The sequence below is a fragment of the Afipia sp. MLSD5-FHT05B12 genome (assembly GCF_058793355.1).
This window is the reverse complement of the sequence record NZ_JBXAFS010000008.1, coordinates 1-57,671: the sequence shown is the minus strand read 5'-3', so window position 1 is coordinate 57,671 and position 57,671 is coordinate 1. Positions and strand designations below refer to the sequence as shown.

The window sequence follows — 57,671 nt, the reverse complement described above, 5'->3', positions numbered from 1 at the left end:
GAACGGCACGCTGAACTCGCCCCCGAGATAACCTTGCGAGTAAAGCAGCACCGCGATGATGCCCATGGTCTTCTGTGCATCGTTGCCGCCATGGCCGAGTGAGTACAGCGACGCCGATGCGAACTGCAAGATACGGAACGCGCGATCGACCGCGAATGGCGTCGAGCGTACCGAGGCCCACGAGACGATAGCGGTCAGCACCAGCGCCAGCAGAAAGCCGACCAGCGGTGACAGCACGATCGCGAGCAGCGTCTTCGACAGGCCGCTCCACACCGCGACGGAAATCCCCGCCTTGGCCATGCCGGCGCCGAGCAAGCCGCCGATCAGCGCGTGCGAACTGCTGGACGGCATGCCGAGGCCCCACGTCACCAGATTCCACACGATGGCGCCGATCAGCGCGGCGAAGATCACGTGAGCATCGATCGCCTCCGGATGGATGATGCCGGTGCCGATGGTCTGTGCGACGTGCAGGCCAAACACCGCGAACGCGATGAAATTGAAGAACGCCGCCCACGCCACCGCATAATGCGGCCGCAGCACGCGGGTCGAAACAATCGTGGCGATGGAATTGGCAGCATCGTGCAGGCCGTTGAGAAAATCGAACAGCAGCGCGACAGCGATCAATCCGACCAGGATGGGGAAAGCGAGCGAGGCATCCACGTGGGCGGTCCTGACCTTAGACTTGTTCGATCACGATGCTGTTGATCTCGTTCGCCACGTCGTCGAAGCGGTCGGCGACTTTCTCCAGATGCTTGTAGATTTCGGCGCCGACCACGAAGTCCATCGCGCTGCCGTCGCGGTGCTTGAGGAACAGCTCCTTGAGACCGATATCGTTCAGGTCATCGACGCGGCCTTCGAGCCGCGTGATCTCCTCAGTCAGGGCGGTCAGCGTGGTAACGTTCGCCCCCATCGCCTGCATCAGCGGCACGGCCTTCCCGACAAGATTCGCGCACTGCACGAGGATGGCGCCGATCTCGCGCATCGGCGGTTCGAAGACCCGTACCTCGAACAGCATCACCGCCTTGGCGGTCTGCTGCATCTGGTCGATGGCGTCGTCCATCGACGTAATGAGGTTCTTGATGTCACCGCGGTCGAACGGCGTGATGAAGGTCCGGCGGACAGCGGTCAGAACTTCCCGCGTGATCTGGTCGGCGTCGTTCTCGAACTGGTTGACACGCTGGCAGTAAACCGGGGTCTCCTCGCCGCCGCGCATCATCCCCTCGAGTGCCTCGGCGCCTTGCACGATGGCTTGGGAATGCCGGGCGAACAGGTCGAAAAACCGCTCCTCCCGGGGCAGCAACCTACGAAACCAGCCAAGCATTGATCTTTCTCCGGCACGACAGAACGCGTCACATATCTGTCATAAACCGTTTCGCAGACCAACAGGCACCTGCCCGGCGTCTAAACGCCGGTCATCCACTGATTTATCGAAGCAAAAAGCCCCGCGAAACCGGACGCTTAGAGCGACCGCTTGAAGAAATGGGCGATTTCGCCGACGACGCCGCGGCGGAAGGTCAGCACGCAGATCACGAAGATCGCGCCCTGAATCACCGTGACCCATTGCCCGAACCCGGCCAGATACTGCTGCATGGCGATGATGACGAAGGCGCCGACGACGGGCCCGAACACCGTACCGAGGCCGCCAACCAGCGTCATCAGCACGACTTCGCCGGACATGGTCCAATGCACGTCGGTCAGCGACGCGTTCTGCGCCACGAACACTTTCACCGCGCCGGCCAGGCCCGCCAGTGTTCCCGACAGGATGAACGCCAGCAGCTTGTACTGGTCGGTCTTGTAGCCGAGCGAAATCGCGCGCTGCTCGTTCTCGCGGATCGATTTGAGCACCTCGCCGAACGGCGAGTTGATGGCCCGGTAGATCAGCAGGAAGCCGAGCAGGAAGATCCCCAGCACCACGTAATAGAGCGTGGTCGGCTTCGACAGGTCGAACAGGCCGAACATCATACCCTGCGGAATGCCCTGGATGCCGTCTTCACCGTGAGTGAACGGCGTCTGCAGATAGATGAAGAACAGAAGCTGCGAAAGCGCCAGCGTGATCATCGCGAAGTAGATGCCCTGCCGGCGGATCGCGATCAGGCCCGTGATGACGCTGAGCGCGGCGGCGGCAACGACGCCGAGGATGATGCCGATTTCGGGCGGCACGCCCCACACCTTCAGCGCATGCGCGGTGACATACCCCGCTGTGCCAAGGAACATCGCGTGGCCGAACGACAGCAGGCCGCTATAACCGATCAGAAGATTGAAGGCGCAGGCGAACAGCGCGAAGCACAGCGCCTGCATCACGAAATACGGATAGAGCCCGGTCAGCGGCACGATAGCCAGCAAGATCGTCATGACGGCGAACGCGATCATTTCGTCGCTGGTGCGCCCCTTCACGGGAACGGCGTTGTCGGTGATTGTGGTCATACGAGTGTCCTGAATCCGAAGTTCGCCTCATTTTGCAGCGCATCCCCAAGCGAACTTCGGATTCGAAAGGACACTCGCAAAATATAAATTCTAGTGTGGCTTTGGTTCGCACGTCCGCAAATGAACGTGCAGAAACCTGGTTGCGGACGTGCGAACCGCCACACTAGTTCGCCCGCCCCGTCAATCCAGTCGGCTTTACGAGGAGCACCAGCACCATCAGCACGAAGACCACGGTGTTGGACGCCTCGGGATAGAAATACTTGGTCAGGCCTTCGATCACACCAAGCGCAAATCCGGTGATGATCGAGCCCATGATCGATCCCATGCCGCCGATCACCACGACGGCGAACACGACGATGATGAGATCCGCGCCCATCAGCGGCCGCACCTGGTTGATCGGCGCCGAGAGCACACCGGCGAGCGCGGCGAGACCGACGCCGAGGCCGTAGGTCAGCGTGATCATGCGCGGCACGTTGATGCCGAAAGCGCGCACCAGCGTCGGATTTTCGGTCGCGGCGCGCAGATAGGCGCCGAGCCGCGTGCGCTCGATCAGGTACCAGGTCGCGATACACACGATGAGCGAGAAGATGACGACCCAGCCGCGATAGATCGGCAGGTACATGAACCCGAGATTGACGCCGCCCTTCAGAATATCCGGAATGGCGTAAGGCAGTCCGGACGATCCGAAATAGTTCTGGAACACGCCCTGGATAATCAGCGCCACACCGAACGTCAGCAGCAGTCCGTACAGATGATCGAGGCCCGTCAGCCATTGCAGCATCGTGCGCTCGAGCACGATTCCGAACGCACCGACGATCAGCGGCGACAGGATCAGCGCCCACCAGTAGTTGATGCCGAAAAGGTTCAGCAGGAAATAAGCGACGAACGCACCCATCATGTAGAGCGCACCGTGCGCAAAATTGATGATGTTGAGCATCCCGAAAATAACAGCCAGCCCAAGACTAAGCAGCGCGTAAAACGAGCCGTTGATCAGTCCGACCAGAAGCTGGGCGTAGAGAGCTTGCATCGTATCGATTCTTTCGCGCGCAGTTGGAGGCGGTATTGAGAGAATGCCCGGCGGCGTGAAGCCGCCGGGCGATTGCTGTTACTTCTTCACCAGCGGGCAAACGCTTTCGGACAGCGGCCGGAAGGCCTGCTCGCCCGGCGTGGTGCCGACCAGCTTGTAGTAATCCCAAGGGCCCTTCGACTCCGACGGCTTCTTCACCTCGAAGAGATAGGCCGGATGGATCTTGCGGCCGTTCGGCTGGATCGAGCCCTTGCCGAACAGCGCGTCGTCGGTCGGCATTTCCTTCATCTTGGCGACGACCTTGGCGCCGTCATGCGGATTGCCGCCGAGAGCTTCCAGCGCCTTGAAGTAGTGGATGAGACCGGAATACACGCCCGCCTGTATCATGGTTGGCATCGCCTTGTTCTTCATGCGTTCAGAGAACCGCTTGGAGAAAGCGCGCGTGCCGTCATTCGTGTCCCAGTAGAACGTCTCGGTGAAGTTCAGCCCCTGCGCGACATTCAGGCCGAGCGAGTTGACGTCGGTGATGAACATCAGAAGACCGGCCAATCGCTGACCGCCCTTGACGATGCCGAACTCAGCGGCCTGCTTGATCGAGTTGGTGGTGTCGCCGCCCGCGTTGGCGAGACCGACGATCTTCGCCTTCGAGGCCTGCGCCTGAAGCAGGAACGAGGAGAAGTCCGACGAGTTCAGCGGATGCTTGACGCCGCCGAGAACCTTGCCGCCCGCCTTGGTCACGGCTGCGGTGGTGTCGCGTTCCAGCGCCGCACCGAATGCATAGTCCGCGGTGAGGAAGAACCAGCTGTCGCCACCGGCTTTCACCAGCGCGGTGCCCGTGCTGTTCGCCAGCATGTAGGTGTCGTAAACCCAATGCAGGACATTCGGCGAGCATTGCGCGTTGGTCAGGTCCGACGACGCCGCGCCGGTGTTGATCATGATGGCGTTCTTCTCGGTCACGACGTTCTTGACCGCGAGCGCCACGCCCGAGTTGAGCACGTCGACAAGCACGTCGACCTTCTCGACGTCGATCCATTGCCGGGCGGTCGTGGTGCCGACGTCCGGCTTGTTCTGGTGATCGGCAGCGATGACGTCGATCTTCCAGCCCTTTTTGGTGAGGCCGGAATCCTCGATGGCCATCTGCGCAGCGACCGTGGAGCCCGGCCCGCCCACGTCGGCGTAAAGCCCGGACATGTCGCTCAGGTTTCCGATCTTGATGACCTTGTCCTGTGCGAAAGCGCCTGTTCCCGCGCCGAACACCAGCGCGGTACCCAACATGAGTGCCGAAATCGTGTTTTTCATTATCTTTCCCTCCTGGATGCCGCTTGTTGGCGGCGTTGTCGTTACTCGTGGACTTCTGTTCTAAAAGTTGCCGTTACACGCCGAGATAGGTGTGGAGCTTCTCCATGTTGGCCTGGAGTTCGGAGTTTGCGAACGCGTCGATGATCTTGCCGTGCTCGACGACGTAGTAGCGGTCGGCGACCGTCGAGGCGAAGCGGAAGTTCTGCTCGACCAGAAGGATCGTGAAGCCTTCCGCCTTCAGCCGTTTGATCATGTGCCCGATCTGCTGGATGATGACCGGCGCGAGACCTTCGGTCGGCTCGTCCAGCATCAGGAACCGCGCGCCCGTGCGCAGGATGCGCGCGATCGCCAGCATCTGCTGCTCGCCGCCTGACAGTTTCGTGCCCTGGCTGCCGAGACGTTCCTTGAGATTGGGAAACAGCTCGAAAATCTGATCAAGCGTCATGCCGCCGTTACGGATGGTCGGCGGCAGCATCAGGTTTTCCTTGACGTCGAGGCTCGCGAAAATGCCGCGCTCCTCGGGACAGAACGCGACGCCGAGACGCGCGATCCTGTCAGACGGCAGGCGGATCGTCTCCTTGTTCTCGAACTCGATGGAACCCGTGCGCTTGCCGATGACGCCCATCACCGATTTCAGCGTCGTGGTCTTGCCCGCGCCGTTGCGGCCGAGCAGCGTCACCACCTCACCGGGGCGCACATCGAAGTTCATGCCGTGCAGGATGTGGGACTCACCGTACCACGCTTCGAGATTTTTGACGGTCAGCACCGGAGCGCCCGCATTACTCATGGCCGGCTCCCAGATAGGCTTCCTTGACCTGCGGATGCTTGGTGAGCGTGGCGTAGTCGCCTTCCGCAAGCACCTTGCCGCGCGTCAGCACGGTGATCGTATCGGACAGGTTGGCGACGACATTCAGATTATGTTCGACCATCAGGATCGTGTACTTCTGCGAAATGCGCTTGATCAGCGCGGCGACCTTGTCGATGTCCTCATGGCCCATACCGGCCATCGGCTCGTCGAGCAGCATCATTTCAGGATCGAGCGCCAGCGTGGTCGCGATTTCCAGCGCCCGCTTGCGGCCGTAGGGCATTTCCACCGCGGGCGTATTGGCGAATTCGCTCAGGCCAACATCGTCGAGCAGTTCCCGCGCACGGCCGTTGTACTGATCGAGTACTGACTTCGAGCGCCAGAAGTCGAACGACCAGCCGTGCTGGCGCTGCAAGGCGACCCGCACATTCTCCATGGCCGTAAGGTGCGGAAACACCGCCGAGATCTGGAAGGACCGGACAAGACCGAGGCGCGCCACGTCAGCCGGCGCCATCGCGGTGATGTCCTGCCCCTTGTAACGAATCTCGCCGCGCGTCGGCTTCAGGAACTTGGTCAGCAGATTGAAGCATGTCGTCTTCCCGGCCCCGTTCGGGCCGATCAGCGCATGAATACTGCCACGGCGAACCTTCAGATTGACATCGCTCACGGCCACAAAGCCCGCGAACTCCTTGGTCAAACCAGAGGTTTCAAGAATGAAGTCATCAGACAAGCAATTTCCCCCTGTCAGCCTTCACGCAGGTTCTCCCCACGTGTGACCGTTTTAGTTGCCGCGCTCCTCGGCCGTTTCGCCGCCCCCGCACCGCACTCGGTCGCGAATATGCAGCGAATTGTTAGCGATGCGCAAGCTGCAATGCTGCCCAGCGAATACTGCGTAATTTGCAAAAAGTATAGCGTCTACTGTTGCCTAGGGCATGAAGTTCAGCTTCCGGGTGCCTGGAAACGCATCGTTAAGCCTAATATTCGGCCAAGCCCCCTCTTCACCAAATATTTCGACCGCCGACCGATGATTGCTGGCAAGGACTTTCTCTAATTTCCATCGGGGACTTCGGCCATGGATTTCGAAAGCGCAAGTCCGGCTATCGTAAAGTCGATCAAGCAGCGCGAACTCCTGAATTTCTGGCTTCGGCTCTACGCCAGGCACGAACGCGTGCCGGCATTCGACGACTATCGCCCCGAACGCCTCGCCGACGAAAGCGAGGATCTGGTCTATATCGTCGTCGAAGGTTCCGCCGACACGCCCCGGTTTTTCATTGAAAGCGACGGCGACCGGATGACAATCGCATTCGGAGCCGCCGGCAAGGGCCGTGACCTCGAAGAGTACATGGGCCAGAAGCTCGCGCCGGTCGTGATGCCGATCTACCGCGAATGCATCCGGCGGCAACTTCCAATATTCACGATCTCGCAGATCAACGACCTTTACGGCCGCAAGGTCGATTACGAACGGTTGCTGATGCCTTTCTCGGATGGCGACGGCGTCAGCCGGATCATCGCATCGCTGAAAACGATATGCGACGATGGAGGCTTCGAGATCAGAAACCTGATGCGCGCAAATGACGTGCCGCCGAGCTACAAACTGCGCTCGGTGATCGACCGGGACCTGTTCCACAAGGTGCCGGGCCGGATCGCCCCCGGTGACACGATAGAATTCGTCTAGTGATCCGGTTCTGACATTCGTATCACATCGCAGCGTCGGCTGCGCGCTACCCGACCGCCGCCTCGTAGTTCTCCGGCTTGAAGCCGACCAGCAGCTTGCCACCGGCTTCCAGAACAGGACGCTTGATCATGGATGGCTGGGCCAGCATCAGCGCCATCGCCTTTTTCTCGGTCAGGTTGGCCTTGTCGGCGTCGGGAAGCTTGCGGAACGTGGTGCCGGCCCGGTTCAGCAGGATCTCCCAGCCGACGGCCTTGCTCCAGCGCACAAGCCGGTCCTTGTCGATGCCTGCCGTCTTGTAATCATGAAAGCTGTAATCGACGCCGTGCTTGTCCAGCCACGCGCGCGCCTTCTTCATCGTGTCGCAGTTCTTGATGCCGTAGATGGTGATGGGCAAATTCGATCCCTCGTATTTCTGAATCGGGATTAGCGCCACAGCGGCCAGCGCGCGAGATGAATGTGCTTTCCCTGGCCGACAAGACTGTGGACGAGAACGAAATCGGTGACAGTCCAGCCAAGTGATTCAATTGCATGTTCGTCGACAAGCCGCCTGTCGTAGAGCAACGTCATATGCGGTGTGAAATGCGGCGTCACCCACCGGCCCAGTCCAGCTCCTGTCATTGCCTCGCCAACGGCGCGATGAAGCATGGGCAGCGCGGCAATGTCCCTGCCCGTCCGCAGCACAAAAGGCCTCGTCTTTCTTTTGTTGGTGAAGCTCAAGGCGCGATCGAAACTGATCTCGAACGGCGGCAGCGAAACCGCTGGCGCAGCCGTGCAAATCGTCTCAACGAGGCTCTGAGGCAACCCGCTGTAAGCGCCAAGATAATGCAGCGTGACATGGAGCCTGCCCGGTGAAAGCGCCTCGCCCTTCAGCCCGTGGCAATAACGGAGCCGCTGAATCAGTTCGCCGATGCGGTCAGCCGTGGCCGCCGGTGGCACGAGGGCCAGGAACAGTCCGTTCGCAGGCTCAGATGGACGAGGCGGTTCAAACCCTTGAAAGACAAGCTGTTCGGGCATGATCTGAACCTCATTACGCAATAGAACAAACAAGGAACATTGATGTCTCCAGTTCCGAGATGCAAGCGGGGTTTTCCCGCTTGACGGCCGGGTCGCCAGATCATATTTAAGTAACTACTTAAATACAGGTTGAACCCATGCCGGCCGACGCTCTCGACATGACTTTCAAGGCTCTCGCCGATCCAACGCGGCGCGCGATCCTCGCCCGCCTCGCGCTTGGCGAGACCTCCGTGCAGGAACTGGCGAAGCCGTTCGACATGAGCCTCCCGGCGGTCTCCCAGCATCTGAAAGTTCTGGAGACCGCAGGCCTCGTCACACGCGGCCGCAAGGCCCAGTGGCGGCCCTGCCGCCTTGAGCCGAAGGCGCTGAAGGAAGCGACCGAGTGGCTCGATCAGTACCGGCGGTTCTGGGAGGAGAGCTTCGGCAAGCTCGATCTGTATTTGAAAGACATCCAGTCAAAGGAATCCGGCACATGACGACAACTCTCAAGGTCAAAGCGAGCGCGCCTGCGGACCAGCCCACCATCACCATGGAGCGCGAATTCGACGCTCCGCCGGACGTGCTGTTCCGCGCCTTCGCCGAGACCGAGGCCTTGAAAGCATGGTACGGCCCGTTCAAATCCGCCATCACGGTACACGCGATGGACTTTCGCGTCGGCGGCCTGTTTCGCTTCACCATGCATGGCCCGGACGGAACGGACTATCCGAACCGGATTGCTTACCGCGAGATCAAACCGGGAGAGCGCCTCGCCTATCGCCACGGCTCGGACATCGACAACGATCCGGACGCCTTTGAGGTCACAGTCTCATTCGAAGCCCTGGGCGCAAACCGCACACTTCTGACGATGCATTCGATCTTCCCCTCGATCGAAGCGCGAAATGCTGTCGCGAAATTCGGCGCTGTTGAGATCGGCATGCAAACGATCGAACAGCTGGCTGCATATGTGAAGGGATAACGAGCGCAAGGCAGCGCCGCCGGTGACGCGAAAGCATCGCCGGCGGCGTTGCACTGTTGAAATGCGAGACCGCCGATTGCCGAATCTGGCGTAGAGTAAGTCCATATCCGCTGGGGGAGCGAAGATGGAATTCACCGCGCTGTTTCTGGCCGCTGCGATCGTGATGTGCGTCGCGTGGCGCGGCTCGCGGACCTTCGCAATGTCCCTGTTCGCCGTGCTGCTGGCCGCCTGTGTCGCGACCTATCTCCACCACGCGACCGATACGCTGAAGCTGTCGTTCTGAGGCACATCGCATGACCAGGCAACGCGCGATCACCCTCAACGCACTCAGCCTCTACGGTGTCGCCGCAGTACTCGCCGCGGCGTTCGCGGCGCAGCTTATGCTGAACGAACTGCCCTGCCCGCTATGCCTGCTCCAGCGCATCATGTTCACGGCGCTGGCCGTCGGGCCGATGCTGAACATCCGCTTCGGACCGCGGCCAAGCCACTACGCATTGTCGCTGCTGGCGGCTCTCATCGGCGCGATGATCTCGACGCGTCAGGTTCTGCTGCACATCATGCCGGGCGACGCGGGTTATGGCTCGGCGCTGCTCGGCTATCACTATTACACGTGGGCGCTGCTGGGATTTATCGCGGCCATCGCGCTGATCGCGGTGGTCCTGCTGTTCGACAGGCAGTTCGAAAAACAGGACGCCGCGCCGTCCGCGGCAACCGCCTTCGCGCGCACGGCGATGTGGCTCGTCATCGGCCTGACCGCGCTGAATGTGATTTCGACGCTGCTGGAATGCGGCTTCGGTGCGTGCGCCGACAACCCGATTGTGTATGAACTGCTCAAGCGCTGACGCGGACTGCGGCCCGCGTCAGCATGAGTTGTTACTTCTCTACCTGAGACACGTCGCGAACCGCGCCGCGCGAGGCGTTGGTCGTCAGCGCCGCATAGGCGCGCAGCGCCGGCGACACCACGCGGTTGCGGTCGACCGGCTTCCAGGCGGTGTTGCCCTTGGCTTCCATTGCCGCGCTCCGCGCCGCGAGAACGGACTCGTCGAGTTCGACGCTGATGATGCGGTTGGGAATGTCGATCAGGATCGGATCGCCTGTCTCCACCAGTCCGATCAGTCCGCCCTCAGCGGCCTCCGGCGAGACGTGGCCGATGGAGAGGCCCGAGCTTCCGCCCGAGAACCGGCCGTCAGTCACCAGCGCGCAAACCTTGCCGAGCCCTTTCGACTTCAGATAGCTGGTCGGATACAGCATCTCCTGCATGCCGGGGCCGCCCTTCGGTCCTTCATAGCGCACCACGACGACCTCGCCCGGCTTCACCCTGTTGCCGAGGATGCCGGACACCGCGTCGTCCTGGCTTTCGAAGACATGCGCCGTGCCGCGGAACGTGAGGATCGATTCATCCACACCCGCGGTCTTCACGATGCAGCCTTCCGGCGCGATGTTACCGAACAGCACCGCAAGTCCGCCGTCCTTCGAGAACGGATGCTGCGCGGAGCGGATCACGCCCTTCTCACGATCGGTGTCGAGGTCGTCCCACCGCTCGGACTGGCTGAAAGCCACCTGCGTCGGCACACCGCCGGGCGCGGCGCGGAAAAAGTTGCGCACGGACTCGCTGTTGGTGCGTCCGATATCCCAGCGGTTGAGGGCATCGGCCATCGTCGGCGCATGCACGGTCGGCAAACTTGTATCGATCAAGTTGGCGCGTTCGAGTTCGCCGAGAATGGCCATCACGCCGCCGGCGCGGTGAACGTCTTCCATGTGAACGTCGCTCTTGGCCGGTGCGACCTTGCAAAGACACGGCACCCGGCGCGACAGCCGGTCGATATCGGCCATCGTGAAATCAATCTCGCCCTCCTGCGCCGCGGCCAGAAGATGCAGCACGGTGTTGGTCGATCCGCCCATGGCGATATCGAGGCTCATGGCATTCTCGAACGCCGCGAAGTTCGCGATATTGCGCGGCAGCGCGGTCGCATCGTCCTGCTCGTACCAGCGGCGCGCAAGATCGACGATCACATGTCCGGCTTCGCGGAACAGCCGTTCGCGATCCGCATGCGTCGCCAGCACCGAACCGTTGCCCGGCAGCGACAGGCCCAATGCTTCGGTCAGACAGTTCATCGAATTGGCCGTGAACATACCCGAGCAGGAGCCGCAGGTCGGACACGCCGAGCGCTCGACCGCCGCGACTTCCGTATCGGTGTAGCTGTCGTCGGCGGCGACGATCATCGCGTCGATCAGATCGACCGAGCGCTTCGCACCTTTCACCGCGACCTTGCCGGCTTCCATCGGCCCGCCCGAAACGAACACGGTCGGGATGTTCAGCCGCATCGCGGCCATCAGCATGCCGGGGGTGATCTTGTCGCAGTTGGAAATGCACACCAGCGCGTCGGCGCAATGCGCGTTGACCATGTACTCGACGGCGTCCGCGATCAGCTCGCGGCTCGGCAGCGAATAGAGCATGCCGCTGTGGCCCATCGCGATGCCGTCATCGACAGCGATGGTGTTGAACTCCTTGGCGACACCGCCCGCGGTCTCGATCTCACCGGCGACGAGTTGCCCGAGATCTTTCAGATGCACATGGCCAGGCACGAACTGGGTGAAGCTGTTGGCGATGGCGATGATCGGCTTGCCGAAATCCGCATCCTTCATGCCCGTCGCGCGCCAAAGGCCGCGTGCGCCGGCCATGTTGCGGCCGTGGGTGGACGTTCTGGAGCGGTATGCCGGCATGAGTGTTCCCTCTTTTATTGGAACGATTCCAATAAAGGGGTTATCCGGCGCTGTAAAATATATTATTCAGAGGTAACTAGGTCGCTTAAAGTATCAAATGGACATCCGCCAGCTCAGGCATTTCGCGGCCGTGGCCGACACCCTGCATTTCGGCCGCGCCGCCGAGCGCCTCGGCATGACCCAGCCGCCGCTCAGCCAGTCAATCATGACACTGGAGCGCGAACTCGGCACGACGCTGTTCGTGCGGACCAAACGCAGCGTGGCGCTGACGCCGTTCGGCGCACAATGGCTGACCCATGTGCGCACCGCGCTCGACAGCGTGAAGGCCCTGCCCGAGATTGCGCAACAACTACGCGACGGCACCGCCGGCCATCTCGCGCTCTCCTTTGTCAGCACCGCCGACTACAGCATCCTGCCGCTGCTGGTGCGCCGCTATGCTTCACTCTTTCCCAATGTCGAGATCTCGCTGACTGAGGCGACCAGCAATGTGCAGATCGCAAACCTGCTCGAGGGCCACGGTCACGTCGGCCTCGTGATCCCGCCGCCGAACGCAGCGCTGCCCAGACAGCTCTCTTATCTGCCGCTTGTCACCGAATTGCTGGTCGCGGCCGTGCCGGAAAGCTGGCTCGCCGACGGGACGCTGTCGTTGTCGGAAGGCCGCCTCGCGTCTAACTCCGTAGTCAGCGCACCGCTCATCATCTTTCCCCGGCAAAGCGCTCCCGCCTTCCATGATCTCGTGACCGGCTACTACACCGCTCTCGGCGGACAGGCGCGGATCGCGCAGGAAGCGATCCAGATGCAAACCATCATCAGTCTGGTCTCCGCCGGCATGGGCATCGCGCTCGTCCCCGCCTCGCTGCGCAATCTCGCGCGCACCGGCGTGCGCTATGTCGATCTGGCGGGTACCGCACCGATCCTGGAGACCGGCATCACATGGCGCACCGGAGACACCACGCCGACCATCGAGCGCTTCGTCAGCATCGCGCGGGAGATGGCGGGCGGCGGATAGTCAAATCGCCTGCGTCCCGCGATAGCGCGCGAATACGCGTTGTCCGTCAGCCGAGAACAGAACGACGTCATATGTATCGGGCGGACTTCCCTCGACTTCCATTCCCGGAGACCCAACCGGCATGCCGCCGACGGCCAGGCCTTTCGCTTGCGGCCGCTCGGCAAGCAGGCGCTTGACCGCATCGGCCGGCACATGCCCTTCGATCACGTAGCCGCCGATTTCAGCCGTATGACAGGAGGAGAGTTCCACCGGCACGCCGAGCTTCGTCTTGAGCGGCGCGAGATCGGCCGACTCGATTTCATCGATTGGAAAACCGGCAGCCTTCACATGCGCAATCCAGCCGCCGCAGCAACCACACGCCGGATCGCGGTTGACAGTCATTCTGGGAAGGGCCTCGGCTGCCTGTGCGTAACGCGGCAGCACCAGTGCCGCGGCCACCGGCAATGCTCCAGCCAGCACCGCGCGACGCGTCGAACTTGTCATCACATCCATCCTCGTTGCCGGGACTCTCGCCCCCGGCATCATTGTTGTTCAGTCGCCCGAAGACTATCCGGAACGATCGATGTCATCCAATCACGGATCGGTTAGGCGAGATGGAAGATTGTCTCCAGCTTTACCGACCGGAGATCAGCTTCAACCACGGCGTCAGATGGAAGGCGCTCATCAGTCCATACATAGCGGCCATGCCGCTGAACGGTGACGCACTATGTGCGCAAAGCATTGCCGGCGTATTTTCACCAGGAGCGCCCGTCACCAGCGCCATGATCGCAAAGGTCGGCGCAGCCGCGAGGGCCAGCCATTTGGCTGCGCCGAGGGTGGCTGCATTGAGCCACCCTTGAAGCGAGACGATCTCATGACCGCCTGAGCGAGTCCTGTCGGAGATCATGTGTGCATGCCGTCGCGTTTGCGGAACGCTTCCTCCCCGGCATCCGACACCGCGATCCACTTCGGGTCAGGCGCGGCGCCCGGAACGTAACTGTCGTTCCAGTTCCACCACTTGTACGGCCGCTCCTGCGGATAACCTTGCGGCGAGTCCTCCCACTCCTCCTGACGCCCGAGCGCGGTCATGTCGAGGTAGCTCCAGACGGTCCCCATCGCTTCGTCGCCACGGGTGTTGATGAGGTAGGTGCGAAAGATGCGCGCGCCGTCGCGGATGAAGGCGTTGTGGCCGTGCCACTGATCGACGCCGAAATCGGCATCGAAGCTGTCGGTGATAGTCACCCATGGGATGTGCTCCCAGCCCATCCGCGCCTTCAGGCGCGCGATGTCGGCCTGCGGCGCGCGTGAGGCATAAACAAGCGTCGTGTCGCGCGCATTCAGATGGGCGAGGTTACTCACCTGATCGGCCCCCAGCGAACAGCCGATGCAGGCATGGTCCGGCCAGCCGTGGACACCGGGCTCGAAGAAGGCGCGGTAGACGATCAGCTGATGGCGGCCCTCGAACAAATCGAGCAGGCTCACTTTGCCGTTCGGTCCGTCGAACGTGTATGTCTTCTCGACGGCCATCCACGGCATCCGCCGCCGCTCGGCGGCCAGCGCGTCACGGGCGCGCGTCTGCGCCTTCTCCTTGACGAGAAGCCGCTCGCGCGCAGCCTCCCATTCTTGCGGCGATACAATCGGCGGTGTGTTCATGGCGTGCTGTCCTTCTTTCCGGCCCTTGTCAGGTGATGGTATCGTGGTCATCGGAACCTCCGAATTTCTCGTATTTTCGGGCTGGAACGTAACGCCGTTCACTGCCGATCGTTCGTGTTCCGGGATAGAGTAAGGGCCGGACAGCGCATGGCGGGAGTGACAAGTTTGGCGGGATTCCGATGGACTCGCTGATCACGGCTGCGGCCCGCGCGCTGGCAACGGGTGATCCCCTCGGAGCACTGAACCGGGTTGCGCTGCGCAACGATCCGCCCGCCCTCGCGCTCCGGGGCATCGCGATGGCCCAGCTCGGCGATCTCGTCCGGGCGCGCACCCTTCTGCAAAAGGCGGCACGCGCCTTCGGTCCGAAAGAAGCTGTGGCCCGCGCAAGGTGCGTCGTCGCCGAAGCCGAGATCGCACTGGTCTCGCGGGATCTCGGCTGGCCGACGAAGCCGCTCGAAGCGGCGCGGGCAGCGCTTGAAAAGCACGGCGACTGGGTGAACGCGGCGCATGCGCGGCATCTCGAAGTCCGGCGTCTGCTCCTGATCGGACGCCTCGATGAAGCCGAACGCGCACTTATCGAACTCGACCCGACACCGCTCCCGCCTGCGTGGCGGGCCGCGCATGAACTGGTCGTGGCCGGCATCGCGATGCGGCGTCTCCGCACGAGGGACGCGCGCACCGCGCTCGATCGCGCTGAACGCGCGGCACGCGATGCTCGGATCCCGGCGCTTCTGGCGGAGATCGAAAACGCGTCGCGCGTTCTGAATACACCCGCGGCGCGCCTCATTGCGCGCGGCGAGGCCCGCCCTCTCCTGCTCGAAGAGGTCGAAGCGCTGCTGGCGTCAAAAGCGCTGGTCGTGGACGCCTGCCGTTATGCGGTGCGCAGCACGGACACAATCGTCTCGCTCGCAAGACGTCCGGTGTTGTTCACGCTGGCCCGCGCGCTCGCCGGAGCATGGCCGAAAGACGTGTCGCGAAGCGCGCTGCTCGCACGGGCATTCCGGGCGAAGCACGCCGATGACTCCCATCGCGCGCGGCTGCGCGTCGAGATCGGGCGGCTGCGCAAGGCGCTGCGGCCATTGGCCGACATCGCCGCGACCAGGGACGGGTTCGCGCTGGCTCCGCTTCGCGCGCGCGATGTCGTCGTGCTGGCAACGCCGGTCGAAGAGGAGCACGCATCGGTGCTTGCTTTCCTTGCCGACGGCGAGTCGTGGTCGAGTTCGGCGCTCGCGCTTGCGCTCGGTGCCAGCCAGCGCACCGTGCAGCGGGCGCTCGACGAGCTTGCCGACGCCGGCAAGGTTCAATCGGTCGGCCGCGCACGTGCCCGCCGCTGGATGACGCCGCCGGTGCCGGGATTCACGACGGCATTGTTACTCCCTGCTGCCCTGCCCGGCGATTAGGATCGGGCCATCGCATCAACAGAGGTTCATCATGAAACGAGCGGCAGCAGAAATCCTTCGCGAGTACGGTCCCTTCCCCGGCGCGGAAGACGTCCACGGAGTGACATTCGATGGCAGCAATGTCTGGTTCGCGTCCGGTGACAGGCTGAATGCTTTCGATCCGCGGAGTGGCAGGACCGTGCAGACCATCGATATCCCTGCCCATGCAGGAACGGCCTTCGATGGACGGCATCTGTTTCAGATCTTCGAGAGGAACATCCGGAAGATCGATCCAAAGTCCGGGCGCGTGCTTGCGACCATCCCCGCGCCCGGCGACGGCGGCGATTCAGGCATGGCCTGGGCCGAGGGCTCGCTCTGGGTCGGGCAGTACCGCGAGAAGAAGATCCATCAGATCGATCCCGAAACAGGAGCGATCATCCGCACCATTGAGTCGAACCGCTTTGTCACCGGCGTCACCTGGGTCGATGGCGAGCTGTGGCACGGAACCTGGGAAGGCGACGAGAGCGCGTTGCGGCGCATTGATCCGCAGACCGGAGACGTTCTTGAGGAACTCGCTATGCCGTCAGGATATGGCATTTCGGGACTCGAGTCCGATGGCGGCGATCGTTTCTTCTGCGGAGGTGGAAAGAGCGGAAAGCTGCGCGCGGTGAAAAGGCCGAAGCGGAGTTGATCGGCAACGGTGTCCGCCCCGCGTCTCAGCGATGATCCGGTGAGGACAGATCGTCAGCATCGGTCACCCCGCCGACACCACCTCCCATGTCGAAGTCGATCGCATTTCCGGACCCACTGACCGGCAAAAGACACCCGTCAGTGGAGAGCGGACTCGCGCTCCGTGACAACGCGACCTTCAGAATATGATAGCTCGCGGCAAGGAAGCCGGTGCTGGTTTATCAGAAGGCCCCGCAGGCGGCAGCGGCGCAATAGTCAGAGCCATCGGCGAACCTCGGCCTTGTAGCGGCGGTAGTCGTCGCCGAACTTCGCTTCGAGATAGCGCTCCTCGCGGGCGATCACCTGCGTCTGGATCGCGATCAGCACCAACGGGAGCAAGGCGAAGGCGATCGGCCCGTCGAGCCCGATCGCAAGGCCGGCATAGACAAGCGCCATGCCGAGATACATGGGATTGCGGGTCCACCGATAAGGACCGGTCGTTGCGATGAGGGTCGTTGGCTGCGACGGCGGAACGTTGGTGCCCAGCCGCCGGAACAGCCCCGCCGCCGCAAGCATCATCGCCGCGCCGGCAACGAACAGCAGCGCGCCCGTCGCGACCAGCAACCGCCAGTCGATGCCGAAAGAGCGCAGGGTGACGAACCGCTCCGCCGCCAACCCCAACAGCAGCGCTCCCAGATAGACGAAGGGCGGAGGGAAGCGCACACCCGCGCTATCCGGTTCGACGGCCATGCTCATCTCCAATCTATGCTCTCAAACCAGCATCGACTGCTGGGCGAAGATACCCGCCATCGCGCCTTGCCATGATGCGGTGGTGACCGAGGGCATGAGGGGGTTGGCGAGGTCGCCGGCGGCGTAGATGCCGGGCATGCTGGTTTCGCGGCGCTCATCGACCTTGAGGACGATGCCGAGGGGCGTATCGACCGTGGCGAGACCCAGCGCTTCATGCAGGCTTGCGGACGGCTTGTTGCGCGGATGCGCGAACAGGATGTCGACCGCGACATCGGGGCCGGTTTCGAGATTGACGGTGGCGTTATGCCCATGATGGGCGATCTTGGTGATCCGGCCATCGACGACAGGTACGTTGCGGCGAGCCAGATCGGCCCGGATATCGGGCGGAATGTCATGACCATCGGCGAAGAGCGTTAACCTGTCGGTCCAATCGTGGAACAGCCTGACCTGGTTGCGCGACTGCGGGCCGGACCAGACGAGGCCCCAATGCTGGCCGGCGACTTCAAAGCCGTCGCAATAGGGGCAAGGCACGATAGACCCGCCCCAGCCTTCGGCAAAACCCGGAACGTCAGGCATCTGGTCAACGATGCCATAGCTCAGGATCAGGCGGCGCGCCCCAAGGCTTTCGCCATCGCCAGTGAGGACGGAGAAATTGTCGATGTTGCCAGAGATGCTGTCGGCCCGGGCATTGACCAGCCTGACCGTGGGATAACGCGCTAGTTGCTGCCGCGCCTCGGCCAGAATGTCCAACGGTGGCTTGTGATCGTGGCCGAGCAGACCATGCGAGTGTTCAGCGAAGCGGTTGCGCGGCAGGCCGGTATCGAGAACGGTGACCTTGCGGCGGGCACGGCCGAGCTGCAGGGCGCCGGCGAGTCCGGCAAAGCTGCCGCCAATGATGATAACGTCATTCATGGTGATGGGCTCGGTGTTGCGGATGGAGGGAGACGGGTTGGCCTGGGCGCGGGCGAGGCCGATGGTGGAAAGCGCGGCCAGCTTCAGCAGGGCTCGTCGTTGCATGTCGCCCATCACTGTTTTGGCCGGCCGGACAATGCCGCATTCGATATCGCCGGGCGGCCCGGGAAACTTGATTTGGAGGACAGGTTGCCTACCCATTGGCTTGCACATTTCAGATACTCCATGGTATCGTAATGCAAGAATTAGAATACTGTCAAGTACTGGAATTGTCGTGACCGAAAATAGCCAGGGGCGGCGCGGCCGGCCCGCCAACGAGGCGCTTGGCCAAAGGATAGTCGACGCCGCGGGCGAACTCTTTGTGGAATTGGGTTTTCAAGCGACGACATTGGACAAGGTCGCCCAGCGAGCGAAGATATCCAAGCTCAGCATCTATCGGCACTTCGAGAACAAGGAGGCGCTGTTCAGCGCAGCCATGGCGGCCGGCTGCCATCAGTTGTTTGCACCACAGGCCCTTCTTCAAGGCGTCGACGGTTCGGTCGAAGATCAGCTCATAGCGGTGGGATCATCACTGCTTCGCACGCTGTTGAGATCAGACGTCCGCAGTGTCGAAGCCATGGTCATGGCCGACAAGACGAACCAAAAGTCGTTAAGCAAGCTCCATTACGAAGCCGGCCCCGCCCATGTCATCGCCCAAATCGAGGCCCTGTTGCGTCAGTTGCACGCGAAGGCGGTTCTGAACGTGCCCGATCCTCTCCGGTCCGCCCGCTTGTTTGCCGCGCTTTTCAAAGGATCCGATCTCCTGACTATCGCACGCTTCGATGAGGCGAGAGCAGAGGACGAAATCGAATCCTATTGCCGGTCGGCCGTCGCCATGTTCATCGCCGCGCACGGTGGCAATGGCTAGCCGCCTATCATCGCCATTTCCCTCACTCCCACTCGATTGTTCTAAACCCAGTTAGGCCATTGATCTAGCTGGGTTTTTTCTTGCCTTCGACGCCAAAAGCCGACCCTCGGGCCGTCAAAATATTACGGTCTTGATTTTAAAGGGAAAATCTCACGAAAATTTTTTTTGCGGTTTCGATATCTATCGAGGTCGATCGCCGCTCAGACCCATCTTCGACGACGCGGATGAGCCTCGCTGCAAACCAAAAAAGTACCGTCACGAACTCATAGCACAGTGCGCTGTGCGACGCGACCCGATGCGCATCATCCGAGCGCCATCCCTCCATCTGGCGACCAAACAACCACATCGCGCGGCCGCCCTCGGAACGGCTCTCCCAGAAGGGCCAAGCCGTCACGGAAAAGCGCATACTGGTAAGGCTCATCCGCGTCGGCCCGAGCAATGCGATCTTCCGCGGACAACGAAAAGCCTGTTGGTTCGACGGTTGGAAGCCTCATCGTCGTCGGCAGCCCCACCGCTCGATTGCGGATCGCATTGCTCAGCGCGTTCAAGAATTCGCTTCCAGCCTTCTCCTCGATCGCGAACCAGCCGAAGTCAAAGCCAGGGTGCCGCGGTGGCGACAAACGTGCGCGCCGAGCAAGCCGCCACCACTCTGGATGATCGAAGAAATCCTCGATCCACCAAGGAGGGCTGCCTGGCCGCAAAAGCCACGGAGGCGCCGCCAAATAGGCTCGCCCGGCATAGTCAAATCGAAGAAACGGGATTTCATGTCGCTCGGGAGCTGGGGAGTCTGGCAAGCGGATCCAGTCGATCCAATTCGTTACCTCCGGCGCGCCCATCAAGAGAAAGTTCGAGCGATGGGTCGCAAGAGCCATCGGCGCCGGCGTACCTTCTGCTATCGCACCTCTCTGCGGGACGCTTGGCGGTGGAGTTCTTTTTCGCGGCTTCGGGATCCGCGTTTCCGAAACGGCCAGGAAGCTCCCGGCTACCGTCGGCTTCGACCCGAATGCAATCGAATAGCCGTGGATGATCTCTCCAAACGGCGACGGCTTCGCGACAAAGGGCTTAACTTGCTTTGCGTACTTTCTCTTCGCCGCATTCGCTATCTTGGCAGCGCTCGCATCTTTGGCGAACGAACCGTGCGCCTCGGCGAGGACGACACCGTGCCCGGACGCGTTGCCACCTTCATAAATGAAATCCGCATGGGGATCGAGCGACGAGGAGAGGCACGCCGCGTTCGCTCTCCATGCGTAACCGAGAGCATCCATGTAGAGGTGGGCAATGCCGGCGCCGACCTTGGCCGCAAACTGCGACCCGGCGGTATCCGCGAGGAATTTGAAATGAGATTCGAGCGCAAAAGCTGATCCGTCCTGGAGCAAAGTCTCCAGTTCGATCAGAGCACTTTGCTGCAATCCGTCGAGCAGCACGACGGGTGCATCATCCCAAGTCGTCGCCGTCCTCGCGATCGCGGCCGCCAAGGCAGTCGAATTGAACGACAGGACCGGCTGGGCCGGCGGTGCCAGGAAATGCGGCGAGACCGGGCTTGGTACGTGGCCGTGCTTCGTATGCTTGGTCAAGGCGATCAGCTTGGTCGACGTCCCCAGTCCCGCTGTCGACACGGGCTTGCTCATTTCTCAAGCTCCGCAGGCTGCGCGGCAGTGCCGACATGGTTCGGCGGGGGCTCCAGGGCAGTCACGAGATCTTCGAAGTCCAACCCAACCTCCATGCAGGCTCGGAGCGCCTACCGCCGTCAATTCCGGATCCAAACGTGGTTGCGATGATGGGCCAAGTAAGGCCGATGCTCATCGCGCAACGGCAGCCTCGGTGCTTTATCTAAGGAGAGCGCTTCAAGCGCAGCATCCTCCAAACGAGCAGAAGTCAAAACCAATCCATCGTCATCAAATGTCACCAGCCCCGCATCGAATACCGCGTCCCACAGGGCGGACAGCAGAAGTCCGTTATGCACGTCGAGTCGCTGCGCGTCGGACGAGCAATCGGACCATGGGATCATGTGCGAGGCCCTCAGCAGCGCAGGACTCGAAATTCCACTCAACGGGCAGGTTCCGTTCCAGTATTCCATCAGAGCATCGCGAAAGATGTTCTGTCCGATCCTGAATTTTTGAGCGCGTTCCCCTTCAGTCTCACCGATCCCCGCCACGGCCCTTTCGAATTTCTCAAGAGGAAAGTTGGGCAAACTGACTGACAGGCGGTACGCCGCTTGGACTCCGGCATACAGCTCATCACGCGTGGCAAACATGAAGGCCCCTGCGTGGCCTTTGGCCCAGGGAGCTGCGGCTTGAGCGTCCAGCCCTCGCACCACTCCTGGCAACATCAAGGACAGAAAGAACGGACCGGACGCACTCGCGGCGGCCAGTCCGATCTCCCCCGGCGCACTGCCTGATCGGAAAAAGATCCATCCACCGGCCTGTTCAGGACCAATGCGGTAGCCATGTTCGTTCGCGGCATCGCGCAACTCAGAGAGAAGGACGAACGGATAAGCTGTAAGACGCCCTTCGGTGCTGGTCATAAATCGACCCCGAGCAAGCGCTGCGCGGGCGGATCGCCATGCAATTTTAGCTGCAGGTACGGACGTTCCCTGAACTCGGTTGGAGGCGCCGTTGTTGTCGTTACGATGTACTGAAACAGTGGCTTTCCGCCGACGCGTTCCAAATCCTGAACGATATCGAAGAGCCGTCCATAAATCGACAAGCCAAGGTCGGCCTCACGTGGGCTGTCGTGAAGCAGAAATGACGGCACACGCGTCGCGCCTTCGATACTCACGCACATCGCAGCGAGGTCGAAAGCCAACACCTTAAGAGAGTCGATCGCGGCTGTCCTGCGGTCACCCCCCATGTCTACCGACAGATCAAGCCCATTCCCGCTAAGGGTGATCCGACCCTTTGCATCGTGGCCGACTAACCCTCGGACGATCGGGTCGAACTTCTCGCTCATGCGTCCGAAAACGCGGGCCTGTTTGTCGCGAAAGGCGCCCAGCCGCTCTCTCTCGGTCTCAAGTTTTGTGCCCAGTTCGCGCAGACGCTTGATACCCGCCTCCTGCGTTTCGAAGAGTTCAGCAAGGCGCTCAACATCGTCTTGGAGCCTGCGGGCGGCGTACCAAGTGGAATCTCGGGCATCGCGGGCCTTCTCGATGTTCGTGACGTGATCGACGGATCGATCGAAGTGCTGCTTGGCCAGAGCAATCTGAGGCAGGAGCTGCGTCTGCTCTTGCCGCAGATCTTCAACTCGCTTCGCTTGGGAGTCGTGATCAGCTTGTCGTTGATTCCAACGCTGCCGGCAGGCTTCGGCATCAGGAATTTTGTGCGAGAGCTTGCAGCCCTCTGCCAGAGCTTGGTCGATGGGGACTTCGCATATCGGGCAGATCGGGCTTTCAGCCTCGACTTTCGAATAGGAAAGCCCCGGCAATTCCCCGCGTATCATCGCCAATGTGCGTTCTTCAGCGGGCATTAGCGCCCCGATACGGATACGTTCGCCTTCGAGGCGCGCCCATTCATTTCTCGCGGCCTCTCGTTGCTCGCGTGCTGCCGCGAGTTCAGCGTCGCCGCCAGTCGGAACCTTACTTGCCGACGCCAAGCGCGTGCTGGCGGACCTACGCATGAGGTCGATCAGCAATGGCATCTCTGGAAGCGACTGCCCCTCAAGGCCGAGCCCCGTAACGAGCCGTGTTTGCGTGCGTTCGATTTCCCACCGGCGATGGCCAATCTCTTGATCCAGGACTCGGCGCTCCTCGCCGAGGCTATTCACTTCACCACGCGTGGCCTGTTCCTCAGGCGTGATCGCCATCAGAAACGAACGGAGCGCCTCAAGCCTTGGTCCCTTTTCCTGTCCGCTCGCGGGCATCGGTGAATCGGAGTCCGAGGTCGGCGACCGCCAGTCAAGGACATCGTCAAATCGACACTCTTGGTCCCGCGTGAGCCAGGCGAGCGCGATCGGCCAAATAGACCCGGTTGCTTGCGGGCGAACCAATTGGGCAAGCGCCGTGGTAATGATTTGCTGATCAACCGCTTGGATGAACGGCTCCATACCCGTTGAAGCACCCTCACCAGCGGCGATCTCATCGAGATTGCCGCCCGGTACAGCCATGTGTCGCCGACGCACGCCAAGTGGGCGAACGATCGCCCAGCAGATTCCGTCTAGTATGACCTCGGCACCCACGATGCCGTTCAGGAATGCCGTGCCAATCCGATCACGCTGAGGCTCCGTGGCGAAGCGATCCTCACCAAGGCAATAGCGGATAAGCCGGCAAAAAAGCGTTTTGCCACTACCATGCCCGACAGCATTTGCTTGACCTAGCGAAGCGGCATCATCTGCTCCGTCGGGTGACCAGACGATGTTCAGACCGGGGCGAAGCTCGATGTCCCGCACCTTCTCTCCACCGGGCTCCTTCCATATTACCAGTCGTCGAACCCAAAGCCGCGGCCCCTCCAACCCTTCAGCGGGCGTGACCGTCAGAAGCTGCGGGCCGAGGAGGTCAGGCTGCTGCGGCATTGATCACCCACTGCTGTATGTCAGCGGGCAGCGAATCCACCGCCGCATCTAGGTTGATGTCCTCCAACGCACCGAATACGAAACCTGCGCGACCGTCAGGCCATCCAGAAGTGTCGATGGTGTCCAAGCCGGGGCCAGGTGCCCATGTTCCACGCTTGAGATCCTCCACCAGTCGCCCATTGCCACGGTGGTTTCGCAGAGAGGCGCCCCACGCTGTGTTGTTTCGCGCGACGAATGTCGTGACATTGCCGGCAAAAGGATCGGCCTCTGCCCCCACCAGGCGGCGCCATTCTGCAGCTTTGGCAGGAGGCAGGAGCGGAACGATCAAGCGCGGCTCCATGACGAATGCAGCCGCCAGCCGAACGTTTCGGATCGGCTTTGGCACATCCATCGCCTTGAGAACCGCGGCCAAGATGGCGCCCATTTCTCCAGGACTGGATTGTTGAGCCCGGGCCCATGCAGCGTCCGGCAGAGTGACCTCAAGCCGCGCTGGTCGAGTGGAGCGAAACTCAATTGGTCCACTCGCCAAATGCGATCCCGACAGCCGGTCGTAGGCTTCGAGCACAAGGCGACGTGTGCGGAACTCGCCTAGCGCGGATTCCTCGTTACGCTTAAGACCGCGGAAGGTTTCCGAGGGATAATCCGCCCCCTGCGTATCGGCCGGATCGAGCACATAGCGAAGCTCATCTCGTGTTAGTCCGTATTTGAATGCGAACAGCGCATCGAGTTCGGCACGCAAAGCCGCGCGGCGCAGCAAATCGAAGGCGAACGGCGGGCCTGAATGGCCTAGGTCTTCGGCCCAAAGGCGCATTGAGTGCGAGGTATAGGTGAGTTCGAGCACGCGCGACGCAATGAAGGCATGATCCTCGCGGGTGAATTGGTGCGGGCCAAGAACCGGCAGTTGCTTCATGTAGTAATATTTGAAGGACGTACCCCCAGCCTTCTGGCGTGCAGCGAAATCGAGTGGCAAACAGATCAAATTCGCCAGAAGCGGGACTGCAGTCTCCACCCCGCGCGTGTGATGCATCATCAAAATCTTGTCGCCCGCTCCGACCTTGGGAAAGACGGACGCAATCACTGTCCGTTCGTCCGTCGAGCGACAGATATCTCTCCACCCCATCAGCCAACGCGGCTGTTTACGACTAATAAGCGCAGCCGTGAGCGCAAGCGGGTCTCCACCCTGCGCCTTGATGAAAGCGACGTCGTCTTCTGATAGTGGCGTTTCGCGGCCCATCTCGCGCGCGCCATCAGCGTTTTTGTTGAGCCAAGTCGCGAAAGTGCCACCGACGATGCCGCGCTCAAGGGAACGCGGGCCTAGCACGTCGCGCAAATGCGACCGCGCCCGGTCAGCGGAACGCGCCAAGTTGCTTGCTTGAAGATCGCCTGGATCGAGCGTGCCGAGCACCCATTGCGCTAGCACCTTCAGGCAGCCCTCGGCATTGTCCTTCCGAAAATATTGCTTAAGCCGAGCGGGCACGCGAGCTGCCCGCATCTCCGTCTCGGCCAGCGGCACCCAGTACCAAGGATCTGCCTCGTAGTTCGAATCGGCCTTGATCGCATCCGGCGTCGAGGGCAGCGAACCATCACCCGGCCGCTCCGAAAGACCGGCATACGAGCCGAAGCGGTGGTCAAAATGATGAATCATCTTCGCTTCTAAAAGCGGAACATAACGCCGCCCATCGGCACTGCACCAATCCGTCCCGTCACGTCGAAAATTCTCCGCCATAAGCTGAGCGGCTGTGCGGAAGTACCCGCTGTCGTTCGACATGTGAAACAGCGTTTGAAAGGTAATGCCCCACGGGTTCGCATCGCCATCCGGATGACCGGGCCGATCGCGGATCAGCACCGGCGCAGCCCGGTAGAGCTTACGAGTCAGATCGCGGTCGGCCCTGGTGCGGAAAAGTGGCGCGGTCAGCGTGTTCGGATTGAACAACTCGAAATCTTCAGGAGTGAGCTCGATCTGCCTTCGCTCGTCGGCCAAATGATCGAGCTGTCCGATCTCAAATGAGGCACGGACTCCGCCGCTAGAGGCACCGATGCTCAGCAGGGAGAATGACTTTCGATCGTCGGTGGTTGGAAACCACCTCCTGATCTCGTCAAAGCTTAGCAGCGTCGCGAGCCGGTTGTTTGCCACAAGATCGCCGAAGAAAGCACTCGTCGAACTATCGGTCGCGATTCCTGTCGGAACGATAACGCCGGCTCGTCCCTGCGGTCTGACCAGACGAGCAAAATGTTCCGCAAACAATGCATAGGTGTTGACGTCGCCCATGCCGCTGAGTGGGAACCGACCGCTCTTGCGCACAAATACGCTGGCCGCCTCCGCAGCACGGCTGGCGAACTCAAACTCGGCGGCGAGATCTGCCCGTGCAGTGCCGGGTTCGGCCTGTTTCAGCGCCTTAATGAGCACTGAGCGCGCCGCCTTGTTCGGCGCCGTGGCAATCTCGGGATCGCGCGCTGCGAAGAACTCCTGCTCCTGCAGCTTGATCCTTTCCCATGGAGGATTGCCCACCACGACATCGAAACCGCCGCGCGCCATGATGGCCGGGAATTCAAGCGGCCAATGGAACGCACTCACTCCGCTTGCCGTCCTGTCGATCACCCCTATGAGCAGGTTAGGGAGCGCATCGCCCCGCGCTGCGGCCCACATGTGATCAGTTTCGGGCATCGTTGTCGCCGCTATGTCGCCTGGCTCTGGCACGGCACCGGTCTTAGGCTGGAAGAACGCAGCCACATAAGCATCGCAGGCCAACTTCAAATTGAACCAGCCCGGCCCGTTGTGAAGTTGGTTGAAGGCCCTCTCCTTAGCGGCAATCTCGGCTAGCGTATTCTCGGGCATCTCCGCCAGCATCCGCGCTGCGTCGATAAGTGCTGCTGGTGGCTTGAGGCTGGCGAGGAAGCCTGTTGAACCTTTGCCCTCGCGCTGCTCCTTGTTGCGCCGAAGGTGAACCTTCGACAGTTCCTTGTCGTCTCCCGCCAAAGGCTCATAGGCTTCATCGGGAATTCCTTCGCGCAACGCCTCGACACTGAAAACACCGATTAGGCTGTCACCGCAGCGGATATGGCTGTCGAGAAAGGTAAGTGGCTTACCCGGCTCTAACGCCTCTATCCAAAGCGCGACCTTCGCGAGTTCAACCGCCATCGGGTTGCGGTCGACGCCATGGATTGAATGGCGGACAACATCGCGCATCGCTGCTGGGTAATCGGGCGCCTCGTTATCGCGCAACTGCGCCACTCGCGCCGCCATCCGGCGCGCGGCGCCAAGCAGGAAATGGCCAGAGCCGCAGGCGGGGTCTATTATCGAAAGCTTGAGGATTGCCTCGGCGCCCCCCTCCGCCTCAGCCCGTGTGAGTACAGGCTCAAGTGTCGAATCGAGCAGCGTCTGCACGAGGCTATCTGGCGTATAGTAGCTGCCGGAAGTCTTGCGCGCATTGCCCTTCGCCTCATCGGCTTCAGCGAAGCCGAAACGCCGGCCATGCTCCTCGCGGACCGGAACAAGCTCAAGCAATCCCTCGTATACGGAGCCAAGTTCCTCCGTAGCCATGTCGCGCCAATTTACGCGCACACGCCGCCCATCTTCGATGAGCCAGCTCAAGTGAAAGATGGCCCGTAGGAAGGCGCGGTTCGGCAGCTTCGCATCGTCAAGATCGAGAGTCTCACCGCGCGTGAAAAGGCCGCCTAACGCCGGCAATCCGAGTAGCTTCTCGCCGTGCTCCAGTCCCCTGAAGACGATCTTCGCCGCTTCCCAAGCATCATGATGGTGGTCGTGCGAGGAACGTCGAGCCGACCGATCTCGCATATGGCTGAAGCCGTAAGCGGAAGCATAGAGATCACGAGCCGCTTCCGATGCGTCGGGTCCATGTAGAAGCTCCCGATCCTCCGCGACTGCCAGGAAGATCAAACGATAGACAACGCGTAGTAGCTGCTCAAACCAGGCATGCATGCTGGTATGATTTTCATCGAGCTTCACCCGCAGGTCGGGGTTCGCATCCAGGAACCCTTGGCCAAGCGCCAGCAATGCTTCCTTGACGCTCTTTCCAAGTCGATCGCGCGCCGCGGTTCCGGCTCGTAATCCAGCCTCGCGCCAGCGCTCCAACGCGCAATCGGCCGCAGCAGCATTCTCCCCGCCGAAACGAGTCGCATGGATCAGCAACCACGTCGCAGTGAAGTCCGCGAACATCTCGTCCCGGAATATGGCCCCCAAATCCGCTTCGATATAGGTTGGGCGGGTGAAGCTGGCGTTGTCCCGCATGAGGCGGAGGCGGTCGCCGGCAAAGACTAGACCCCATAAGAATTCGGCGTTCGCGTTTAGCCAGTCTTGAAGCAACACGCTCGGCGAACGCCTCGGGATCGTGCCGCCATGATCGTCGCCAAGGTGCGGAAGCGATTTAGTGAACGCATCTGCTTCAGACAGAGGTGCGGCCACGACGACGGGCACCCTGCCGCCCTTTGCCTCAAGGGTGATCCGATAAGTATGACCATCCTGCTGGTGAAGATTTGGGCCGTACAGGCCTTCAAACCCGAACGCCTCCTCAAGCAGGCTCTTAACAAAGGCGGTAGTCTGAATCTCGGTCGGCGCAGCCAATCTGGCATATGCCTGCCAATGCGCTTGGCCGATCCTGAAATAGCGCGTGATCTCGTCACGCAGGTTCGTTCCTTTGGGGCAGCCGTATTCCGCGGCTGCTTTCTGGTCTGGAGCCGTGGCGGCGATCACCGCAACCTGATCGGGAGAGATCAATCCTCCCTCGATCGAGACAGCGGTGAGCCCGATATTGGCGGTGCGCTTAAGATGCCGGGCCATCACTCGCCCTCCGGAAGGAGGACATAGAGACCTATGATGTCCGCTGGCAAAACGGGAACGACCTCGACCGTCGCCCCGCCGCGCGCGGCTTCCGTCAGCCGAAGATGGTCAGCAGAAAGCGCGGCTCCGCGTTCGGCTGCGAAGGCCTCTATCGCCGATTGGTAGCTCGCCAGTCGTTCATGAGCTCTCTGGAGCTGACGCGCAGCGGCGAGTTCATCAAGATTTCCGGCCGCCTCCGCCTCGAGAAGCTCAAGGGCAGAATGTCCTTCGAGAATGGGCGCCGGGGCCATTCCGCCGAACGCGATACCCGTCGCTTCCTCGGCTAGCAGCAGGCGGTTTGTGCGGCCGCTGGTGATGAGCTTGAAGCGAAGGCGCAAAAGCATCAGTGTTGTCATCTGGGCGACGACGCGGGTGCGCCAGGCGCCGCACCGGCCAAGGGGACGGAATGCCGCCCCTTCCGGATCCAGCGCCCCCTCCGCCAAACTCTCCGCCAAGCTTGCGACAAGCAGGTGGACGCGCCCGAGATGCGTCACGCCCGGCGCCGGATCATCCTCGAAGCCAACCCTTCGCGTCCCTCGCAGACCTCGCGCCTCCAAGCGTTCCTTGATGGCGTCGGGCATCGCGTTCAGATGCACTAGATGATGCTGTCCGGCTTTCTCTAACGGCGCACCGGCGCGCTTCAAAGCACGTTCCGTGAAGCGTGCGACTTCGGCCGGACCACCGTTTAGCGCGCGCATCTGGCGCCACTCCGGCAGCACCTCATCGGGTTTTAGCGTACCTTGCGCATAGCGCGCGCGGCTTGCTTTCGCGTTTTCCTCAGCGTCGCGCCATTTGCTGTCGAGGCGTTCGCTGGAAAGGCCGAAATCGAAAGCCAACTGCTCTCGATGGCCGCCGGCACGAAGCATGAGTGCTTGCATGAGCGCGGAGGTCACGCCTTCGCTGTCTTCGGGCATCGGAACCGAAATGCCCGTCGCCTTACGAATGGCGTCCGCTTTCCGCAGGATGACCTGCAAGACAGCGCCATCGATCGCACTGTTGTCGCCGAAGATCGTCACGGAGCGGACGACTGGCGAACGCTGACCAAATCGGTTGACACGCCCTTCACGCTGCTGGTGACGGGTCGGATTCCAGCTCAGATCGTAATGTACGACGGCATCGAACAGCGCTTGCAAATTGATGCCCTCGGACAGACAGTCCGTCGCGACGAGGATTCGGCTCTCGGAGTCTTCAAGCTGATCGACGCGACTTCGCCGCTCTTCGGGCGGCAGGCGTCCTGTCACTACTGCCACGTCAGCCTTTGGCCAGGCGCGCTTGATCTCTTCACCCAGCGCCTCCGCCGTTGCGATGAACCGGCAGAAAATGACCGGTTTGGCTCCTTCCTGAAGCAGCCCTTTTAGAACCTTCAGCAGCCGTGCCACCTTGGGATCCTCGCCACGGCGGCGATCAAGGGTCTCTGCAATCGCGATCAGCTCGGCGAGTTCACCACGCTCTTCGGCGCTCGCGCTGGCCGTGCCGGGCTCCACGTCGCCTTGGTCGAGCAGGCCTTCATCTTCGTCGAAGACAACGGGCTGCATCGCCTCTTCGTCCGCCACTCCGGACAGGCGATTGCGTAGTGCATTTGTTGCAGCCGCCGGCGAGGAGCCGACACATCGCATGAGCGCGAGCGTCCCCCAAAAAGCGAGCCGTCGACTGCGCTGGTCAGCACCGGCGCGCTGCGTAACAGCAAGACAATAATCCAGGACGCGATCATGGAAGGCGCCGAACTCGCCGCTGAGACTGAAAGGCTCGTCCTTCACCTGGTGAACAGGGAAAGTCCGTTTCTCGTGCCAACCGGAGTCCGTGATATCGGGCCGGCGCCGCTGGACATAATGTTGAGCAAGGCGGCGTGCATATCGCGTGCGCGCATTCTCATCGCCTTGGGGACCTCCCGCGAAGTCCGGGCTAATGAGGCCTAGCAGACGATCGAACGCCGCTTCATCACCACTGTGCGGCGTTGCTGTCAGCAGCAGCATGTGGCGTTCCTCATCGGAGGCGAGGCGTTCGAGAAGCTCGAAACGCTGATGTCTGCCGCGATCTCCGCCGATGCAGGCATGCGCTTCGTCAATGATCACAAGGGACGGGCACGCCCGGGCAAATTCGTCGCGGCGGCTGTCGGCCTTGATATAGTCGAGGCTGACGACAGTGTGCGGATAGGCCTCAAAGAGGCTTTGAGCCGCGGGAAGCCCCCGCTCCAACCTGCGCGCCCTAGCGGAGGTCACGGCCACTGCGTCAATGTCGAACTTCTCTGCAAGCTCACTCACCCATTGCTCGACGAGGTGGGGGGGACACAGCACGGAGAAGCGGTCGATCAGACCACGGTCGAGCATCTCGCGGACGATCAATCCCGCCTCGATCGTCTTGCCGATCCCCACATCGTCGGCGATCAGCAACCGCACCACCGGCAGCTTCAAGGCCATCATCAGCGGCACGAGCTGATAGGCACGCGGCTCCACGCCGAGATGCGCGGCACTCCGGAACGGGCCGGCGCCTCGGCGAAGCGACAGACGCAGCGCATCTGCTAGCAACCGCGCACCGTCCTGGGTATCTCGCCGGTCGGGTGTTGGTGGAGCAAATCGCGCAGGCCTGACGGGATTGACTTCAAGCGCGAGCGCAATCCGTTGCGCATCGGCCTCCGAGCCCGACAAGGGCCGCACATTGAGGATGTCGTCATCTGGAGACGGAAGGACGACCCATTCGCGTCCCCGCGCCTCGACAAGATCACCCGGTGAAAATCTGACCGCTTCCACTATGCCGCCCCCAACAATTCAACCAATTCCCTCGGAGCGGTTTCGCCCGGCACATCGGGAAGCTCGACAATATCCACTCCCAAGTCGGCGCATGCCGCAGCAAGCCCGTCCGGTACACGACCTGACACCGCGAGCACCTGAAAGCTTGGCCAATAAAGCTCGTATAAAGTGCCGTCGACCTTGCGCGGGGATGGTGCTGGCAATCCCCACCGGCCTATCGCACCAAGCCAGCCCCTTGCGGCCTCCACCGGCTCTGCTTGCACCGCCTCAGGTTCTGCGAGCTGGCAGAGAAAGGCCGTGACTTCCGCGTCGCGACGATCGATTAGATTATGGTCGGGCTGGTTGAAGTAGGAGAGCAGGCAGCGGTAACAGCCAGCGACGCACGCATCCGACCGCTCTTTGAGGCCAGTCCCATCCGGCGCGAAATCATAGTGCATGAGATCCAGCGCCTGACGGGCGATCTCCGCCGTTCGGCGCGGATCGGAGACAAGGCGGTTCAGAACACCTGCTCCCCCCTCGGTCGCCTCGTAAAGCAGGATTGCCTTGCGGTCCTCGCGCTCAGGCAACGGCTCGCCCAAGAGTTCGCCCTCTTCAAGCTCGGCAACAATCTGAATGCCTCGCAGAAGAGCGTGCTGCAGGGTTGCCATCTGCCGCTCGTCAAAATTTGCAAGCGGCCGTACTAGAAGCGCGTTCTTATGGTCCTCGACGATCGGCACGATCCGCTGCGACTTCGGGATCGTGACGTCCATGTCATCATCATCCCCGCCGTTGAGCGTATCCTTTACCCATCGGCCTGACGTCGGATCGATGCAGAACCCGTTTATCGACTTTGACTTCCGACGGCGAAGTCCCTTGTTGACGCGCGATAGCTTCGCGCGCGCGCCATAATCGAGAAGCAGCAACGGCCCTGCTTCCGAACGCAAGGTGAGCGTGCGGATATCGGGAACGCCCTTTTCGAATTGCCACTGGAAAACGGTCTGGATTTCAAAACCGCGCCTTTGCCGGTCTTCATCATTCGCCGTGATCCGAGACGACGGTGCGGTTTCGACATTGTCGATCCGATAGACATTGTCGAGCCGATCCACACCGGCCAGCGAAGCGCCGCACGCGTGGCATCGCTCAAGCTTATCATCCGTGTGAGCCGCTCCGCACTCGCCGCACAGGATGAGGCTGGTTGTTGCCAGTTTGCCATCGTCGAGGCGACCGTGCGCCGGCAGCTTCGCACGAACAACCCGGTAGGCCCGCCCCTCGTGATAAATCAGGCTGTTGGGACCGAACTCCGAAATCGCGAGAAAACGCGGCCTTTGCAGGACGGCCGCGCGTTTGGTCGCAGGGATGAAAGCATAGAGCGGGAGACGCGGGAAGTTGTATCCCGGCAGAAATCCTTCGGTTGCCAGATACCGATAAGTGTAAAAATCGGAGCCGTTCGAAGCCTGTCCGCGCTCGAGCATGTCAAGTTCTTCAGTCGCCCGGAAATGGCGGCGCGCGGCCTCTTTGCGTTCACCCGGTTTGAAGGACGTCTTCTGCTGGATTTGATGCGCCTCATCCTGCTCGCGACGTGCGCTTCGGTAGAGCTCCCGCCATCGGCTGAAACTGCTTGCGAAATTCTGCGCGGCTTCCCGGTTGGTTTCATCGACGAAGGCATCGATATCGGCCAGCCACGGAGCGTCGGCCAACTCGACCGCGCTGACAGTCTGGTCAAGAAGGCGGCGCATCGTAGGCTTTGCGGCTCCGCTTGCGGCAAGCTTTTCGAACGCCGCTTGGATTGGATCGGAGATCGGCATCTCCGGTGTTGCCATGTTCAAGTTTTCAGGGATGGCTGGCTTCAGCGGCACCACGGCAGCCGCCAGCCATTCGGCATGGAGGTGGCTCCGCAGCAGATCCCGATTGGCAAGATCGAGGGCTGGCGGCTTCACCACGCCCGCGACAAGCCCTTGCCGATTGTTGAAGTAGTATTGGTCGTGGGGGGACTGCGCAGCACAATAAGTGACGACCAGCGCTGCTTGACCACTGCGGCCAGCACGGCCGGCTCGCTGCACATAATTTGCTGGTGTTGGCGGTGCGTTCCGGAGAAAGACAGCGTTCAGCGCGCTGATATCAACGCCGAGCTCCATCGTCGGAGAACAGAAGAGCGCCGGAAGGAAACTGGCGGGTTCGCCTTCCTGGCGCATTTCGTCCCGGTTCTGGGCGATCCTTTCGATATCTGACTTCCCGAACCGGAAGCGATCCTCGCGCCAAGCACGAACTTTCTGGTCGACCTGGGCGGTATGCTCCCGAGCCTCGAAGGCGAAAGGCAGGTTGCCCTCCTGCCCCAGCATCTCCGCAACATCTTCGTAGAGCGCACGGAAGAACGGATTTTCACGTTTCCCGTCAGCCCTCCTGGTCGCTGGAAAGAGGCGCAAGGCGGTCGATGACAGGCGCCACGCAGGAGCGTCTCCGCCAGTAACCACCCGCCGGACGACCTGGTGATTTTCGGCCGCACGCAAGAGCGTGGCGATAACATCGTCATACTCTTTGACTGGTAGCGGCTCCCCCCACAGATCTTTGCCGCGCAGAGCCTTACCCAAAGCCGTCCGCCAGCCTGCTCGTACGATCAGTACATCTTCCGCCGCGCTGATCTCCGCCTTGCTCGGCGGATCGAGCATCAGGAATCCGGCCTGCCGCAGTTCCTGTTCTTCGTTCTGATCGATCAGCCAAGGATCGCGCAGGTGATTTCTGGACGTCTCGGCGACCTGCAATATCCGCTGGCGATCCAACGCTTCGGTGGCAATCGCAAGGCCACGACGCATATAGTCGAAAAGCAGCGTGAAGAGCCGAGCCCGCAATTGGGGCGTGCTGGCCGCCAGTCGCGGATTGTCGGAGAACTCCTCGTCATCGCTTGCGAGTTCACTCAGTCCCGGAAACCGCACCTCCACTAGGCCGGCTTCTTCGAGATTGGGATTTGTGAAGCGCCAGCCCTTCCGAAGATCCGCCCATACGCGATGCGCCAAGATCGACGTCAGCACTTCCTCGGCGGCCTGCCGGTTGTGGAATCCCTTTACGCGCGGATCGGCCATCCAATCGGAGAGCCGGTCAAATTCCTCCAGATCGAAGCCAAGCGCCTTGCGAACAGCCTCCCCAAATCGAACGTCCGCAAGGCCCTTCTCACCTGCGTCCCGCACGGCACGTAAGATACCGCCGCGTAGCAAGCTGACGAAAATGAAGTCATTGAAATGCCCAGCCTGCAGGGCCGCGTCCTGCCGGTTGTCTGTGAACCCCAGAAGCTTGCGGGTGCTTTCCTCAAGCGTGCCGTCGGCCTCCATCCAAGCCAGGATGGTCGAGACGATAAGCGTTGTCGCCGAACTGCGGCCTTCAGCCGACAGGCCTGCTAGCTTGTTGATGTCACGTGCCTGTTGAGGCGGCTGATGGCGACAATGGGGGCAGAAGCGATATTTGCCGCTGAAGAACCATGCTGGCACCCCATCATCGCCGAGCGACCCATCAGGCTTCACAAAGAGGAGTTGCCCCTCGTGCTTGCCGCGATGCCCTCCTTTAAGGCGTTCTTGTCCGGCCGGCGTGGTTTCCTGCCAATCGTCCGGATAGTCAGCGACGGCGCCGCCAAATTGGAAATCGCCATTGACCGCGGGAATTAGGAAGCCGGTTCGCGAGCCGTCTGGTTCTGGGGCTTCACTCGCCGGCTCGTCGATGGCCCGCGCAAGAACCCGGATACCATCGAGCGCATTCTCAATGCGTACGCTATGGTGTTCTTGGCCACATTCTCGGCAAAAGAAGATCGGATATAAGCGCGCATTCGGGTCGGAGGGATGAAAGACCTGCCCCTCCAACACGACACGCCGGCCGCTGGCAGGTTCGATCGTTGCGTAGGCATGGCCGGCGCCGGAAATAAATCGATGAAGCTTAAACGCCAGAAATGCGCGGTCGCTGATGCCGCCGCGGAGGTCTTCGCGACGCCCCATCAAAGACAGCATCCTGGCAAGAGCGTTTCTGCATTCCCCAGAGGGAATCTTCGTCTGGGCTGCTAGTTTGGAGGTCGCGTCGCTCAACGTCATCGGGGGGCGACGGCGCAGTTTTTCGCCTTCAGCAAGTCCGATCTCAGTCTCGATCCAGCAGGCGAGCGGATTGCTGTACAGCTCCTTGTCCCTGAGTCCGGTAGGGATTGGCGATCGAACCGCGTCGACGAGTGTTGCTTCGAGGCTTGTGCTGTTGATGCGGGGATCCGTCGCCCGGGCAAGATTTTCGTCGATGACCGAGGCCGGGCTCAGTTCTTCCCCAAAAATGAGCTTGCCGACACGAGCAACGGCACTTGCTCGCTCGATCTCATCTTGCGCGCTCGACATCGTCGCCGAGGTGCCGATGCAGAGCAGCTTGCGCTCTTTGACGAGACGGTCCTTGACGCGACGCACCAGCATCGCAACGTCCGCTCCTTGGCGGCCGCGATATGTGTGCAATTCGTCCAGCACCAGGAAATCCAAGCCGCCTGCATTGGCGATGACGGCGCGATCGAGCTCGTCCTGACGCGTCATGAGCAATTCGAGCATCATGAAGTTCGTGAGCAAAATGTCGGGCTTGGCCTTGGCGATGGCTTGTCGATCCGCATCGCTCTCCTGGCCTGTATAGCGACCAAAGGTCGGACGCAGCTCCTCTTCCACCCCTGAGCCGCCGATGAACTTTTCGAGCTCCTCAAGTTGGCTGTTGGCTAAGGCGTTCATGGGATAGATGATGATCGCGCGCGTCCGCTGGGCTTCGCCTGCGCGCCGCGCGCGCACGACTGCATCGACGATCGGCAGGAAGAAGCAGAGCGATTTTCCCGACCCCGTACCGGTTGTGACGATGAAACTCTCACCATTGCGCGCCTTCGCGACAGCACGCTCCTGGTGGCGGTGAAGCTTGATCGGCGCCCGGTCAGGACCGCTGGCGAATATATTGCTGAGGGCCGGATCCAACACGCCTTGAGCGACAAGCTGATCGACAGAATGACCGGCCTCGAAATGCGGATTGATAGTAATGAGGGGCTCCGGCCAAAAACGCTGCTCATTATATGCAGCATCGACCTGAGCGCGGATTTCCGGCGCGTGGATCTCCGAAAAGGAGCGTGCGAACGATTCGTATCGTTCTATCAACGCTTGATCGAGATCGAATATATCCACGACGCCCCCTCTTCAGTCATCTCCAAGAGATATCTGGATTACAACTTTGAACCATTATTATTTGAAACACTCGCTTGTATAGCGTGCGGCATTAGAAATTCACCCAAGGCGCCTATGACATCTTCCAAGCTTCCCGGATCCGCTGAAACGTCCCTGACAAAGGCATTCCACTGTCGCTGCTTTTGTTCATCGTTGGCGAAAGCCGGCGTTAGTGCATCGGGCAAATCGACAGGGATCGTTGTCTCGCGTCGGGCGAACGTTGCAGCGATTGCGCGAGCGAGCCTGTCGCCAGCAAAATCAAACGACTTGCTGAGGATCCAGATGTCGTAGAAATCCTTCATCCGACTGTTCGCGCGTCCGAGCGCGACCATCGCCTGAAACTTCTCTGCGATGACAGTTTCGCGCGCGTAGGCACGTAGGCGCGGCGCTGGAAACGCCAGCATGGAGGGATAGTCGAGCATCTCCGCGCCAGGTTCCATCGCATCGCCGAAGCCGATATCGATCGTCAGACTGATCCTGGCGCCGCTGATCGAGGCAGTCGTCCGCAGCCTCAGCCCGCCATATTCAAGCTCTTCGCGGATGCGATCGACGCGAAGAGCGTCGACGTCAAATTCCACACCATCATCATCGTTGACCGCCAGGATGTCCCGAAATGTCGCGAGCATCGCCTCGGGTTCAGGATCGCCAAACCCCAACAGATCAAGGTCACGCGTGCCGCGATGCGGATCCTCAAACCAGCTCATCATCAGCATCGCGCCTTTGAGAACGAAACGGTCCGCATGTCGTGATTGGCTGAGCCGGAAGAGGAGTCGTTCGAGCGCAAAGCGCGTCAGGACAAGATCGAAGCTTTGGCCACTCGTCTTGGCGAGTTGCAGGAGGCGGGCGCGCACTGAAGCGCCGACATTCTTTAGCTCCTTAGCCATTGGCGGTCAGCGCCTCGAGATAGGGTCGAATGACTGTCGCGATTGCTCCTCGCTCGGCTTGCCTGACGATTTCGCCAGGGGTTGTCTTGCGTTGACGCAGTGCCTCTTGGAGGCCCTCAATCGCCACCGACAGACCGATCTTGTTGCGATACCGGAAGCAGTCGGCGATCGTCTTGGCGACCCCAAAAACCTTTACGGGCACCCCCTCCACAGTGTGGGATTCTACGCCCTCGGTGAGCAGACGGTCCGTGAACCGTACCAGCCGGACCGGCGCGCCATCAGGCTTGGGGGCCCAATCTTTTTGGCCAATGGCGATCCACACCTGCCTCGGGAGCTGATCGGTAAGTTGATGGAACGCGAGGGCCGATACGAGACAGACTACGCCCTTGGGCACGCGTTTCGCCGCCTCTGCGAGGTTGTGGTGGGCGTCGAGCGGCGCATCGGGGAGCTGATAAAGTCCCCGCGCAAGACGGAGCACCTCGCCATCCCGCTCCATGCGGCTCATGGTAGCCGCGGTCACCCCCTCCGCGCGCAGTTCCGCCAGACGCGCGATGCCGCGCGCTTTCAGCACGGTGTGGGCAATTCGGCGCTGGGATGCGGGTTCGGACAAGATACGTAAGCTCGGAGTATGGTGTTTAATATCCGAGGTTTTGTATCACCTCTTCTGCCCTTGAAAAAGGGGAAATTGCGGTTTTACATCTTGCGCGCATGGGTATTACACACCCCCGCCCATCCTACCGCCACCATAAACGGGCACCCCCGGTGGCGCGCGAACGAGCTGTGGCACCGGTGGCGCGATCGTCAAACTAGCCCTCTACTGGCCTGAGCAATACGCAGACGTCATCGCGCGGCGTCATGATGGTGGTGCGCATCTTGGCTCGGGTAACACTCACGCGGAAATTCTGACGAGCCTGGGTCATTGCCCCGTCAAGAACGTTGCCGCTGACGATCCGGTCGGGGTTCGCAACGATCTCGCGCCTCACCCGCTTTGGCCACCCCTCGAAAATGATCACCTCATCGAACTGCTTGCCCTTCGCCTTGTGCATGTTCATCACCACGACGCCCGACTCGGGTTTATGAGCAGTCGCGAAATGTTCCTGCACGAACGACTGCCGGGTGATCGCGAGCGCGTTTCGATAGCCGCCGAAGTCGCGCCAATCCTGAACCAGCCCCTGACGAAGCTGGGTGCCGCGCTCTAACAGGCGCACATTGCGAACCTCCTTTCCGACATCTCCAAGGCGCGTGCATACCCCCGCCTCAAGGATCGCGCGCACCGCCACCCAATCAGCGTCGGGATCACCGGTTAGCTCCAGCGCTGCCACCGCTTGATGAACGGCGAAGGTGCTTTTGAGGACACTGTTACCCGGCGTTGGCTTGCCGGCCGCGAGACATTCGTTCCACTTCGCAAGCGCCGTCCGGAACCGCCCCGCATCGTCCAGATCGCCCTTTGTCGGCGCAGCACCGCCACGACCGTGAAAATAGCTGCACAGCAGTTCGACGAACTCATCGAAGCAAGCGGCGTGGCCGCGCTGTTCAAGCAGGAAGGCGATAATTTCCGCCGCCAGGATCGGGCCTTCCATGTCCACGGCGGCTACGTGGGTGATCGGAGGCACCTTACCGAATGGCTCACGCAACACGTCCGAGACAAATCGGGTCATCCGCTTCGTGGGCACGAGGATCGCCAGCGACCAGTCCCGACGGCCACTGTCGATCAGGCGCTTTCGGGCCTGCAGAACCTGCCCCACAAGAGACGCGTAAGCCTGATTGGGGTTGGACTCGAACGCTTCGTAGTCGATCCCCTGATACTCGTCCTGCCGGAATTTTCCGGTCAGGATATCATTCCCGAAAAGAGCGATCTCGGTCCCCTTGCTCCTGTGGTTGTCGCTGGCAAGATCATGGACGGAGGGGGCAAAGGCGTCCGTGAAGTGGTTCAGCCTCTCCGGATCGGCGCCGATGAATTCGAAGATACGCTGCTCGGGATCGGCGAGCGCGATCAATGTGCTGTTCATCCCCAAAGCCTGCACCACGCGCCATTGGTCGGCGCTGGTGTCCTGGAACTCGTCCAAGATGATGTAGGGATACATCGTGGAGACGAGCGACAGGACCCTGCTCGATCCGTGGAGCAGGATCGCCACACGTTCAGCGAACAGGTCGAAGCAGACCTTCCCCTCCTCGCGCGCCAGGCGTATACGCTCAGCATCTTCGCGCGCACGCTTCTCCGCCTTCTCCTCCTCCGACAGCTTGGAGGCCGCCTTGTAGCCGCTACGCACGGCAGACAGCGCAATCGCCTCGTTCGGCGGTGTCAGGATCGTCATGCGGCGCGGAAATCCGACGAGATAACCGTGGGTCTTCAGGATGCGCCAGAAGAAGGAATGGTAGGTATCGACCTCGATCCTCTGCTTTTCTTCGCGGGTGATCGAGCGCTCTTCGTCTATTGCCTCGAAGACCCGCGAAACGGTGGCCCGAGCGAAGCTCAAGAAGAGTATGCGCTGGCCGGGGCCCAGCGATTCCCGCGCGATCTTGGCGGCCCTCAGGATCGAGACAGTCGTCTTCCCTGAACCGGGACCGCCAGTCACGAGCTGATGGCCACCGGCCTTCAGAACGTCCTTCTGCGCTTGCGTGAGGTCGACCATGATGCCGCCCGCCTACTCTTTCGGCCCAGCAGCGGCATCACCTTCCTCAGCGGGTGGCGGCGGCGGATCGCAGACTGCCTTCAACGTGATGCACGCCTCGCGTATCCACTGCGGGATTTCCGCCTCGGAGCACTGGGCGATGAACTCAGCGATGCCCCAGTTGCCCTTCGACCAACCGAAATACTCCTTCAGCGCAGCAATCGCGTTCGCCTTTGGGTCGGGATATTTCGCCAGCAGGTGCGGAGGCCAATCGAGCGTGTCGGCGAACCGCTCAAGCGCCGCCTGGCTGGTGTTCTTAAGGATCAGGTCCTCGATGCCCTTTTCCTCATGCATGAAGAGGCGATCAACCTGGGCCTCGATCTCCGCCTTGGCGGGATCGGTCTGCTTATCGCACAGGGCGAACGTCCGCTTGCCAAGGCTCTTGTAGAGGGACGCCAGGTCGGCAATCTGCGACTCTGTGCCGGCGTCGATCACGCACACGCCCAAGGCCTCCAATGAAGCGTAGACGGCGGGGTTGAGCTCTGACAGTCGGCGAGCTGCAACCGGAAAAGACGTTGCCTCCGTCGCTCCCTCGGCGATGAGGACGCGGCGTGAAAGAAGCCCCTCACAAAACCGCGTGCGGAACTCCTGTCGATAGCGCTTGTGCTTGACACTTTCAGGAAGTGCGATCTCAGCCTGGCTCAGGACACCGTCGTCCGTGCGAGACAGGATGACGGTCTCGTCGAGCTTGAACTCCTCCAGGACATAAGGCGAATGCGAGGTGAAGAGCGACTGGGCCGCCAGTTTTCGAAGCTCATGGACTATCCGTTTCTGCGCATATGGCGGGATCGCCGTCTCGACCTCCTCCATCGCGAAGATGACGTTCTGCTTGTCCTCGGCGATCTGCGACAGCATCGCCAGCACCAGCATGTTGATCGTGCCGGTTCCCTGCCGGAAGAACGGCGCGGCGTGATCCCCAGCGCCCGTTGCGATAAAGGCGGTCACCACCTTGCGAAGATGCTCGCGCGTCAGGTTTGAGACCTTCAGATGCGGCTTCACCCCCCATTCGCGCGGAACATACTTCTTCAGGGACTGGTCGATGCTGTCGAGGACGCCGGAGATGCCGATCGCAGGATCGCTGGCCACGTCGAAGTCTGCCAGCGTCCCAATGGTCCCCTCCCACATCTGCGGCCGGATCTCCTTCAGACGCAGGATGATGTCGAGGAGGCTGCCATGTTCGAGGCTGAGTGCGCGAGAACCAGTCCGCAGTGATCGTAGAAAGAGAAACCCGCAATGCTGCTTGTCCTTCTTCGAGAACGGCGTCGGCGTGTCCTCTTCGGTCAGGCTCCGCGTGAAGTAGGTGTAGCCCGTGAAGTCGTCCTCGTCGGCGTCATAGGCGCCGATGAACGTTACCCGCAGTGCAGCGTTGATGTTCGCGGCGTCAACGCCGGCGGGATTCGGTGCCTCGTAGAAGACATCGGCAACCGTATCCAACCACTCGATGCTTCCCCCGAAACGAGCCTGCTGCTCGGCCGAGAGATTGGTAATCGTCACCTCGATCGTGATCTTCGGCGCATCTGGCGGCGCTTCACCTTCGACGGCTTCCGGGCCTGCGGCCGCCAGGTAGTTGCCTTGATAGAAATCGTGCTCGTCGACAGGAGGCCGCCGGCTCAGCCTATCCGGACCAAGCGCGAGGTCGATGGCTTCAAAGATCGATGATTTTCCCGTGTTGTTGTCGCCAATTAGCACGGCATGGTCGGGCAGCAGCAGCTTAGTCGCTCGGATGCCGCGGAAATTCTCGATCGCAACGGAATATATCTTCACCCCAATCCCCCCGAGCTGGGTGTCTCCTTCCCCAGCGCCGACCGAGAATCGATCGGCGACTCCGGGTGAATTGAGTCTCGCCCCCTCATTGACAGGCCCTTATAACCGTCCATATATGCCCGGTAAAGGATGGCCGGTCATGTTTGCCTATACCCCTGAGAAATTTTCCTCTCTCTATGAGTCTCGTCTCGGTCAGAGGATTTGGGAGTTTCTGACACAGCCAGAGAATGTCGCGCGCCTGGAAACAGCTTCAGGCCTGAGCAAGCCCGCCGTCGAAGGTATCGAGGAACAACTCCTTGAGGAATTCCGCGAGGAAATTCTGGTTGACCGGGTGAAACAGATGGTCGGCCACATGGTGCGCCAGCTCATGGAACAGCAAGGCTGGGTGCTCGACCAGAGCGACGTTAAGGTCCAGTCGGTCCCTTTCAGCAAGGCGGCGCGCTATCGGCGGCCGGAGTGGATCACCTTCCACGCATTCCGTAACACCAGCGACCCGCGCGACGTCGCCATTACTGACCGGCGACAGAATGCACCGCTACCGGCGGATACCCGCTGGACCTATTACGCAACCTTCGCCAGCCCGCTGAAAGCGGCTGTAGCGTTCGGCGTCCGCGACATTCGACAACTGCGTCAGCAGGTCCATTCACACGGCTATCAGCGCGTCCGGATCGAGCGGATGTTGCGGCGCGCATGATCGAGCACAGCGGACAGATGACCGATTTCGACCCTGCCACCATCGCCGCAGCCGATTTCTACGACAAGCACTACGCGGGAGCCGAGCCGATCTTCCTCGAGCCCGGCAAGAAGCTGACGCTCGGAAGCGCGCAGCGTCCTCGGCATTGTCGATTCTGCCGCCAGGATGAGCCGGCCGTGACCTTCAAGGACGAAGCCCACGCGCTGCCGGCGGCCTTCGGTAACACTGGGCTTTTCAGCAGCTATGAGTGCGACACCTGCAATCATCTCTTCGGCGAGGGTATCGAAAATCATCTCGGAAACTGGACCAAGCCCATGCGCACACTCTCGCGCATCAAGGGCCGAAGCGGCGTCCCTACCATCAAGAAGCCAGGCCCCGACAAGGGCTGGCGTGTCGAATATTCCGGTACGGGCTTTCAGCTTCAGGATTATGAAGACGATCCGTTCTTTGAGGTGGACGAGACGGCCAAGCAGCTTCGCTTCGAGCTTCATCGCGACACCTATGTCCCGGTCGCTGCCCTCAAGGGACTGGTCAAGATCGGCCTTACCCTCATCCCCGAGGTCGAGACCCAGCATTTCCGGGAGACCTATGACTGGATCCGCGACACCGACCATTCGCGCAACTTCGTCGCGGAGTTTCCCATCATTCGGACGTTCATCCCCGGTCCGATGCGCAACGACCTCATCGTTCTCATGTTGATGCGGCGGCGCACAGGAATCGACACCGTGCCCTATGCCTTCTTCACCCTGGCCTATGGGAACGAAGTACTTCAGGTTTTCCTACCCTCGATCTCAAAAGACCGCTGCATCGACGGCCGACCTCTGTCGCTCCTGCCCTTTCCAACGCCGGGATCGCCCAATCCGGCTCTCTACGGTCGGCCCAAAGTGAAGGTTGAGAAGCTGACCGCGCGTGAACCCGTAAAGGGCGAGAAGGTCCCTGCGATCTTCGGCTTCGATTCCGTGCAGGAAAAGGCGACCGATCAGACCGACGGCGGAGCCTGATCGAGATGAACGCCCAGCCTTCCGCCGTGACGGCGTCACGCTCTTACTACATCAAGCTCGGCCGGGGCGGCGACTGGGAGGCTGAGAGCCTGCGGGACGGCGTGCTTCGCTTCGGTTATCGCGAAGCGCCTCATGACCTTTGCGTGCGAGGCGATTGGCAGGCCGTGTGGGAGGCCATGAAGCTCGTCCGCGGCGATGCAGGCGCCGCAACCCGCGACGTCAATCAAATCCGTGCCTATTATGAAGCCAACGAGGAGACCATTTTCATCACGTTCGTTGGCGGCCTGCTTTATTGGTGCCGCCCTTCTGGCCCCGTTGAAATCCTTGACGACCGCAGCCACCGCCGCAAAACCATGGACGGGTGGCATAACACCAGCATCGGTGGCAATGTCCTTTCGGCGGACCGGCTTTCGGGCCGGCTGCTGAAAGTCCAGATGTTCCGAGGAACGATCTGCGACGTGCGCGCCGGCGATTATCTGCTTCGAAAGCTGAACGATCAGCTTTCTCCCGAAGTTGCTGCTGCCGAGGAGGCGGAACGCGCACTGATGGCGGCAATCATCGACCTCATGCGCCTGCTCACATGGCAGGACTTCGAGCTTCTCATTGACCTCGCTTTTTCAACAAGCGGCTGGCGCCGCGTCAGCCAGGTCGGACGCACGCAGAAAACGGTCGATCTGGAACTCGTCCTACCTAGCACAGGCGAACGTGCTTTTGTTCAGGTCAAATCCCAAGCAACCGTAGCAGCCCTTCACGAGTATGCGATCCGCCTAACAGAGGCGGAGGCCTATGACCGAATGTTCTTTGTCTGGCACACGGGTGATCTTCCCGAAGACCAACCCGGCCCGGAAGGTGTTTTTCTGCTAGGGCCTCGCAAACTTGCCCGCATGGTGCTCGACGCCGGGCTCTCATCGTGGCTTCGCGAGAAGGTGTCCTGAAGGGGAATGCCTTCCCCTGCGGCCAAGCCACGGTCTCGGCCGACCCCTTCTGCGGGGAAACCCCGCAACGCCCCCCGAGAGTGAGAGTGGGGATCAAAGATCCGTGACGGGTTGAGTGTCGAGAGAGAGGCTCTCGGCGCCTGTCATGGAGATTGATCCCATGAACACGCAGGTTCTCGACGCACGCCGCGACATGCGCGGCGGCTACAAGGTGGATGTCAGCCGCGGCGAGCGGATCGGCCGCGTTTCCTCGGAGTGGTTCTCGCGCCCCGATGACGAGCGCTACCTCTCCCTGTCGGAGCTGGCGGATTCGGTGCGCAGCCGGTCGGAGCGCAGCCGGACCCGCGTGGTGGAAACCGCGCTCATCCATGTCGAGGCGAGCCGGACTGATCCGGAGCGGTTGTCTCTCATCCTGCCGGGCTCGGACACGTCGGTCGCGCCAACGCACTGGAGCTTCGGTCAACTCGCCAGCCAGGTCGGCGCTCCCGCCGCCTATCTGCGCCAGCTCCCGGCCGCACTGGCCGGCATCAATCTGCAATACGGTCTGACCTCGCATCGGGCCGAGCAGATCAAGACGCTCGAAACCGACAATGGCCGGGTCGAACTGCGCGCCGTGACTGGCCCCGACTATGGCCGCATCTACGACCACGAGCTGGTCGAAGCGGTGCAGAGGATCGCTGGCAACGGCACGGGCGACACGCGGTGGAAGGTGCCCGGCGTGCTCGATTGGTCGACCGGCGTCTACAACCCCCGCGTCGACATTACGAAGGACACCACGACGCTCTATGCGTCCGACCGCGATGTGTTCCTCTTCCTCGTCGACGATCTCAACCCCATCGAGGCCGGCCGGCTCCCCGACGGTTCGCCCGACCTCTATTTCCGCGGCTTCTACTGCTGGAATTCCGAAGTCGGCGCGAAGACGCTCGGCATGGCGAGCTTCTATCTCCGCGCGGTCTGCCAGAATCGCAATTTGTGGGGCGTGGAAGATTTCGAGGAGATCACCATCCGCCACAGCAAGTACGCGGCGTCCCGCTTCGCCCACGAAGCGGCTCCGGCGCTGCTGAACTTCGCGAATTCCTCGCCCATGCCGTTCGTCAACGGCATCAAGGCCGCGCGCGAACGGATCGTGGCCAAGTCCGACGAGGACCGCACGGAATTCCTGCGCAAGCGCGGTTTCTCGAAAGCCGAGACCGGCAAGATTATCGAGACCGTCCTGGCCGAGGAAGGTCGCCCGCCGGAGTCGATCTTCGACTTCGTCGCAGGCATCACCGCCGTTGCCCGCGAAAAGACCAATCAGGATGCGCGGCTCGAACTGGAGGGCAAGGCCAAGAAGCTGCTCGACCGCGCCGCCTGATCTCCGTGAAGCCGGAAATGCGGAACTCCGTATCTCCGGCTTTGCATCTTCGTGCTTTCCCGTTCCCCCGCATCCGTTGCGCTGCCCTCCAAGAGTGAGAGGGCGGCGCTTCGCTTCGTGACGGGTTTGGGTTCGAGAGAGAGGCTCTCGGCGCCCGTCGCGGAGTAAGGAACATGGCAACTGCCGTTCAGAAGATTACCCTGTCGTCCTCGCGCGACATTCCCTTCAACAAGCTGGTGCTCAGCCAGTCGAACGTCCGCCGCGTGAAGGCCGGCGTCTCGATCGACGAGCTGGCCGAGTCGATCGCCCGTCGCGGCCTGATCCAGAGCCTTCATGTGCGCCCGGTTCTCGACAGTGAAGGTCAGGAAACCGGCATGTTCGAGGTGCCCGCCGGCGGCCGCCGTTACCGCGCGCTGGAAATGCTCGCCAAGCAGAAACGGCTCAACAAGACCACCCCTGTCCCCTGCGTCGTGTCGGCCGCGAACGCCGGCATCCTCATCGACGAGGTGTCGCTCGCCGAGAACATTGAGCGCGCACCGCTTCATCCGCTCGACCAGTTCCGCGCCTTCCAGGCCATGCGCGACAAGGGCATGACCGAGGAGGCCATCGCCGCAGCCTTCTTTGTCGGCGTCAACGTGGTGAAGCAGCGCCTGCGCCTCGCGTCGGTCTCGCCGACTCTGCTGGACGTCTATGCCGATGACGGCATGACGCTCGAACAGCTCATGGCCTTCAGCGTGTCGCACGACCATGCTCGTCAGGAGCAGGTCTGGGAGACGGTCCGCAATAGCTGGCAGAAGGAGCCGTTTCAGATCCGGCGCATGCTGACCGAAACCACGGTCGGCGCCTCTGACAAGCGCGCGATCTTCGTCGGCATTGACGCCTATGAGGCGGCGGGCGGCACCGTCCTGCGCGATCTGTTCGAGTCCGACGATGGCGGCTGGCTTCAGGACATCGGCCTGTTGGACCGGCTCGTCTCCGAAAAGCTGACGGTGATCGCGGACGAGATCGCCACCCATGGCTGGAAATGGGTCGAAGCCGCCGTCAGCATTCCCTACGGCGTCACCCATGGTCTCCGCGAGATCGAAGGCGTTCCGCTCGACATCACCACGGAGGAGCAGGCCACGCGCGACGCGCTGCAGGCGGAACTCGACCGCCTGACCGCCGAATATGAGGACGCGGACGAGCTTCCGGACGAAGTCGATGCTCGCCTGGGTGAGATCGAAGCGGCCATCGAAGCCCTCGACAACCGTCCCGTCCGCTACGACCCGGACGAGATTGCCGTCGCCGGCGTGTTCGTCAGCATTGATGCCGACGGTTCGCTTTCTGTCGATCGCGGCTACGTCCGCCCCGAAGACGAGCGGCCGGTCGAAACCGTGGATGGCGACACACAGGACGAAGAGGTCGACCCTGACACCGGCGAAATCCGCACGCCTACCATCCAGCGCGCGGTCATCACGATCGGCGGCCAGCCGGTCCAGACCGATGACGAGGACGAGGACGACAGCTTAAAGCCACTGCCCGAACGCCTCGTCATCGAGTTGACCGCCCATCGAACGCTCGCCCTGCGCAATGCGCTGGCGGAAAATCCGCACGTCGCGATGACGATGTTGCTGCACAAGCTCGTCAGCGACACCTTCCGTCATGCCGCGCCGACCGGCTGCCTCGAAGCCAGTGTCCGCCATATCTTCTTCTCGGCCCAATCCGAGGAGTTGAAGGACAGCCCTTCGGCGCAGGCGGTCAACGAGCGCCATGAAGGCTGGGGCGATCATGTTCCTGCCGATGACCAAGCGCTGTGGGACTGGCTGACCCATCTCGATGATGGCACGCGCATGGACCTGTTGGCCCTCTGCGTCAGCTATGGCGTGAACGCGCTCTTCGAGCGGCCGAACCCGCATTCCGGCTCGGGCGTCAGCCAGCACGGCCTCGACGTGCGCCTGGCGCAGGCCGATCGGCTCGCGCGAGCGACCGGGCTCGATATGGTGGCGGCTGGCTGGAAGCCGACGGTCAGCAACTATCTCGGCCGCGTCACCAAGCCCCGCATCCTGGAAGCCGTCCGCGAAGGCGCCGGCGAGCGGGCAGCGCAACTCATCGACCACCTGAAGAAGGGCGATATGGCCAAGGAAGCCGAACGCCTGCTGGCGGAAACCGGCTGGCTGCCCGAGCCCCTGCGTCTTGACGGCGCAGACGGCGACCAGGTTGGCGGACATGCCGGTCAGGACAGCGCCGATGAGGCTCTGCCCGCTTTCCTCACCGATGACTCGGAGGATGACGAGCGCTCCGATGCCGAAGAGGACGAGGAAGTCGTGATGATCCCGGCCGAGTGAGGTTGCCAGCGAGAAGCGGCCGCGGCCGCTTCTCGTATCGCCCGAACGTCAATGTCCATCCGTCGCAACAACCGCCCAATCGTTGCATGCCTGCGGAATACCTTCGCGTCAGAGGCTCCGCTACAATAGGAATCGACATTCCGCGCGGTGGCTGGACAAGATCGCCGAAGAGCACATGGACACTGGATACAAATGAATGTTGCTGACGAAGGCAAAAAAATGGGCGCGCACGGTCAAGCGAGATGTCTTGGCCCTGTGGTTGGCTGCGCGCGACCATAGAACCCCTGCTATGCGAAGGTAATGGCCGGTGCTGTCGCGGCATATGCGCTAAGCCCAATCGACCTAATTCCGGATTTCATTCCCGTGCTCGGCTATCTGGACGATTTGATTATCGTCCCACTCGGTATTCTTCTGGCCGTTAAGCTCATTCCCACCCCATTAATGGACGAATTTCGAGCGGCCGCTTCCCAAAAGAGCCGTCAGTCGAGTTACGGCGGCCTGGTTGCCATCTTGCTCATATGGACACTGGCTGCGACACTATTGGTTTGGTGGCTTTGGCCACAAATAGCATCCTGATCATCTATCGCGCAGCGACACACACCCGGCGTTCCGCCGGTTTTTTTGTTTCTGAGTAGAGAGCCAGAGGTCCGCCGGGACGAGGTGAGTCCGGGCGGTTCGAGAGAGAGCGCCGTTCGGGCTTTCCCGTTTCCGCTCTCTTCGAGGTTTCCCACCATGAACATCCTGTCTTCCGTGTCTGGTTCGCCGGCCGCGCCGCTGCCGCGCGCGTCGGCGTCCACCAATCCCGCCGCAGCCATCCTGTCGGCCGCCAATCTCCTTCTCTCGCATTTCGAGCGCGGTGCCCGGATCGACGCCATGGTTCTGCGCAGCGCCTTGGAAACGGCTTTCGGCGCATCCGATGCCTCCGGTCTCTGGAACTGGAAAACCGCCTATGAAGCGTGCGAGGTCGCGACCGTCCTGTTTCTGCGCAAGTATGGAAAGGCGCTGTTCCGCAAAGCCGCTTCTCCGGATGCACGTCTTTCCGTCCTGACCAGGATCGTCGACCTGCTGCCGACGCACACACGCCGCTCCGAGGAATCGCAGGCGCTCCAGCAATTCTCGACGCCGCTGCCGCTTGGATTGGCCGCGCGCACCGCAGCCGCCATCTCGCCGACCGATCGCGTGCTCGAACCATCCGCCGGCACCGGCCTTCTCGCGATCCTCGCCCAGACGGCCGGCGGCACGCTCATCCTCAACGAGCTGGCCGAGACCCGCGCCGATCTACTCGCCTCTCTCTTTCCGGCACTTCCCGTCACCCGCTTCGACGCCGCCCAGATCGACGATCATCTCGATCGCGCCGCGATCCCGTCCGTCGTGCTGATGAACCCGCCATTCTCGGCGATGGCGCATATCGCCGGCCGCGTCGCCGATGCCGGGTTTCGCCATATCGCGTCGGCGTTGAACCGGCTCGCACCGGGCGGCCGCATGGTGGCGATCACCGGCGCCAATGTCGGACCGGACCTGCCGGACTGGCGCGACGCCTTCGTCCGTCTTCAGGAGCGCGGCACGATCGTCTTCTCCGCCGCCATCGCCGGGGCCGTCTATGCCAGGCATGGCACGAGCTTCCCGACGCGGCTCACCGTCATCGACAAGCGGGCCGCCGACGACCCCGCAAAGTTCCCGGCTTCGCCCGGCATGGCGCCGGACGTCGCCACGCTGCTCGGCTGGATAGGGGTCCATGTCCCTCCGCGCTTGTCGGTCGAACTGCCGGCGGCGATCGCCGCTCCGCTCCCGGCCGCGGCGTCGAGGACGGTGCGCGGCTATCTCGCGCGCGCGGCCACCCCGCGTTCCGTTGCCGTGGCCGCGGATCCCGAGGGGATCGAGCTTGCCTATGAGGCCGTCGACTGGACGCCGCCCGACGGCACGCACCTGACCGAGGCGATCTATGAGGAGTTCGGATTGCAGTCGATCCGCATTCCCGGTGCTCAGCCCCATCCGACCAAGCTGGTGCAGTCCGCCGCCATGGCGAGCGTCGCGCCGCCGAGGCCGAGCTATCGCCCGATGCTGCCAGCGAACATCCACGAGCTTCTGTCCGACGCCCAGCTCGAAACCGTGATCTATGCCGGTGAAGCCCATGGCGAATACCTCGCCGGATCATGGACGGTCGACGAAACCTTCGATCTCGTCCAGGCCGCGCCGGCCGACGCCGCAAACGCCGTCCGCTTCCGCCGCGGCTTCATGCTCGGCGACGGCACCGGCGCCGGCAAGGGCCGCCAATCGGCCGCGATCATTCTCGACAACTGGCTGCGCGGTCACCGCAAGGCAGTCTGGATCTCCAAATCCGACAAGCTGATCGAGGATGCGCAGCGCGATTGGTCCGCGCTCGGCACGGAGCGCCTGCTGGTCACGCCGCTGTCGCGCTTCCCGCAAGGCAAGCCGATCACGCTCGCGGAAGGCGTCCTATTTGCAACCTACGCCACGCTGCGCTCCGACGACCGCGGCGAGAAGGTTTCGCGCGTCCGGCAGATCGTCGAATGGTTGGGCTCCGACTTCGACGGAGTGATCATTTTCGACGAGAGCCACGCGATGCAGAATGCCGGCGGCGGCAAGGGAGAACGGGGTGATGTCGCTCCATCGCAGCAAGGCCGCGCTGGCCTGCGGCTTCAGCACGCTCTGGCGAATGCCCGCATCGTCTATGTCTCCGCGACCGGCGCGACCACCGTCCACAACCTCGCCTATGCCCAACGGCTCGGCCTGTGGGGTGGCGAGGATTTCCCGTTCGCCACGCGGGCCGAGTTCGTCGAAGCCATCGAGGACGGCGGCGTCGCGGCCATGGAAGTGCTCGCACGAGACCTGCGCGCGCTCGGCCTCTACACCGCACGGTCGCTCTCCTACGACGGTGTCGAATATGAATTGGTCGAACATGCGCTAACCGGCGAGCAGCGCCGAATCTACGACGCTTATGCCGGTGCGTTCGCCATCATCCACAATCATCTCGACGCGGCGATGCAGGCGGCCAACATTACCGGCAGCAGCGGCACGCTGAACCGCCAGGCCAAATCCGCCGCCCGTTCCGCCTTCGAATCGGCCAAGCAGCGCTTCTTCGGCCATCTGCTCACCAGCATGAAAACGCCGACGCTGATCGGCTCGATCGATTGCGATCTTGAGGCCGGCCATGCCGCCGTCATCCAGATCGTCTCGACCGGCGAAGCCCTCATGGAGCGTCGTCTCGCCGAGATCCCCACCGAGGAATGGAATGACGTCCGGGTGGATATTACGCCCCGTGAGTACGTACTGTCGTACTTGCAGACCGGTTTCCCGGTGCAGCTCTACGAGCCGTTCACCGACGGCGAAGGCAATCTGTCCTCCCGGCCGGTCTATCGCGACGGTCAGCCCGTCGAGAGCCGCGAAGCCGTGGCCCGGCGTGACGAGCTGATCGAGCGCCTCGCCTCGCTCCCGCCTGTGCCGGGCGCGCTCGACCAGATCGTGCAGCGCTTCGGCACCGACATGGTGGCCGAGGTGACGGGCCGCTCGCGGCGCATCGTTCGCAAGGACGACCGCCTGGCCGTCGAGAACCGCGCGCCTTCGGCGAACCTCGCCGAGACCGCCGCCTTCATGGACGACCTGAAGCGCATCCTCGTGTTCAGCGATGCCGGCGGCACCGGGCGCAGCTACCATGCCGAGGTGTCGGCGCGGAACCAGCGCCTGCGCGTGCATTACCTGCTCGAGCCGGGCTGGAAGGCCGACGCCGCCATCCAGGGACTCGGCCGCACCAATCGGACCAACCAGGCGCAGCCGCCGCTCTTCCGTCCGATCGCAACCGACGTGAAAGCGGAAAAGCGCTTCCTCAGCACGATCGCACGGCGGCTCGATACGCTCGGCGCGATCACGCGCGGGCAACGCCAGACCGGCGGCCAGGGCCTATTCCGACCGGAAGACAATCTGGAATCCTGCTACGCCCGCGACGCGCTGCGACAGCTCTACCTGTTGATCGTGCGCGGCAAGATCGAGGGCTGCTCGCTCGACCGCTTCGAGTCCGCCACCGGCCTGAAGCTGATGGACGACAACGGCATCAAGGACGAGCTGCCGCCGATCACCACCTTCCTGAACCGGTTGCTCGCGCTCACCATCGAGCTTCAAGGCATCCTCTTCGCCGCCTTCGAGCAGCTTCTTGATGCGAAGGTGACAGGCGCCATCGCCAGCGGCGTCTACGACGTCGGGCTGGAGACGCTGACGGCGGAGAGCTTCGTCGTCACCGACCGCACCTCCATCTACACCCATCCAGCAACCGGCGCGCAGACGCGTCTGCTCACCATCACGGAGCGACGGCGCAACCGGCCGATGACGCTGGATGACGCGCTCGCCTACGCCGAGGGCGATGGCGGCAGGCTGCTCGTCAACGGCAAGTCGGGCCACGCTGCCGTACAGGTTCCCGCGCCGTCGCTGATGCTCGACGATGGCGAGATCGAACGCCGCGTGCGGCTGATCCGCCCCATGGAGCATCATCACGCCTCGTTGAAGATGATGGCCGAAAGCCATTGGGAGAACGTCGACCGCGCCACCTTCGTCGCCGCGTGGAATCGCGAAGTCGCCGAGGTGCCCACCTTCTCGGAAAGCACCATCCACATCGTCGCCGGGCTCCTCCTGCCGGTCTGGAAGCGCCTGCCGAACGAGTCGACGCGGGTTTATCGCCTCCAGACCGATGATGGCGAGCGCATCATCGGTCGCCGCGTCTCTCCGGCCTGGGCCGCGAACGCGGCGTCCACGGGTGCAGCAAGCCTTTCGTCCGACGCTGCCTATGCCGCACTGGTCGATGGGCGGACGATCCTCGATCTTGCCGAGGGGCTTCAGCTTCGCCGCGTCCGCGTGATGGGCGCCAACCGTATCGAACTCTCCGGCTTCACCGAGGCCATGCGAGATCGCTTGCGAGCCTATGGCCTGTTCACGGAGATCATCACCTGGAAGCTGCGCTTCTTCGTGCCGGTCGATGCCTCCGGACCATCCGTCATAGGCAAACTGCTCGACACCTATCCGGTCGAGCGCGTCGGCGAACGGGAGGCGGCATAATGGCGCGTCGCGATGCCTCCGATCTCGCATCCCGTCTCGGCCGACAGGCCGAGGCGGTGTGCCGACATTATCTCGGCGCGGGCCGCAGGCAGGGCAACTATTGGCAAGTTGGCGACGTTCGCAACACGCCCGGCCGATCCTTGTTCGTGCGCCTCAAGGACACAGTCAAAGGCCCCGCCGGCAAATGGACCGACGCCGCAACGGGCGAGCATGGCGATTTGCTCGACGTGATCCGTGAATCGCTGGGTCTCATCGACTTCGCCGACGTCGCCGAGGAGGCCCGTCTGTTTCTCAGCCTGCCGCCTCCCGATCCCGAGCCGCAGCCGAAACAGCACAGTCGCACGCTGGCACCATCGGGCTCCGCAGAAGCAGCACGCCGGCTGGTCGCCATTTGCCAGCCGATTGGCGGCACGCTCGTAGAAGCGTATCTGCGCGGTCGCGGAATTGCGGCTTTGCACGGATGCGGAAACCTGCGTTTCCACCCGCGTTGCTACTATCGGCCGGACGAGCACAGCCCGACCGAGACCTGGCCGGCGATGGTCGGCGTCGTCACCGATCTCTCCGACAGGCTCACCGGCGCGCATCGGACCTGGCTCGCCCCGGATGGCTCCGGCAAGGCGCCGATCGACATTCAGCGGAAAGCGATGGGCGACCTTCTTGGGCACGCGGTCCGCTTCGGGCTCTCCGGCGAGGTGTTGGCCGCCGGCGAAGGCATCGAAAGTGTGCTCTCCGTTCGTGAGGTCATGCCAGGCATGTCGGCGGCGGCGGCACTCTCCGCGGCTCACCTCGCCGCCATCCAGTTCCACGACGCGCTGCGCCGGCTCTATGTCGTGCGCGACAACGATCGCGCCGGAGACGGTGCGCGAAACGCGCTGATCGAACGGGCGAACGCGGTCGGGATCGAGGCAATCGCCCTGTCTCCCGTGCTTGGGGACTTCAACGAGGATCTCCGCACATTCGGCCGGGACGCACTGATGGCGCATATCCGGGTGCAGCTCGCCCCCCAGGACGTCGCCCGCTTCATGCTCCCGGCGGCGTAGATCGAGGGCTGAACAGTGGCGGCGCGCGGCTGCCATCATGCTCGCATGGATGCACGATCCTTTGGAGAGAACCGCGCCTCGGCCTTCGAGAGGGCGATCGGCCCACATGCGGTTCGGACAGGCAATGCCTGCGGCCGACTATTTTCCGGCGGCGCGTTCCGCGCCTTTCCATCGCGAAACAAAATAGCCGGCCTTCGGCATCCTCCGCTGTCGCTCCGGCCCGGCGCGCGCGCCGGGTGCAGGTCCGCTCCGCCCGTGGGCTCCGTCGCCATGAAGGCCGCGACGGTCGCGGTCCAGCCAAGGAGCATCCCATGAGCGAGCACGACGACTACGAACCGCACCACGAATCGTCACCCACCGATCACGTCCTCAACGAATTACAGCTCCACGGCTACCGCCCCTTCGCCGACGAGCCCGACCAGCGGCTCCTGCCCGACGGCAATCAGGTCGCGGGCGCGGTTGCCGACATCTTCGACGCCCTGATCTCGACCCTGGAGGACACCCGCCTCGAACCCGACCTCGACGATCTCCTCTGGTCGACCGTCAACGTCTTCCACCGCGCCGCCGAACGGATCGCCCGCGAATTGGACGACAACGAGCAGGCGCAGAAACGCTCGCAGCGGCAACAGGACGGCAGCGAGGTGAAGTCGGTCGAACTCGAGCGCCAGATCGCCGAGGGCAAGACGCTCATCGAACGGCAAAACGCCTTCGAGCTGATGCGCGACCAGGCCGCCGAACACTACGAGCGCCAGATCGGCAAGCCGTGGCTCCCCCGCACAGGCTCAATGGTCAACCATCGCAACCTGACCTCGGCAATGATCGACAGCCGCGACTTCCTCATGGCGAAGAAGCGGGCAGAGCAGGAAGTGCTCCTGCCGGCGGGTCCGAAGATCGTCGTCACCGGCGGGCTCGATTTCAACGACCACCGGCTGATCTGGGCCAAGCTCGATCAGGTGCATGAGAAGCATCCCGACATGGTGCTGGTTCACGGCAAGTCGCCAAAGGGCGCCGAGAAGATCGCCTCGCTCTGGGCAAAGAACCGCAACGTCCCGCAGATTGGCTTCGCACCCGACTGGACGAAGCACGGCAGGGCCGCACCCTTCAAGCGCAACGACGAGATGCTCGACATCGTGCCGAAGGGCGTGATGCACTTCCCCGGCACAGGCATCAACGACAACCTCGCTGACAAGGCGAGGAAGCTCGGCATTCCCGTCTGGAAGTTCGGCGGCGCGTAAGCGCCGCCTGAGCCATCAACCTGTAATGCCTGATTTCCACGGACGCGGTGATCAAGGGCCCGCTTACGTCGCAATGTAAATCAATCCAAAGCAGGCGCAGCAATCGGCTTGGAAAATTTCGATATGTCGGCATCTTGGGCTGATGCCAGAATTAGCGCCATTCCCAGATGTCTTCGCACCGGACATTCCCCTCTCGGAAACCTTCTATCAAAGCGCCTTGGTTAAGCTCGATTCCGCAGCGTGGGCGGCGAAGCAGTCAGCCGATGGGTTGGCTCTTCATTCAATCGCCATCGCCACCGAGTTGCTGCTCAAGTCCCATTTGCTGCGCGCGGCCAGCACGGACGACTGGAACCGTACCCAGATCGGCCACAATCTCGATGTGGCCGCTCGATACGCCGCACGCGCGGGGTTGGTCCTTCCGTCGCGGCTGACGGCGGTCATCGATCAGCTCCATCCCCATTTTCAACGCGGCGGATTTCAGCGGGATGCCTCGCGCACATGGCCGGCGGGGTTTGCGGACGCGGCCTGCGCGATCGTGAATGAGCTGGCTCAAAAGGTCTCCGAGCACGCGCGTCGTGACGCCCACGGCTCCTGAGGCGAAGACGACCACCCCCGCTTATCTGCGCTGATCCTTGGTCCAGCCGATGGCCTGACGCCATCAACCCGCAAGGGGTCGGACTACGCTTGCGCGTGCCGCCGCGCCGGCGTTGCCAGCGCGGTGATTGCGGCCATCGGCCGAACACATCGGGCGCCTGTCAGCGGGGGATGGTCCTCCGCCCCAGCAGGAGCCGGATTGATGTCCTTCCCCGACGCACACGCCTTCGCCTTCAGCCTCGCCACCACGCTGATGGTCGCCATCGTCATCTTCCGGGCCGGCGACGGCACGCTCTCGGTCGTGCCCACGAACGAATACGACGGTGACGATGCAGCTATCATCGGCGAAATCGATCCCTTCGCCTCATGACGAGCCGAAGATCCTGCCTGCGGAAGCGAAGACCTGCATGGTTTTCGCTCCCGCCGACGGTCCTCATTTGCTATGCTCGGCATCGCGCCGCGGTGGTGGTGGAAGGCGCATCCGTCAGAGCTATCCTTTCGGAGACACCACCATGATCATTCTCGGCATCCTCCTTTGCATGGTCGCAATCGGCTTCCTCTGCTGGTTGCTCTTCACGCTCGCTGTGTTCGCGCTTCCGTTCTTCGTCGGCATGACGACCGGCATGTGGGCATTCAACTCTGGCGCCGGCTGGCTCGGCGCCATCCTCGTCGGCGCACTCGCTGCCGGACTGACGTTCGGCGTCGGCCAACTCCTGCTCGGAACCGTTCGCCCGCTCTGGGCGAAATTCGCGATCGCCCTCGTCTTTGTCGCGCCAGCAGCCGTTGCCGGCTATCACGCGACCCACGGCATCGCGAAGCACGTCATGCCGTCAGAGGGATGGCAGATCGCGTTCTCCATCGTTGGCGCCGTTGCGGTTGGGATCGTGTCGTTCGTTCGGATTGCAGGGATGGCGTCCTCCGACCAATCCGGCCCGGGCCATGCGCAGGCTTGAATGTACGCGACACGCCGAACGGCGGGCCAGGCGAACCCCAAGCGCCATCTCGTCATCGAGAAGGACACGGTGCTGACCGGGCGATGCGGTGAATCTGCGAGGCGGTGGCCCAAGTCCGGGCGGCCGGTCACTCTCTAGCTCCAGGCGGCGAACACAGCGGCTCGGCGACCTACCTCGGGTGATGGCGGGGTCATACGTGTTCGGTGTGCGGGATTCGGCGGAAATAGCACAGGCAGGCCCGGGATGAGGATGATGGGCGATCGACACGTTGCGGCTTTTTGAGGTGTGGTTGGTCTCCAGCTTCTCCGCTGCCAATCCGTTCAGCGAGCGCTCCAAACGGCCTCTTCAATGGGCTGATCTGGCCGAAGGACGGCTGACGCCTCGACCGCCTATGCCGCAACAGCTCGTCTCGACTTTCTTCCCCTGCCGGCTGCGCCGCCATTCCTCGCGAGACAAGAAAGTCGTGTCCGCGCCGTCCTCCGCTTTGCTTCGGTCGCAAGCGATGCGGCGTCGGTCGCCTCCGGCCCACCGATCGCCATCGAGGCCGCATGGTGCGGTCTCGGGAACGGAAACGGAGAAATACCATGGCGACCATCGGCACCTTCAAGAAGACCGGCAACAACGAGTTAGGTTACGCGCGAGAAGGTGTCCTTTAGCGCGCTGACTGTTGCGAGTTTTGCACGCAGACGTCCGGGTCAAGCGT

At 62.1% G+C, this 57,671-nt stretch carries 45 protein-coding genes and 1 pseudogene (1 of these 46 running past the window's edge); 21 read left to right on the top strand and 25 right to left on the bottom strand.

What is annotated here, in order from left to right; translation table 11 throughout:
• The 7 genes from AC1Q6J_RS12725 to AC1Q6J_RS12695 all read right to left on the bottom strand — a co-directional run.
• Positions 1 to 660 carry the 5' portion of an inorganic phosphate transporter gene (locus AC1Q6J_RS12725; protein ID WP_492279642.1) on the bottom strand. Its footprint begins 351 nt before the window's first position, so 660 of the gene's 1,011 nt are visible here — the first part of the coding sequence; the start codon lies at positions 658 to 660; its stop codon lies beyond the left edge, outside the window.
• Between the two features lie 16 nt (positions 661 to 676).
• On the bottom strand, positions 677 to 1,321 hold the full coding sequence (locus tag AC1Q6J_RS12720; protein ID WP_492279641.1) for a DUF47 domain-containing protein: 645 nt from the start codon (positions 1,319 to 1,321) through the stop codon (positions 677 to 679).
• A 137-nt stretch (positions 1,322 to 1,458) separates the two neighbouring features.
• Positions 1,459 to 2,424, bottom strand: coding sequence for a branched-chain amino acid ABC transporter permease (locus tag AC1Q6J_RS12715; protein ID WP_492279640.1), 966 nt, complete (start codon positions 2,422 to 2,424; stop codon positions 1,459 to 1,461).
• A 163-nt stretch (positions 2,425 to 2,587) separates the two neighbouring features.
• Positions 2,588 to 3,451, bottom strand: a complete 864-nt coding sequence (locus AC1Q6J_RS12710; protein ID WP_492279639.1) for a branched-chain amino acid ABC transporter permease — start codon at positions 3,449 to 3,451, stop codon at positions 2,588 to 2,590.
• A gap of 78 nt (positions 3,452 to 3,529) precedes the next feature.
• The gene (locus tag AC1Q6J_RS12705; protein WP_492279638.1) at positions 3,530 to 4,750 is read right to left on the bottom strand and encodes an ABC transporter substrate-binding protein; all 1,221 of its coding nucleotides are present in this window, start codon (positions 4,748 to 4,750) and stop codon (positions 3,530 to 3,532) included.
• 73 nt (positions 4,751 to 4,823) lie between these two features.
• Positions 4,824 to 5,537, bottom strand: coding sequence for an ABC transporter ATP-binding protein (locus AC1Q6J_RS12700; protein WP_492279637.1), 714 nt, complete (start codon positions 5,535 to 5,537; stop codon positions 4,824 to 4,826).
• Positions 5,530 to 6,285, bottom strand: a complete 756-nt coding sequence (locus tag AC1Q6J_RS12695) for an ABC transporter ATP-binding protein (RefSeq protein WP_492279636.1) — start codon at positions 6,283 to 6,285, stop codon at positions 5,530 to 5,532. The genes AC1Q6J_RS12700 and AC1Q6J_RS12695 overlap by 8 nt, the downstream gene beginning before the upstream one ends.
• A gap of 342 nt (positions 6,286 to 6,627) precedes the next feature.
• Between AC1Q6J_RS12695 and AC1Q6J_RS12690 the strand changes: the two genes are divergently transcribed.
• On the top strand, positions 6,628 to 7,230 hold the full coding sequence (locus AC1Q6J_RS12690) for a PAS domain-containing protein (RefSeq protein ID WP_492279635.1): 603 nt from the start codon (positions 6,628 to 6,630) through the stop codon (positions 7,228 to 7,230).
• 46 nt (positions 7,231 to 7,276) lie between these two features.
• On the opposite strand, the gene AC1Q6J_RS12685 is transcribed toward AC1Q6J_RS12690, so the two are convergent.
• Together AC1Q6J_RS12685 and AC1Q6J_RS12680 are read right to left on the bottom strand one after the other, a co-directional pair.
• Positions 7,277 to 7,624, bottom strand: coding sequence for an ArsC family reductase (locus AC1Q6J_RS12685; protein ID WP_492279634.1), 348 nt, complete (start codon positions 7,622 to 7,624; stop codon positions 7,277 to 7,279).
• A gap of 29 nt (positions 7,625 to 7,653) precedes the next feature.
• A complete protein-coding gene (locus AC1Q6J_RS12680; protein ID WP_492279633.1) occupies positions 7,654 to 8,244 on the bottom strand; it encodes a 2'-5' RNA ligase family protein in 591 nt (196 codons plus the stop codon).
• A gap of 137 nt (positions 8,245 to 8,381) precedes the next feature.
• Between AC1Q6J_RS12680 and AC1Q6J_RS12675 the strand changes: the two genes are divergently transcribed.
• The 4 genes from AC1Q6J_RS12675 to AC1Q6J_RS12660 all read left to right on the top strand — a co-directional run bounded on the left by AC1Q6J_RS12675 (position 8,382) and on the right by AC1Q6J_RS12660 (position 10,041).
• Positions 8,382 to 8,720, top strand: a complete 339-nt coding sequence (locus tag AC1Q6J_RS12675) for an ArsR/SmtB family transcription factor (protein ID WP_492279632.1) — start codon at positions 8,382 to 8,384, stop codon at positions 8,718 to 8,720.
• A complete protein-coding gene (locus tag AC1Q6J_RS12670) occupies positions 8,717 to 9,199 on the top strand; it encodes an SRPBCC domain-containing protein (protein WP_492279631.1) in 483 nt (160 codons plus the stop codon). Before AC1Q6J_RS12675 ends, AC1Q6J_RS12670 begins: the two co-directional genes overlap by 4 nt.
• Before the next feature lie 124 nt (positions 9,200 to 9,323).
• Complete coding sequence (locus tag AC1Q6J_RS12665; RefSeq protein WP_492279630.1) at positions 9,324 to 9,482, top strand: DUF5993 family protein; 159 nt, start codon at positions 9,324 to 9,326, stop codon at positions 9,480 to 9,482.
• A 10-nt stretch (positions 9,483 to 9,492) separates the two neighbouring features.
• Entirely contained in the window at positions 9,493 to 10,041 is a 549-nt protein-coding gene (locus AC1Q6J_RS12660; protein ID WP_492279629.1) for a disulfide bond formation protein B, read from the top strand.
• Positions 10,042 to 10,072: 31 nt separating this feature from the next.
• Here AC1Q6J_RS12660 and ilvD read toward each other — a convergent pair whose 3' ends face one another.
• Positions 10,073 to 11,923 (bottom strand): dihydroxy-acid dehydratase, encoded by a 1,851-nt coding sequence (gene ilvD / locus AC1Q6J_RS12655; protein WP_492279628.1) that lies wholly within the window; start codon positions 11,921 to 11,923, stop codon positions 10,073 to 10,075.
• A 97-nt stretch (positions 11,924 to 12,020) separates the two neighbouring features.
• On the opposite strand from ilvD, the gene AC1Q6J_RS12650 reads away from it, so the two are divergent.
• Positions 12,021 to 12,932: a LysR family transcriptional regulator gene (locus tag AC1Q6J_RS12650; RefSeq protein ID WP_492279627.1), complete on the top strand. Its 912-nt coding sequence runs from the start codon at positions 12,021 to 12,023 to the stop codon at positions 12,930 to 12,932.
• On the opposite strand, the gene AC1Q6J_RS12645 is transcribed toward AC1Q6J_RS12650, so the two are convergent.
• The 3 genes from AC1Q6J_RS12645 to AC1Q6J_RS12635 form a co-directional block, all read right to left on the bottom strand.
• A complete protein-coding gene (locus AC1Q6J_RS12645) occupies positions 12,933 to 13,415 on the bottom strand; it encodes a DUF411 domain-containing protein (RefSeq protein ID WP_492279626.1) in 483 nt (160 codons plus the stop codon). It abuts the gene before it with no gap.
• 130 nt (positions 13,416 to 13,545) lie between these two features.
• Positions 13,546 to 13,818, bottom strand: coding sequence for a hypothetical protein (locus AC1Q6J_RS12640; RefSeq protein WP_492279625.1), 273 nt, complete (start codon positions 13,816 to 13,818; stop codon positions 13,546 to 13,548).
• A complete protein-coding gene (locus AC1Q6J_RS12635; RefSeq protein ID WP_492279624.1) occupies positions 13,815 to 14,615 on the bottom strand; it encodes a DUF899 domain-containing protein in 801 nt (266 codons plus the stop codon). Before AC1Q6J_RS12635 ends, AC1Q6J_RS12640 begins: the two co-directional genes overlap by 4 nt.
• 128 nt (positions 14,616 to 14,743) lie before the next feature.
• Between AC1Q6J_RS12635 and AC1Q6J_RS12630 the strand changes: the two genes are divergently transcribed.
• Together AC1Q6J_RS12630 and AC1Q6J_RS12625 are read left to right on the top strand one after the other, a co-directional pair.
• Positions 14,744 to 15,964, top strand: a complete 1,221-nt coding sequence (locus AC1Q6J_RS12630; RefSeq protein ID WP_492279623.1) for a helix-turn-helix domain-containing protein — start codon at positions 14,744 to 14,746, stop codon at positions 15,962 to 15,964.
• Between the two features lie 31 nt (positions 15,965 to 15,995).
• A complete protein-coding gene (locus tag AC1Q6J_RS12625; RefSeq protein ID WP_492279622.1) occupies positions 15,996 to 16,634 on the top strand; it encodes a Vgb family protein in 639 nt (212 codons plus the stop codon).
• Between the two features lie 254 nt (positions 16,635 to 16,888).
• Here AC1Q6J_RS12625 and AC1Q6J_RS12620 read toward each other — a convergent pair whose 3' ends face one another.
• Together AC1Q6J_RS12620 and AC1Q6J_RS12615 are read right to left on the bottom strand one after the other, a co-directional pair.
• Entirely contained in the window at positions 16,889 to 17,362 is a 474-nt protein-coding gene (locus AC1Q6J_RS12620) for a methyltransferase family protein (protein ID WP_492279621.1), read from the bottom strand.
• Positions 17,363 to 17,383: 21 nt separating this feature from the next.
• Positions 17,384 to 18,274, bottom strand: a complete 891-nt coding sequence (locus AC1Q6J_RS12615; RefSeq protein ID WP_492279756.1) for an NAD(P)/FAD-dependent oxidoreductase — start codon at positions 18,272 to 18,274, stop codon at positions 17,384 to 17,386.
• 274 nt (positions 18,275 to 18,548) lie between these two features.
• Between AC1Q6J_RS12615 and AC1Q6J_RS12610 the strand changes: the two genes are divergently transcribed.
• Positions 18,549 to 19,181: a TetR/AcrR family transcriptional regulator gene (locus AC1Q6J_RS12610; protein ID WP_492279620.1), complete on the top strand. Its 633-nt coding sequence runs from the start codon at positions 18,549 to 18,551 to the stop codon at positions 19,179 to 19,181.
• A 302-nt stretch (positions 19,182 to 19,483) separates the two neighbouring features.
• On the opposite strand, the gene AC1Q6J_RS12605 is transcribed toward AC1Q6J_RS12610, so the two are convergent.
• The 10 genes from AC1Q6J_RS12605 to AC1Q6J_RS12560 all read right to left on the bottom strand — a co-directional run bounded on the left by AC1Q6J_RS12605 (position 19,484) and on the right by AC1Q6J_RS12560 (position 41,774).
• Positions 19,484 to 20,809, bottom strand: coding sequence for a hypothetical protein (locus AC1Q6J_RS12605; RefSeq protein WP_492279619.1), 1,326 nt, complete (start codon positions 20,807 to 20,809; stop codon positions 19,484 to 19,486).
• Between the two features lie 119 nt (positions 20,810 to 20,928).
• A complete protein-coding gene (locus AC1Q6J_RS12600; protein ID WP_492279618.1) occupies positions 20,929 to 21,705 on the bottom strand; it encodes an HNH endonuclease in 777 nt (258 codons plus the stop codon).
• Positions 21,702 to 23,684, bottom strand: a complete 1,983-nt coding sequence (locus AC1Q6J_RS12595) for a chromosome segregation protein SMC (RefSeq protein WP_492279617.1) — start codon at positions 23,682 to 23,684, stop codon at positions 21,702 to 21,704. The genes AC1Q6J_RS12600 and AC1Q6J_RS12595 overlap by 4 nt, the downstream gene beginning before the upstream one ends.
• Complete coding sequence (locus AC1Q6J_RS12590; RefSeq protein WP_492279616.1) at positions 23,668 to 28,482, bottom strand: Eco57I restriction-modification methylase domain-containing protein; 4,815 nt, start codon at positions 28,480 to 28,482, stop codon at positions 23,668 to 23,670. Before AC1Q6J_RS12590 ends, AC1Q6J_RS12595 begins: the two co-directional genes overlap by 17 nt.
• Positions 28,482 to 31,268, bottom strand: a complete 2,787-nt coding sequence (locus AC1Q6J_RS12585; RefSeq protein WP_492279615.1) for a DEAD/DEAH box helicase — start codon at positions 31,266 to 31,268, stop codon at positions 28,482 to 28,484. Before AC1Q6J_RS12585 ends, AC1Q6J_RS12590 begins: the two co-directional genes overlap by 1 nt.
• Positions 31,268 to 36,415 (bottom strand): DEAD/DEAH box helicase, encoded by a 5,148-nt coding sequence (locus AC1Q6J_RS12580; RefSeq protein ID WP_492279614.1) that lies wholly within the window; start codon positions 36,413 to 36,415, stop codon positions 31,268 to 31,270. The genes AC1Q6J_RS12585 and AC1Q6J_RS12580 overlap by 1 nt, the downstream gene beginning before the upstream one ends.
• Before the next feature lie 38 nt (positions 36,416 to 36,453).
• The gene (locus tag AC1Q6J_RS12575) at positions 36,454 to 37,338 is read right to left on the bottom strand and encodes a nucleotidyl transferase AbiEii/AbiGii toxin family protein (protein ID WP_126280039.1); all 885 of its coding nucleotides are present in this window, start codon (positions 37,336 to 37,338) and stop codon (positions 36,454 to 36,456) included.
• A complete protein-coding gene (locus AC1Q6J_RS12570; protein ID WP_492279755.1) occupies positions 37,331 to 37,906 on the bottom strand; it encodes a type IV toxin-antitoxin system AbiEi family antitoxin domain-containing protein in 576 nt (191 codons plus the stop codon). Before AC1Q6J_RS12570 ends, AC1Q6J_RS12575 begins: the two co-directional genes overlap by 8 nt.
• Before the next feature lie 238 nt (positions 37,907 to 38,144).
• On the bottom strand, positions 38,145 to 39,971 hold the full coding sequence (locus AC1Q6J_RS12565) for a UvrD-helicase domain-containing protein (RefSeq protein WP_492279613.1): 1,827 nt from the start codon (positions 39,969 to 39,971) through the stop codon (positions 38,145 to 38,147).
• A gap of 12 nt (positions 39,972 to 39,983) precedes the next feature.
• On the bottom strand, positions 39,984 to 41,774 hold the full coding sequence (locus AC1Q6J_RS12560; protein ID WP_492279612.1) for an ATP-dependent nuclease: 1,791 nt from the start codon (positions 41,772 to 41,774) through the stop codon (positions 39,984 to 39,986).
• Between the two features lie 139 nt (positions 41,775 to 41,913).
• Here AC1Q6J_RS12560 and AC1Q6J_RS12555 point away from each other — a divergent pair, with 139 nt between their 5' ends.
• The 12 genes and pseudogenes from AC1Q6J_RS12555 (at position 41,914) to AC1Q6J_RS12500 (ending at position 56,968) form a co-directional block, all read left to right on the top strand.
• Positions 41,914 to 42,468, top strand: coding sequence for a hypothetical protein (locus tag AC1Q6J_RS12555; protein ID WP_126280035.1), 555 nt, complete (start codon positions 41,914 to 41,916; stop codon positions 42,466 to 42,468).
• Positions 42,465 to 43,469, top strand: coding sequence for an HNH endonuclease (locus tag AC1Q6J_RS12550; protein ID WP_492279611.1), 1,005 nt, complete (start codon positions 42,465 to 42,467; stop codon positions 43,467 to 43,469). The genes AC1Q6J_RS12555 and AC1Q6J_RS12550 overlap by 4 nt, the downstream gene beginning before the upstream one ends.
• 5 nt (positions 43,470 to 43,474) lie before the next feature.
• Entirely contained in the window at positions 43,475 to 44,404 is a 930-nt protein-coding gene (locus tag AC1Q6J_RS12545; RefSeq protein ID WP_126280033.1) for a hypothetical protein, read from the top strand.
• A gap of 160 nt (positions 44,405 to 44,564) precedes the next feature.
• On the top strand, positions 44,565 to 45,758 hold the full coding sequence (locus tag AC1Q6J_RS12540; protein WP_492279610.1) for a DUF932 domain-containing protein: 1,194 nt from the start codon (positions 44,565 to 44,567) through the stop codon (positions 45,756 to 45,758).
• Positions 45,759 to 45,931: 173 nt separating this feature from the next.
• On the top strand, positions 45,932 to 48,082 hold the full coding sequence (locus tag AC1Q6J_RS12535; protein WP_492279609.1) for a ParB/RepB/Spo0J family partition protein: 2,151 nt from the start codon (positions 45,932 to 45,934) through the stop codon (positions 48,080 to 48,082).
• Between the two features lie 196 nt (positions 48,083 to 48,278).
• Positions 48,279 to 48,658: pseudogene (locus tag AC1Q6J_RS12530) on the top strand (YkvA family protein).
• A gap of 156 nt (positions 48,659 to 48,814) precedes the next feature.
• On the top strand, positions 48,815 to 53,146 hold the full coding sequence (locus AC1Q6J_RS12525; RefSeq protein ID WP_492279608.1) for a strawberry notch-like NTP hydrolase domain-containing protein: 4,332 nt from the start codon (positions 48,815 to 48,817) through the stop codon (positions 53,144 to 53,146).
• Positions 53,146 to 54,186 carry a DUF7146 domain-containing protein gene (locus tag AC1Q6J_RS12520; RefSeq protein WP_492279607.1) on the top strand — a complete coding sequence of 347 codons (1,041 nt, stop codon included), beginning with the start codon at positions 53,146 to 53,148 and terminating at the stop codon, positions 54,184 to 54,186. Before AC1Q6J_RS12525 ends, AC1Q6J_RS12520 begins: the two co-directional genes overlap by 1 nt.
• 311 nt (positions 54,187 to 54,497) lie before the next feature.
• On the top strand, positions 54,498 to 55,421 hold the full coding sequence (locus AC1Q6J_RS12515; RefSeq protein WP_492279606.1) for a DUF2493 domain-containing protein: 924 nt from the start codon (positions 54,498 to 54,500) through the stop codon (positions 55,419 to 55,421).
• Between the two features lie 142 nt (positions 55,422 to 55,563).
• A complete protein-coding gene (locus AC1Q6J_RS12510; protein WP_205665905.1) occupies positions 55,564 to 56,016 on the top strand; it encodes a hypothetical protein in 453 nt (150 codons plus the stop codon).
• 201 nt (positions 56,017 to 56,217) lie between these two features.
• A complete protein-coding gene (locus AC1Q6J_RS12505) occupies positions 56,218 to 56,385 on the top strand; it encodes a hypothetical protein (protein WP_492279605.1) in 168 nt (55 codons plus the stop codon).
• Between the two features lie 142 nt (positions 56,386 to 56,527).
• Positions 56,528 to 56,968, top strand: a complete 441-nt coding sequence (locus tag AC1Q6J_RS12500; protein WP_126280025.1) for a hypothetical protein — start codon at positions 56,528 to 56,530, stop codon at positions 56,966 to 56,968.
• Positions 56,969 to 57,671 lie beyond the last annotated feature (703 nt).

Bases quoted from the DNA above. Each gene is read 5' to 3' on its own strand.
- AC1Q6J_RS12720 (WP_492279641.1), bottom strand. From the start codon at position 1,321: ATGCTTGGCTGGTTTCGTAGGTTGCTGCCCCGGGAGGAGCGGTTTTTC.
- AC1Q6J_RS12715 (WP_492279640.1), bottom strand. From the start codon at position 2,424: ATGACCACAATCACCGACAACGCCGTTCCCGTGAAGGGGCGCACCAGC.
- AC1Q6J_RS12710 (WP_492279639.1), bottom strand. From the start codon at position 3,451: ATGCAAGCTCTCTACGCCCAGCTTCTGGTCGGACTGATCAACGGCTCG.
- AC1Q6J_RS12705 (WP_492279638.1), bottom strand. From the start codon at position 4,750: ATGAAAAACACGATTTCGGCACTCATGTTGGGTACCGCGCTGGTGTTC.
- AC1Q6J_RS12700 (WP_492279637.1), bottom strand. From the start codon at position 5,537: ATGAGTAATGCGGGCGCTCCGGTGCTGACCGTCAAAAATCTCGAAGCG.
- AC1Q6J_RS12690 (WP_492279635.1), top strand. From the start codon at position 6,628: ATGGATTTCGAAAGCGCAAGTCCGGCTATCGTAAAGTCGATCAAGCAG.
- AC1Q6J_RS12680 (WP_492279633.1), bottom strand. From the start codon at position 8,244: ATGCCCGAACAGCTTGTCTTTCAAGGGTTTGAACCGCCTCGTCCATCT.
- AC1Q6J_RS12675 (WP_492279632.1), top strand. From the start codon at position 8,382: ATGCCGGCCGACGCTCTCGACATGACTTTCAAGGCTCTCGCCGATCCA.
- AC1Q6J_RS12670 (WP_492279631.1), top strand. From the start codon at position 8,717: ATGACGACAACTCTCAAGGTCAAAGCGAGCGCGCCTGCGGACCAGCCC.
- AC1Q6J_RS12665 (WP_492279630.1), top strand. From the start codon at position 9,324: ATGGAATTCACCGCGCTGTTTCTGGCCGCTGCGATCGTGATGTGCGTC.
- AC1Q6J_RS12660 (WP_492279629.1), top strand. From the start codon at position 9,493: ATGACCAGGCAACGCGCGATCACCCTCAACGCACTCAGCCTCTACGGT.
- ilvD (WP_492279628.1), bottom strand. From the start codon at position 11,923: ATGCCGGCATACCGCTCCAGAACGTCCACCCACGGCCGCAACATGGCC.
- AC1Q6J_RS12650 (WP_492279627.1), top strand. From the start codon at position 12,021: ATGGACATCCGCCAGCTCAGGCATTTCGCGGCCGTGGCCGACACCCTG.
- AC1Q6J_RS12645 (WP_492279626.1), bottom strand. From the start codon at position 13,415: ATGACAAGTTCGACGCGTCGCGCGGTGCTGGCTGGAGCATTGCCGGTG.
- AC1Q6J_RS12640 (WP_492279625.1), bottom strand. From the start codon at position 13,818: ATGATCTCCGACAGGACTCGCTCAGGCGGTCATGAGATCGTCTCGCTT.
- AC1Q6J_RS12635 (WP_492279624.1), bottom strand. From the start codon at position 14,615: ATGACCACGATACCATCACCTGACAAGGGCCGGAAAGAAGGACAGCAC.
- AC1Q6J_RS12630 (WP_492279623.1), top strand. From the start codon at position 14,744: ATGGACTCGCTGATCACGGCTGCGGCCCGCGCGCTGGCAACGGGTGAT.
- AC1Q6J_RS12625 (WP_492279622.1), top strand. From the start codon at position 15,996: ATGAAACGAGCGGCAGCAGAAATCCTTCGCGAGTACGGTCCCTTCCCC.
- AC1Q6J_RS12620 (WP_492279621.1), bottom strand. From the start codon at position 17,362: ATGGCCGTCGAACCGGATAGCGCGGGTGTGCGCTTCCCTCCGCCCTTC.
- AC1Q6J_RS12615 (WP_492279756.1), bottom strand. From the start codon at position 18,274: ATGAATGACGTTATCATCATTGGCGGCAGCTTTGCCGGACTCGCCGGC.
- AC1Q6J_RS12605 (WP_492279619.1), bottom strand. From the start codon at position 20,809: ATGAGCAAGCCCGTGTCGACAGCGGGACTGGGGACGTCGACCAAGCTG.
- AC1Q6J_RS12600 (WP_492279618.1), bottom strand. From the start codon at position 21,705: ATGACCAGCACCGAAGGGCGTCTTACAGCTTATCCGTTCGTCCTTCTC.
- AC1Q6J_RS12595 (WP_492279617.1), bottom strand. From the start codon at position 23,684: ATGCCGCAGCAGCCTGACCTCCTCGGCCCGCAGCTTCTGACGGTCACG.
- AC1Q6J_RS12590 (WP_492279616.1), bottom strand. From the start codon at position 28,482: ATGGCCCGGCATCTTAAGCGCACCGCCAATATCGGGCTCACCGCTGTC.
- AC1Q6J_RS12575 (WP_126280039.1), bottom strand. From the start codon at position 37,338: ATGGCTAAGGAGCTAAAGAATGTCGGCGCTTCAGTGCGCGCCCGCCTC.
- AC1Q6J_RS12565 (WP_492279613.1), bottom strand. From the start codon at position 39,971: ATGGTCGACCTCACGCAAGCGCAGAAGGACGTTCTGAAGGCCGGTGGC.
- AC1Q6J_RS12555 (WP_126280035.1), top strand. From the start codon at position 41,914: ATGTTTGCCTATACCCCTGAGAAATTTTCCTCTCTCTATGAGTCTCGT.
- AC1Q6J_RS12550 (WP_492279611.1), top strand. From the start codon at position 42,465: ATGATCGAGCACAGCGGACAGATGACCGATTTCGACCCTGCCACCATC.
- AC1Q6J_RS12545 (WP_126280033.1), top strand. From the start codon at position 43,475: ATGAACGCCCAGCCTTCCGCCGTGACGGCGTCACGCTCTTACTACATC.
- AC1Q6J_RS12540 (WP_492279610.1), top strand. From the start codon at position 44,565: ATGAACACGCAGGTTCTCGACGCACGCCGCGACATGCGCGGCGGCTAC.
- AC1Q6J_RS12535 (WP_492279609.1), top strand. From the start codon at position 45,932: ATGGCAACTGCCGTTCAGAAGATTACCCTGTCGTCCTCGCGCGACATT.
- AC1Q6J_RS12525 (WP_492279608.1), top strand. From the start codon at position 48,815: ATGAACATCCTGTCTTCCGTGTCTGGTTCGCCGGCCGCGCCGCTGCCG.
- AC1Q6J_RS12520 (WP_492279607.1), top strand. From the start codon at position 53,146: ATGGCGCGTCGCGATGCCTCCGATCTCGCATCCCGTCTCGGCCGACAG.
- AC1Q6J_RS12515 (WP_492279606.1), top strand. From the start codon at position 54,498: ATGAGCGAGCACGACGACTACGAACCGCACCACGAATCGTCACCCACC.
- AC1Q6J_RS12510 (WP_205665905.1), top strand. From the start codon at position 55,564: ATGCCAGAATTAGCGCCATTCCCAGATGTCTTCGCACCGGACATTCCC.
- AC1Q6J_RS12505 (WP_492279605.1), top strand. From the start codon at position 56,218: ATGTCCTTCCCCGACGCACACGCCTTCGCCTTCAGCCTCGCCACCACG.
- AC1Q6J_RS12500 (WP_126280025.1), top strand. From the start codon at position 56,528: ATGATCATTCTCGGCATCCTCCTTTGCATGGTCGCAATCGGCTTCCTC.